The following is a 56,694-nucleotide window of genomic DNA, read 5'->3' on the forward strand; positions in this document are numbered from 1 at the left end:
GGGGCGGGGGTGGGCGGTCAGTCCCAGGCGGCGCCGAGGCGGAAGAGGCGGTCGGCGTACTCGATCTGGGTCTGCCACTCGGCCGGCCAGGCGGCGAGGCCGAGCGCCGCCCCCGCGAAAGCCCCCGCCAGGCAGGCGATCGAGTCGGAGTCGCCCGACGAGGCCGCCCCACGGCCGAGGACCGCGACCGGCTCCTCCGGCGAGATCAGATAGACGTAGAGGGCCGTAGCCAGCGCCTCCTCGGCGATCCACCCCGCCCCAGTGACCAGGCACGGGTCACCGTCGTAGCGACCAGCCGCCAGCGCCTGCGCCACCCTGTCCAGCGCCGCCGCGCACTCGTCCCACCCGGTGGCGATGAAGTCCTCCGGTGAGGCGGCGCCGGAGCGCTGCCAGAGGCTACCCAGCCACTCCACCCGATAGATCTTGCGTTGCTCGTCGCAACGCCCGCGCAGGGCCGCGAGCAGGTCGGCCGGCGCGAGGCCGTCGCTGAGCCAGCGGCAGGCGTACGCCGTGAGCTCACTGGCCGCCAACCCGGTGGGGTGTCCGTGTGTCAACCCGGCCTGTAGTTGCGCCGCACCGGCTCGCTGGTCCTCGCTCAGCCGGGGCATCAGGCCGACCGGCGTGACCCGCATGTTCGCACCGCACCCCTTGGATTCCACCTGGGTGGCCCGGGTCCACGGTCTCCCGTCGGCGAGCGCCGCGCAGGCGCGCAGGCAGGTCATTCCCGGAGCACGGTCGTTCTCCGGCGACGCGGCCCATTCCAGGAACCGCCGCCGCAGCACCGGTTCGAACACCTCGGGGGTCAGCGTGCCCACCTCGCACAGGGCTTCACCGACCGCGAGGGCCATCTGGGTGTCGTCGGTGACCAGGGCTGGTTCACCTTCCAGGTGGCGTGGCCCGCCGGGGCCGTACCTGGCGACGATCTGGGCGTACTCCTGGAACTCGGTGGGCTTGCCCAGCGAATCCCCGTACGCCAATCCGAAGAGCGACCCCGACGCAGCACGCATGCCCATCACTTTAAGGGCGGGCCCCCGGGCGCGCGCTGGCACCGGCCGCGCAAAATGGACGGTATGCCGGATCCCCTGCAACCAGTGCTCGGCGGCGACGTCCCGTTCGACGCGACCGAGTTCGAGATCGAGTCCCGCGCCGAGCTGGAGATTCATCTCGCCAAGCGCACTCTCACCGGGCTCTCCGTCCTCGGCCTGCGGCTGGACCGGGAGCCGCCGGATCTCGCCGACGTGGATGTGCGCGGTTCCCTCTTCGTCGGCTGCGAGTTCGCCGGCCCCGACGTGGAGATCGATCTGATCCGCCGCGGGGCGCACGTGGTCCCGCCTTTCGACGATCTGCCCTATCCGACCCATCCGGCGCTGCTCTACACGCCGGAGGACCTGGCTGCCGGGTTCGCCGACGCGGGGTTCGCCGGGATGTACGACACCGTCGTCTACGACCATTTCGTGGCGCACGGCGGCGCGGTGCCGGACATCCGTGAGGCGCTCGCCCAGCGGCTGCACGACGCCGGCATCGACAACGCGCTCGGCAAGGCTCTCGCGGCGTGGGCGGCGGTGCACGGCCACGAGGGTGCGGTCGGGATCATGGGCGGGCACGCGGAGCCGCGCGGTTCGGCGGCGTACCGGATGGTCACCGACCTGACCCGCAAGCTGGCCGTCGCCGGGCGCCTGGTCGTGACCGGTGGCGGGCCCGGCGTCATGGAGGCGGCGAACCTCGGGGCCTACTTCGCCTCGCGTACGCCGGACGAGCTCACCACCGCCGTGGACCTGTTGTCGCGGGCACCGCACTTCGCCGACCACGAGCCCTACACAGCGGCCGCCCTGGCCGTCCGTGACGCGTACCCGATGCCCGGCACCGATGTGGCCGGCCGGCTCCGGCACGGCGGCCTGGCCCTGCCCACCTGGCTGTACGGCCACGAGCCCGCGAACCTGTTCGCCGGTCAGATCGGCAAGTACTTCTCGAACGCCGTCCGCGAGGACTCGATCCTGCGGCTGTCGCGCGGCGGCATCGTGTTCGCCCCGGGCTGGGCCGGCACGGTCCAGGAGATCTTCCAGGCCGCGACGAAGACGTTCTACCGCACCGACGGCCCGTCCGGTGCGTTCGTCTTCCTCGGTGCCGAGCACTGGTCGAAGCTGCCCGTGGTGGACCTGCTGGGGCCGCTGCTGGCCCGCTCACCGCACGGCGACCAGTCCGGCCTGATCGTGGTCACCGACTCGCTGGACGAGGCGATGGCGGCGCTGCTCGGTTGATCTGGCGGGCATGCCGCACACTGCCCTCATGGTGAGCTTCGTGGTTGTCGTCGCGTGCCTGTTCACGACGGCGTTCTTCCTGGTCGCGTCGGTAGCAGCGGTGATCGTTTTCAAGAAGGCCCGGCAGGGCCGCGACGTCGGGCCGTACGGTGGCCGCAAGCGGTCCGGCCGGAGTACCCGCCACGGCGGCGACAGCGGCTCGTCCTACCCGTGGGGCGGCGACAGCGACTCCTCGGACCGCTCCCGCAACGACGACAGCGGAAGTTCCTGGGGTGACAGCGGCGGCGGCTGGGGCGGCGACAGCGGCGGCTCGTCGGGCGGCGACAGCGGGGGCGGGGGCGGCGGCGGTGACTGACCGGGTGCGGTGGCGCGGGTCACTCACACTGCAGCCATGCTGACGATGACGCTCTTTCTGACGGGTCTTCTGGTCGCGGTCGCGGCAATGATCTACTCGGGGCGCAAGGCGGGCCGGGACAACCGCCGTGCACGTCATACGAACGCCGGCTTCCTCCCCGGAACCGGCGCCGCCCACTACGGCAGCTCGGACAGCGGAAGCTCCTGCGACAACGGCAGCAGCTCGAGCGGGTGGGGCGGCTGGGGTGGCGGGGACGGCGGAGGCGGAGGCGGCGGCGGGGGTGACGGCGGAGGCGGCGGCGGAAGCTGCTGAGATCGCCGTCAGGCGACGTGGACGCGGCGCCAGTGCACCACCGGCAGGTCGGCCTCCGGTGCGTCGGTGAGGCCGTTCTCGTCCATCGCGTTGTAGACCGCCAGGCGGGCTCCGTCGAAGAGGAACTCGACGGCGTGCAGGACCCGTGGCCGCCAGTCGGCCGAGGTGGTCCGTTCGATGACGTTGACCGCCCGCAGCGGGCGGCCGCGGGCCCGGCGCAGTGCGGCGTGCGGGTCGGCCCGCCAGTCGAAATGCTCGTACCAGTCGATCGGCACCGACCTGTCGATCTGGTCCCAGGTGATCGCACACTCGTCGAACTTACGGTGAGTGACCTCGACGCGACTCACTCCGAAGTCGAGGATTACCGGGCCGTCGGCGAACCAGCCCCGCTGACCCATGTCCCACATCAGCCAGCCCGAGCGAAGTCTCCGGCCGATGAGCCGCACGAACATGTGCCGATGCGCGGCGGCGAGGATCTCGGCGTCGTGATGCCACTCGGGTTTCCATCCCTCGATGCCGAGCAAGCTCACCGTCCCTAGATCAAGACGGTGACGATCGTACCCATGTCACTGCGTAACATCACAAGACAAGAACGGCCGGTCCCCGCGTACGGGGGCCGGCCGTCACCAATTGATTACTTCGAGAGAGTGGTTCCGGCCGACCGAAGGTGCTCACACGCCTCGACGACGCGCTTGGCCAGACCGGCCTCGGCGAGCTTGCCCCAGGCGCGCGGGTCGTACGCCTTCTTGTTGCCGACCTCGCCGTCCACCTTGAGCACACCGTCGTAGTTGCGGAAGAAGTGGTCCGCGACCGGGCGGGAGAACGCGTACTGGGTGTCGGTGTCGATGTTCATCTTCACCACGCCGAAGTCCAGGGCGCCGTGGATCTCGGAGAGCAGCGAGCCCGAGCCACCGTGGAAGACCAGGTCGAGCGGCTTCTCCTTGCCGTACTTCGCGCCGATCGCGTCCTGGATCTCCTTGAGGATCTCCGGGCGGAGCTTCACGTTGCCGGGCTTGTAGACGCCGTGCACGTTGCCGAAGGTGAGGGCGGTCAGGTAGCGGCCCTTCTCACCCAGGCCCAGGGCGGCGACGGTGGCCAGGCCGTCCTCGACGGTGGAGTAAAGCTTGTCGTCGATCGCGGCGGAGACGCCGTCCTCCTCGCCACCGACGACACCGACCTCGATCTCCAGGATGATCCGGGCGGCGGCGGTAGCGGCCAGGAGCTCCTCGGCGATCTGCAGGTTCTCGTCCACCGGCACGGCCGAGCCGTCCCACATGTGCGACTGGAACAGCGGCGCCTTGCCGGCGGCCACCCGCTCCTTGGAGATCTCGATCAGCGGGCGCACGAACGAGTCGAGCTTGTCCTTGGGGCAGTGGTCGGTGTGCAGCGCCACGTTGATCGGGTAGTTCTTCGCGACCTCGGTGGCGAACTCGGCGAGCGCCACGGCGCCGGCGACCTTGTTCTTGATGGTGGGGCCCGAGACGTACTCGGCACCACCGGTGGAGATCTGGATGATGCCGTCGCTACCTGCCTCGGCGAAGCCCTGGAGGGCCGCGTTGACGGTCTGCGAGGACGTCACGTTGATCGCCGGGTAGGCGAACGCGCCGGCCTTGGCGCGATCGATCATCTCGGCGTAGACCTCGGGGGAAGCGATAGGCATCGGTGCGCTCCTTGCTCTTTGTTACACGGCAGCAGAGGGCAGGACCGCGCTGTCCTCCAGCAGGCAGTATTCCGCAGTTGCGGTGCGTAGCGGAAATCACCCCGAAATTCGCACCGGGAAACCGGCATAACCGACCTCACCTCGGGCCATGTCCACACTCTTGGGACGGATCGCGGCAGGCGTCCCCGGCGTCTTCGTCGCTCTCGGTGGTGCCACGTGCCAATTACCCGGCATTACCCCGGTGGAGCGCGCACGATGGGGACAGCGACAAGCGAGGGGAGTCCGGGATGACGTACCCGATGGGCGAGATCGACCTGGAGACGCCCGAGGTCGACGCGGCCGAGCAGTCGATGATCGCGGCACCGAGCTGGCAGGACCACGATGCCGAGGAGGGCATCTCGGCCACCGCCGAGGCCATCTCAGCCACCGCCGAGGCCAGCGAGTGGGACAGGCAGGAGCAGGGTCGCACCGTCGAGTTCGACGACGACTACCGCTGAGGCGCCGCAATTCGATCGCCCGAAATCCGCGGCGCTGAGACGATCGACGGGTGCTGCTCACTCTGACGACCACTCATCGTCCCGCGACCGATCTTGGGTACCTGCTGGTCAAGCACCCGGATCGGGTGCACTCCTTCGACGTGCCCACCGGTACGGCGTACGTCCTCTACCCCGAGGCGGGCGACGACCGGTGCACCGCTGCGCTGCTGCTGGACGTCGATCCGCAGAAGCTCCGGGCGCAGAAGGACGCGTTCGAGTTGAGCCAGTACGTCAACGATCGCCCGTACGCCGCCTCCAGCCTGCTGGCCAGCGCGCTCGCCAAGGTCTTCCGCAGCGCCCTGCGCGGCGCCTCGAAGGACCGGCCGGAACTCGCCGCCACGGCCATCCCGCTGGAGATCCGCGTGCCCGTGCTGCGCGGTACGACGGACCTGGTCACCCACCTGTTCGCCCCGCTGGGCTGGACCGTGCGGGCGGAGTCGATCCCGTTCGAACCCGAGATCGGCGGCGACAGCCGGTACGTCGACCTGCACCTGACCGGTGAACTGCGCCTCGCCGACGCGCTCAACCACCTCTACGTGCTGCTTCCGGTGCTGGACGACGCAAAGCACTACTGGGTCGCGCCGGACGAGATCGAGAAGCTGCTGCGCTCCGGAGAGGGCTGGCTCGGCGGTCACCCGGAGAAGGTGCTGATCGCCCGCCGCTACCTGGCACACCGCAGGTCGCTGGCCACTTCCGCACTGGCTCTCCTGGAAGCGGATCAGGAGACCACCACCGAGGAGGACGCCGAGCTGCCCGTCGCCCGCAAGGCGCCGCTCGCCGAGCACCGGCGTGACGCGGTGGTCGCGGCCCTGGCCGAGGTGAACGCGAGCCGCGTGCTCGACCTGGGCTGCGGAGGCGGCGCCCTGCTCACGGCACTGCTCAGGAACAAGCAGTTCACCGAGATCGTCGGTGCGGACGTCTCCAGCCGCGCGCTGGACCAGGCCGCCCGCCGGCTCCGGCTGGACCGGCTGCCGGAGCGGCAGAGGGACCGGATCAGGCTGATCCAGACCGCACTGACCTATCGCGACGATCGCCTGCGCGGCTTCGACGCGGCGGTGCTGATGGAGGTCATCGAGCACGTCGACCTGCCTCGGCTGCCCGCATTGGAGGCTGCCGTGTTCGGGCACGCCCGGCCCGGCGCGGTCGTCGTGACCACGCCGAACGTCGAGTACAACGTGCACTACGAAGGGCTCACCGGGATGCGGCACTCGGACCACCGTTTCGAGTGGACCCGCGCGGAGTTCACCGCGTGGGCCGAGCGGGTCGCGGCCGGCCACGGCTACACGGTGACGATCCGCGGCGTCGGCGATGCGGATGAGACCACCGGCGCACCGACCCAGCTGGCGCTTTTCACGATCACGGACGCAACGACCACGGAGGTGACCGCATGATCCTCGACGTTCCCGAACTCTCCCTCGTCACGCTGGTCGGCATCTCCGGTTCCGGCAAGTCGACGTTCGCCAGGACCCACTTCAAGCCGACCCAGGTGCTCTCCTCCGACTTCTTCCGCGGCCTGGTCGCCGACGACGAGAACGACCAGTCGGCCTCCGGTGACGCCTTCGACGTTCTGCACTACGTGGCGGGCAAGCGCCTGGCGGCCGGCCGGCTCACCGTCGTGGACGCCACGAGCCTTCAGGCGCACGCCCGGGCCGGGCTGGTCAAGGTGGCCCGCGAGCACGACGTGCTGCCGGTGGCGATCGTGCTGGACGTGCCCGAGTCGCTCGCCTGGGGGCGCACGCAGGACCGCGAAGATCGGACCTTCGGCCGCCAGGTGCTCACCCGGATGAACCGTGACCTGCGCCGATCCCTCGGCCAGCTGGCGAAGGAGGGCTTCCGGAAGATTCACGTGCTGCGCGGCCCGGAGGAGATCGCGGCGGCCGAGATCCGGTACGAGAAGCTCTTCAACGACCTGCGTACCGAGCACGGGCCGTTCGACATCGTCGGTGACGTGCACGGCTGCCGCGCCGAGCTCGAGGTGCTGCTCGGCAAGCTCGGCTGGGACCTGGTCCGCGACGAGCAGGGCCGGCCGGTCGACGCCGTGCACCCTGAGGAGGGCCGCAAGGCGGTCTTCGTCGGTGACCTGGTCGACCGCGGACCGGACTCGCCGGGCGTTCTGCGCCTGGTGATGGGCATGGTCGCGGCCGGCCACGCCATCTGTGTCCCCGGCAACCACGAGCAGAAGCTGGCCCGCAAGCTGAACGGGCGCAACGTGCAGCTCACCCACGGGCTGCCGGAGACCCTCGAACAGCTCGCCGCCGAGCCGGACGAGTTCGTCGGTGAGGTTCGCACCTTCATCGAGGGCCTGGTCAGCCACTACGTGCTCGACGACGGCAAGCTCGTGGTCGCGCACGCCGGGCTCAAGGAGGCCTACCACGGGCGAGCCTCCGGGCGGGTGCGCAGCTTCGCGCTCTACGGCGAGACGACCGGCGAGACCGACGAGTACGGGCTGCCGGTCCGCTACCCGTGGGCCAAGGACTACCGAGGTTCGGCCGCGGTCGTCTACGGCCACGTGCCGACCCCGGCGCCGGAGTGGATCAACAACACCATCTGCCTGGACACCGGCTGCGTCTTCGGCGGCGCGCTCACCGCGCTGCGGTGGCCGTCGCGCGAGCTGGTCGCGGTGCCGGCGGCCAAGGAGTACTACGCGCCGGTGCGCCCGCTGATCGCTGTCGCGACCAAACCCGATGGTGGTCTGGACATCGCGGACGTGACGGGCCGTCGTCACCTCGATTACGGGTACGGCCGGACGACAGTGCCCGCCGAGAACGCGGCGGCCGCCCTCGAAGTCATGGGCCGGTTCGCCGTCGACCCGGAGACCCTGGTCTGGCTGCCGCCGACCATGGCGCCGTGCACCAGCTCGACCGTCGACGGCTACCTCGAGCATCCCGCTTCGGCCTTCGCCGACCTGCGGGCCGCCGGGGTGGGCCGGGTCGTGTGCGAGGAGAAGCACATGGGTTCCCGAGCCGTGGTGCGGATCTCCGTGTCCGGTGCCGGCGACGCGATCTGGACCCGGACCGGCCGGCCGTTCTTCGGGCCGGAGCTGGACGAGCCGCTGCTCGCCCGGGTCCGGGCCGCCGCCGCGCCGATCCTCACCGAGCTGGGCACCGACTGGCTGCTGCTCGACGCCGAGCTGCTCCCCTGGTCGGCCAAGGCCGGCTCGCTGATCCGGGACCACTACGCCGGTGTGGGTGCCGCCGGGCGCAACGCCCTGCCCGCCGCACTGGCCCTGCTCGATCAGGCCGGTGGGCGCGGACTGGACGTCGGTGCGCTCCGCGACCGGCTCGAGCTGCGGTCGGCGGAGATCGACGGCTACTCAGCGGCGTACCGGGCGTACGTGAAGCCGACCGACGGACTCACCGGCATCACGCTAGCTCCCTTCGCCGTGCTCGCGGGCGCCGGAGTCTCGTACGCGAAAAAGGACCATGACTGGCACCTGGCGCTCGCGGACCGTCTGGTCGCGGCAGACCCGGAGCTGTTCACGCCCACCCGGCGGATGATCGTGGATCTCAGCGACCCGGCGGCGGAGGCGGCCGCCACCGACTGGTGGCTGGCGCTGACGGCGGCCGGCGGCGAGGGCATGGTGGTCAAGCCGTGGATCGGGCTGGCCGCGGCGGACGACCGGGGCCGACTGATTCAGCCGGGCGTGAAGTGCCGCGGCAGGGAGTACCTACGGATCATTTACGGTCCCGAGTACACCCGGCCGGAACAGCTGGCGCGGCTGCGCGGGCGCAATCTGGGTCGCAAGCGGTCGCTGGCGCTGCGGGAGCACGGGCTGGGTCTGGCGGCACTGGACCGGCTGGCCGAAGGTGCACCGCCGTGGCGCGTACACGAGATGGTCTTCGCCATTCTGGCTGCCGAGTCGGAGCCGGTCGACCCCCGACTGTGACCCCGGCGGACGACCGAATGTGGCCGGGCTGTCACTTCTCGAGAAGCGCACGCTATCCACAGCATTCATACAGGTACCGGCTCGTGGCGGGCCGGTACCCTGGCTCCTCGTGGACATCCATGCGCTCTCCGAGCAGCTCGCCCTGAACCCGATGGACCCGAAGGATCTCCTGCAGACCTTCGGGCTCCCCGGTGTCCTGGCCATCCTCTTCGCGGAGACCGGCCTGCTCGCCGGCTTCTTCTTCCCCGGGGATTCCCTGCTGTTCCTGGCAGGTGTCGGAGCCTCTCCCGTCGCCGACTCGATCTTCGGCGACGGCGCCCGCATGTCGATCACCGGCCTGCTGATCGGTGCACCGATCTTCGCCATCGTCGGCGCCCAACTCGGGCACTGGCTGGGCGCGAAGTACGGCCGGCGGATGTTCGACAAACCCGACTCGAAGCTCTTCAAGAAGGAGTATGTCGAGAAGGCGGAGTACTACTTCGAGAAGTTCGGCCCCGCCAAGGCGGTCGTGCTGGCCCGCTTCATCCCGATCGTGCGGACGTTCCTCAACCCGGTCGCCGGCACGCTCGGCATGCCGGCCCGCCAGTTCTTCATCTGGAACGTGGTCGGCGCCATCCTGTGGACCGACGGCATCATCCTGATCGGTTACCTGCTGGCCCAGCAGATCTACGACGCCATCGGCGACCAGATCGACCACTACATCCTGCCGGTGGTCGCGCTGATCATCCTGATCTCGGTGCTGCCGATCCTGATCGAGATCCTGCGCGAGCGCCGGCTGAAGAAGCAGGGCCTGTCCACGGGCATCGAGCCGGTCGAGGCTGTCGGTGTGGTCGCCGCGGCCACCGTCGCCGGCCTCGCCGACGCCGCGCAGCACGAGTTCGAGCAGCACCAGCACGGGCAGGCTTCCTCCCAGCCGCAGAATCACGGCCAGGAGCAGCAGTACGGCCAGCAGCACGGTCAGCAGTACGGCCAGCAGGGGTACGGCCAGCAGCAGGGCTATGGACAGCAACCCGGTCAGGGGCAGTCTGATTACGGGCAGCGGCCTGATTACGGGCAACAGCCGGGGTATGGGCAACAGCCGGGGCACGGACAACAGCAGCAGGGCCAGGGTCAACAGCAGCAGGGGTACGGGCAGCAGCATCCTGGCTATGACGATCAGCAGTGGCCCCGCGGCTGACGCACACCGACAGCGAGACGGCCGGCCCTGGGATTCCAGGTCCGGCCGTTCTTGGTTCTGTTCTTGGTTCTGTTCTTGGTTCCGCACGACACGGCGGGATCACCTGTCGCGGCAGAGGTCAGTGCGCCAAAGATCAGCGCGACAGAGGTCAGACGGTGACGGCGCCCGCGCCGTAGAGCCGGTTCACGAACTCCTCAGGGCAGTCCCGCAGGTTTTCCAGCCGGCCCGCCGCCAACGCCCGGTAGGTGAGCGATGCGGCCTCTTCCAGGTTGCGTGCCCGCTTGTGGGCCAGCTCGACGGAGTCGCCCATCACGACGCAGCCGTGCTGGCTGAGCACCAGGCAGTCGGTGCCGTCGGCGGCCATGGCCGCGGTCAGCGCGGCCAACTCGGTGCTCCCCGGCAGCCGGAACGGCACGGTCGACACCCGGCGCAGGTAGAACGCGTGATCAGTGGTGACGATCCGGATGTGCTCGCCCAGAGCGTCCAGCAGCAGGGCCGTCTGCGGGTGCAGGTGCACCACCGCGTTGACGTCGGGACGAGCACGGTAGAGCGCTAGATGCAGTGCGAGTTCGCTGGTGGGATCGATCCGCGGTGCCGGGAGAGTCCCCACCGTCGCGGGTCCGCCGTCCGAGATGCGAACCGGGGCGAACGAGTTCCGGCTCAGCCGGTCGAGCCACGAGCCGCTCGCAGTGATCCAGATGGCGTCCTCATCGGGAATCCGGGCCGACAGGTTGCCGCCCGATCCACACACGAGGCCGGCCTGGACCACGTCGTAACCCACGTGCGCGAGCTGGTCACGCAGGTCACCGGGAACGTAGTTCACCGTTCCTCCTTGGTCGCCTGGTTCTTGGGTCGCCAGGTGTCTTGCCGGTGGCCAGCTCCTCAGCCTGGCGTCACGTTCCCCAATCTCAGTGACGCCAGGCGTTTGCCCAACTCTCAGCGCGCCTTCTTGGTGGCGCGCTTGCGGGGCGGAGTCAGCAGGTCGGCGATGGTGGCGATGGCACTCGGCACCAGCCGGTAGTACGCCCACACACCCCGCTTCTCCCGCTCGAGCAACCCAGCCTCCGTCAGAATCCGCAGGTGGTGACTCACAGTCGGCTGCGAGAGGCCCAGAGGGGCCGTCAGGTCGCAGACACAAGCCTCACCGTCCGTAGCGGACTGGATAAGGCTCAACAGCCGAAGCCGGGCCGGGTCGGCGAGCGCCTTCAGCACTCCCGCCAGGCGCTCGGCGTCAGCGCGTTCAATAGGCTCGCCGGCAAGCGGCGAGATCTGAGGCATAGTCATTTCCGCCAACGCAGTTCCCACGATCTCCATCCTTCCACCAACTGCATCGATTCTCCTGCATGTGAGCAGGAACGAACCGGCTAACTTTCAGGCCGTAAGGCCGAGATCGATCGCCGGGACGGCCGACGGGCGGTGGTGGCGGCAACCACACCGCACCCTCGTCCGATCAACCACTTACGGCGACACCGACTTCGGTCTCTGCCTCCTGCAACGCCTCAGCCGCCATCTGGTCGCTACCCATCCGTGTCGAGCTCTCGATCCCCGTCTTCGGAGTGAGGCGGGCCACATTGTCAATTCGTCGATTGTTTCGGTTCACCGATCTCGGACGATGACCCGACACAGAACGCATCGACTCCATCACGCCGCTCTGCGCGATCATTCGGAGCTTCACTCCGGGCCCAACAGCTCTTGACCCGATGAAAGCACGGCACCACCCTGCGCGACGGGCAATTCAGTGATGAATTTACGCAGGTCGTACCTTGCATCCATGACATCGAGCGTACTGGCTGGAAGGAAACCGGAATCTTTCGCCCCGCCGGGGCGGAACGAGACTATTGACCCACGGCTTTGGACGCTTCTGTAAAGAAGGTTTACCGATAGTTCATCGGCCCTCGACCTTTCCCCCGAGCATAGATGCAGCTCAAAGCAGTTACCGTCGGTACGGTACCCGCGCAGCCCCCAGGATCACCTGGTGGTTGGGCTGTGAAGGTGCTGTGAACGCCCCTAATCACGTTTGTCCGTTGAGGCGAAAACACCCACCGTCTGGCCGATCTAGATCTATCCGGACAGCCGATCGGGTGACGGCAACAGAAACGGACCGTACCCGTTCGAGTGACCCACAGTCGTCGATACGGGGCCGAGTTAGCGATCGTTGCGGTGCTCCGAGTCGGACGGTCGTGACCAGAACTCGTCTTCTGATCCCGCGGCGGGGTTCTCCGCGGGCCGCAGAGATGAACTCTGATCGGGTTCGGACGGTTCGGCGGGCGTTTGTTCGGGGCGAGTTCCGGGCCACTCCGGCGGGCCGGCCCACGGGCCGGGCGCGGAACTCGGGTTGCTTTTCGGCGCTGTGATGCTCGACTCATCGCGATTTTCGGGAGCGAGAGCGGGAGCCGGAGTCGGCGCGGCGAGGGCGGCGGGGGCCTCAGCCGGGTGGCCGGCCGGCGGTCGAGCCTGCCCGTCCGGGTGATCAGCCGGGGCGTCCGCGGTCTGCGCTGGGGAAACGTCAGGAGCCGCCGGCGTGACGATCGGGGTGTCCGCCGGGGACGGTGCCGTCGGGGCGGCCGCTGACGCATACGGAGAGTAATCAATCGGTGCTGACAGAGTGTGAGGGCTTCCCCAGGCGGGAGGCGGTCCGTATCCCGGAGGCGCCGGCGAGACCGGGGGCGGCGGGTAGGCGCCCATGCCGGGGTAGGCGGGTGCTCCGGAGGCCGGCGCGTATCCGGGGAACCCGGCGCTGGGGTCGTAGCCGGGAGGGGGAGCACCGGGACCGTAATAGGGGCCTGCCGGGCCGTAGTTCGGCACTCCAGGACCCGGGCCGTAATTCGGCACTCCGGGGGCCGGGCCGTAGTTAGGGACGCCAGGGCCGTAGGTGGGAACTCCAGGGCCGTAGGTGGGTACTGGCGTGCCGTAGCCGGGCACCGCGGCGGCGGGGCCACCTTGCCCGTACCCGGGGAAGCCGGCACCGGACGACGGCACGGAACCCGGCGCTCCCGGCCAGACGCCGGGGAAAGCCCCCGGCTCCGGCTGGCTCGCAGCGGGCGCGGCCCCGAAGAAGTGCCGGGGCGCCATCAGCAGCAGCCCGCCCACGATCACGTAGGCGACCACCTGAGCGGCCGCCACGGCGACGTTCACACCGAGCCAGCCGTTCGGATAGGCCGCGCCGAGCGCCTCACCCACCGAGCCGGCCAGCGCCTCACCCGACCGTTGACCGGCGAGCGCTCCGAGGGAGGCCAGCCCGCCGAGGATGCCGAGCACGCAGACGGTGAAGGTGACGCCCCGGGCCAGCCGGCTGCCCCGCCGGAGACCCTGGCCGAGCACGATGAAGAGGGCGACCACCAGGATCGCCAGCACCGCGGCGACGGCGGCATCCAGCCAGATCACGGCGATGAACGACTCGACCTGGTCGCTGCCGCCGGTAGCGTCCCGGAACCGGCCGACGGTGGAGGGTGCGATCGCCACCATGCCGATCGCGTACGCGAGACCGGCCACCGCCATGGTCCACAGCAGGGCGACGGCAGTGGTCACAGCGGCCGGCCGGGACCCGGCCGGCGACGCGGTGACAGGTGGTTGAGCGGCGTACGACATCGATGGCTCCCACGGGATCGGCTGGCCAAAACCTACCGCCTGCGTGGGCGTGACGTGGCCGGACCGGGCCACCCGAGGGCAGCCCGGTCCGGGAGATGGTCGATCAGGCCGAGTCGATCAGGCCGGGTCGGTCGGCGGCCGGTGCTGCTGGTCGCCGCCGGCCGGAGGCTGGTCACTGGACGGCGGCGTGGCCCAGGGGTCGCTGGGCGGCGCGGACGCCGGACCGGAGGCGGCCGGGCCCGAGGATGTCGGGTCGGAGGCCGCCGGGTCGACGGGCGGGCTGTTCTCGCCGGGAGGGGTGTGGCCGGGAGGGGTGTGGCCGGGAGGCTGAGTGCCAGGAGCCTGAGCGCCGGGCTGGCCCGGGTACGGCGGGAGACCGGGCGCCGGCTGTCCCGGCTGCCCGTACTGCTCCGGAGACCCGAGATGTCCCGAGCCGGACGGCGGACCGTAAGCGTTGGGCGGCACCACCGGCGACCCCGGCGCGGGCGCACCCGGGTAGCCCCCGGGCTGTCCCGGATAGGACGGTGCAGACCCGGGCTGCCCCGGATAAGGCGGCGCCGACCCAGGCTGACCGGGATAGGGCTGACCGGGATAGGGCTGACTCGGGTACGGCTGACCCGAGTACGGCTGACCCGGATAGGGCTGACCGTAACCAGCGGGATACCCCGGCTGCGGATATCCCGGGTATGGCGCCGACGGGTTCCACACCGCCGCCTTGCGGAAGTAGGCGTTCGACTTGGGCAGTGCCAGCAGGATGATCACCGCGATGAGCCCGGTGAGGGTCAGCAGGCTGAGCCCTCCCATGACCGGTTCGAACCATCCCGGCATGGACAGCGCGAGGTCCGCCTCGAGCTGCTGCTCGCTCGGCCCGCCCGAGGTCGCACCGGTCGACACCGCCGAGGGCACCGAGTCGATCACCGCGAGCGTGTTGCAGCAGAGCCCGATCCCGGCGAAGACCCAGGTCACGATCCGCGACGGGTTCTTTCCCAGGCCGTTGAAGATCGAGAGGATCACGAGGCCGCCGGCGATGAACACGTAGACCAGCGCGATGACGACCATGGTCCCGGTGACCACGCCGGAGAACTCGGCGAACTCGGTGCCGCCGTACGCGTTGCGGTAGGCGTCCCGGACCGCTCCGAGGGTGGCGAAGATGGAGACCGCGATCAGCAGCTGGGCCGCGGCGATCGCGTACAGCAGGATCGACGAGGCCGTCACCGTCGCCGGCCGCCTGGATGGCGCCGGGTTTGGTGTGGAATACATGGGAACGGTCACACTGCCCTCCTCTAGATCCATTTACGGTATCGGTCGGGCGCCATATCCCGCGACCGCCCCTCACCGTCGGCGACCATGTGGCAACATCGGGCGACGATGGTCCCAATTACCACAAAAGGTCGCTCGTTCGGGGGGCGACACGGCCGCGTACGGCCACCTAAACTTCGATCCCGTGGCGTTCCGCTGGCAACAGAGTCCCAGCGGTCCGCCTTGCCCGCACGAGTCGCCCGCCCCGCACACATCACCGGGGCCGAGGCAGACCGGCTTCAGGCACCTTTCCCAACAGGCAGGCCGCGTGACCACACCGCAGCCGCCACAGACTTAAGGACCGGTGACTCCCATGCCCCACGCCGACACGCTGACCATCGTTCACCATGACGACACACGGACCCGATTCAAAGACGTCAGGTACCAGTTACACCGCGACGGGATACGAATCTGGTCCGACGAGGGCGAGCATGCCATCACCGACGTCCTGATGACACAGGCCTACCGGCATCAGAGGGAACTCTGACATCAGAGGGAACTGACGAGAGGGCCCCGGGAGAACCCGGGGCCCTTCGCCATGTCAGAGCTCAGCCACGCCGTACGGAAAGACCGTCCTTGGTCTCGCCCTGCTCCACCACGACCGTGTCGCCGTCCCTGATCTCCCCCGCCAGTAGTGCCTTGGCCAGCGAATCGCCGATGCTGGACTGCACCAGCCGGCGCAGCGGCCGCGCACCGTAGATCGGGTCGTAACCGTGCTCACCCAGCCATTGCACGGCCTCGGGCGCGACCTCCAGGGCGAGCCGCCGTTCGGCGAGCCGGCTGCGCAGCCGGGCCAGCTGGATGTCGACGATGGCCGTCAGGTCCCCCTTGGTGAGGGCGTGGAAGACGACGATGTCGTCGAGCCGGTTGAGGAATTCCGGCTTGAAGTGGGCGCGGACCGCCGCCAGCACCTCGTCGTGGCGCTCCTCGTCGCTCATCGTGAAGTCGGCCGTCGACGACCCGAGGTTCGAGGTGAGCACCAGGATGGCGTTGCGGAAGTCGACGGTGCGGCCCTGACCGTCGGTGAGCCGGCCGTCGTCGAGCACCTGCAACAGCAGGTCGAAGACATCCGGATGGGCCTTCTCCACCTCGTCCAGCAGCACCACGCTGTACGGCCGGCGCCGCACCGCCTCGGTGAGCTGGCCACCCTCCTCGTATCCCACGTAGCCGGGGGGCGCCCCGACCAGCCGGGCGACCGAGTGCTTCTCGCCATACTCACTCATGTCGATGCGGACCATCGCCCGCTCGTCGTCGAAGAGGAAGCCGGCAAGTGCCTTGACCAGCTCGGTCTTGCCGACACCGGTCGGGCCGAGGAAGAGGAAGCTGCCGGTCGGCCGGTCCGGGTCCGCGATGCCCGCCCGGGCCCGGCGTACCGCACCGGCGACCGCGGCGACCGCCTCGCGCTGCCCGATCACCTTGGCCGCGAGGGACTCCTCCATGCGCAGCAGCTTGGTGGTCTCGCCCTCCATCATCCGGCCGGCCGGGATGCCGGTCCACGAGGAGACGACCTCGGCGATGTCGTCGGCGCCGACCTCCTCCTTGACCATGGGCGGCTCGGCGTTCTCCTCCTCGGTGTCGGAGGCGACCTGAATCTCCTTCTCGAGCGCCGGGATGACCTCGTAGAGCAGGCGGGACGCCTCGAGCAGCTCGCCGTCGCGCTGGGCCCGCTCCTGTGCGGCCCTCGCCTCGTCCAGGCGCTGCTTCAGCTCACCCACCCGGTTCAGCCCACCCCGCTCGCGCTCCCACCGGTCGGTGAGGGCGGTCAGCTCCTCCTCGCGGTCGGCGAGGTCGGCGACCAGGCGCTCCAGCCGGGCGACCGAGGCCGGGTCGGTCTCCTTCTCCAGTGCGAGCTTCTCCACCCGCATCCGGTCGACCTGGCGCTGCAGCTGGTCCAGCTCGACCGGCCGGGAGTCGATCTCCATGCGGAGCCGGGACGCCGCCTCGTCGATCAGGTCGATCGCCTTGTCCGGCAGGAACCGATCGCTGATGTAGCGGTCGGAGAGGCTCGCGGCAGCGACCAGGGCGGCGTCGGTGATCTGCACCCGGTGGTGCGCTTCATACCGCCCCTTGAGGCCGCGCAGGATGCCGATGGTGTCCTCGACCGTGGGCTCGCCCACCACGACCGGCTGGAACCGGCGTTCCAGGGCGGGGTCCTTCTCGATGTGCTCGCGGTACTCGTCGAGCGTGGTGGCGCCGACCATCCGCAGCTCACCGCGGGCGAGCATCGGCTTGAGCATGTTGCCGGCGTCCATCGAGCCCTCGCCCTTGCCCGCGCCGACGACAGTGTGCAGCTCGTCGAGGAACGTGACGACCTGCCCGTTGGAGCCGCGGATCTCCTCGAGCACGCTCTTCAGCCGCTCCTCGAACTGCCCGCGGTACTGCGCGCCGGCGACCATCGCACCGAGGTCGAGCGAGACGAGCTTCTTGTCGCGCAGCGTCTCCGGCACGTCGCCGGCCACGATCCGCTGCGCCAGGCCCTCGACGATGGCGGTCTTGCCGACGCCCGGCTCACCGATCAGGACAGGGTTGTTCTTGGTACGCCGGGACAGCACCTGCACCACCCGGCGGATCTCCGCGTCCCGCCCGATCACCGGGTCGATCTTGCCGTCCCGGGCGAGCGCGGTCAGGTCGACGCTGTACTTCTCGAGTGCCTTGTACGTCTGCTCGGGATCGGCGGTGGTGACCCGCCGCTCGCCGCCGCGCACCTGCGGGAACGCCGCGACCAGGGCGTCCTCGGTGGCGCCGGCGTCCTTGAGCGCCTGGCTCACCGCCCCGCCGACCCGGGCCAGACCGGCGAGCAGATGCTCGGTCGACACATACTCGTCGCCGAGCGGCTTGGCGATCAGATCGGCCGAGCCGATGGCGTTGACGAACTCACGGGAGAGGCTGGGCTCGGCGGTGCTCGCTCCCCGCGCGGAGGGCAGTTGCTCGATCGCGCGAGCGGCCGCGCGGCGGATCTCCGCCGGGTTGGCGCCGACCGCCCGCAGCAGCGCGGTCGCGGTGGACCCACCGGTGTCCAGCAGCGACAGCAGCATGTGCCACGGCTCCACCGTGGCGTGACCGCGACGACCGGCGTCGGCGACCGCACCGGTGATCACTTCGCGGCTCTTGGTGGTCAGACGTTCGGTGTTCATAAGCTCCCCTGCAATTCCACCGGCCGGTTCCTGAGGGCTGACCCCAACCGGGCAGACTTGAGCGTGTCCGGCTCAACTTTAGCGCGCCATGGCGAGCACCGCTGCACGGTGACGGTCACCACCGATTCGAGCAGGTAACTGGCAGGAACCCGTACCGTTGGGAGGCGTGTCCCTGTCGCGGCGATTGCTCCCCCTCGGCCTGGTCTTTCTCACCGTCGGCATCGCGACCGCGGTGGTCGGGCCGTTCCTCGGTCTGTTCCTCAGCACCGCTGTCGACGCGAGTCCGATTCAGGTCACCCTCTTCCTGATGGTCGCCTCGCTCTCCGGTGTGGTGATGTCGTGGGCGATCGGGCGGATCTCCGACCGGCGGCCGATGCGGCGCACGCTGCTGATCGTCGCGGCCCTCGCCGGCTGCGCCGGCACTGGTCTCACCGCTGTCGTCCGCGATTTCTGGGTGCTGCTCGCGCTGACCGCGACGGCCACGGCCATCGCCGGGTCACTCTTCCCACAGTCTTTCGCGTACGCCAGACAGGTGCTGCAAAGCGAGGATCCCAACCGTGCGGCGATGGGGATCAGCACCCTGCGTACCGTCTTCTCGATCGCCTGGGTGGGTGGCCCGACGCTTGCCGCCTTCCTGCTCGAAGCGGGTGACTTCCGGTACGTCTACGGCGCCGCGGCGCTGATGTACCTGGTCGCGGCCCTGGTGGTGGTCCGCTGGCTGCCGGAGGTGGAGGCACCGGCCGCGCACCGGGAGGGCGAGCCGGTATCGGCCCCGGTCCCCCGGGTCGTCTACCCGATCCTGGCCGGCTTCACCCTGATGCAGACCTCGATGGTGCTCAGCGTCCAGGTCATGCCGCTGTTCGTGAGCACCGAACTGAACGGCTCGATCGGCGACGCGGGCCTGATCCTGGGGCTCTGTGCGGCGCTGGAGATCCCGCTGATGCTCGGCTTCGGCGCGCTCTCCACCCGGATGCCGCTGCGCCGCATCATCCTGGTCGGCGCCGTGTGCGGTGTCCTCTACCAGGCTTTGGCCGCTTCGGCCCAGTCGGTGTGGATGCTGGCGGCGGCACAGTTGCCCAACGCCATCCTGATCGCCGCGGCCTCCGGGCTCGGCATCTCCTACATCCAGGACATGATCCCCCGCTTCCCCGGCCGGGCCTCGACGATGTTCACCAACACCTTCCCGATCGGGCAGATCCTGGCGGCCCCGCTCTTCGGGGTGGCCCAGGAGTTCGGCTTCCGCCTGGCGTTCGGCCTCAACCTGGTGCTGAGCGTGCTCGGCCTGCTCCTGCTGCTGTTCTTCCGGCCGCCGGCCGCCACGCCCGAGCCCGCCGAACCTGATCATCGAACCAACGCTGATCAGGCGTAATGCGATCGATCAGACCCGTTCGTCGGGTTCGGGGACGGAACGGATGACCTGCGGGATAACGTTGGCGTCGTGCGCGTACGGGTGGAACAGACTCCGCTGCCGGGAATCGGCGTCCGCCATGACCTGGTGACCTCCTCAGGTCGTACGGTCGGGGTGGTCTCGCACCGCAACGGCCGCCGCGACCTGGTCCTGTACGACGTGGACGACCCCGACTCCAGCCTCGCCTCGATCCCGCTCACCGACGACGAGGCCGAGGCCCTGGCCGACGTCCTCGGCGCGTCCCTGATGCTCGGCCAGCTCGCCGGCCTGCGCCAGCAGGCCGCGGGGCTGCTCACCGAACAGATCGCCCTGCCCGCCGGCTCGCCGTTCGTGGGCCGGAAACTGGGCGACACCCGCACTCGCAGTCGCACCGGCGCCTCCATCGTGGCGGTGCTCCGCGACCGGGAGGTGATCGCCTCTCCGGGCCCCGAGTTCCGGTTCGAGGCGAACGACGTGGTGGTGGCCGTCGGTACACGCAAGGGCCTGGACGGCGTCACCGCCATCCTGGCCGGCGACGACGACGGCTGAGCACGGTGGAACACCACACGACGATCCTGCTCATCGAGATCGGCGCGCTGCTGTTCGGCCTCGGCATGCTCGGTCGGCTGGGCCGCCGTTTCGGTCTCTCTCCCATCCCGCTCTACCTGCTGGCCGGTCTCGCGTTCGGCAGCGGCGGCATCATCCCGCTCTCGGCCAGCGAGGAGTTCATCGGCATCGGCGCCCAGATCGGCGTGATCCTGCTGCTGGTCATGCTGGGCCTGGAGTACTCGGCCGACGAACTGGTGGACAACCTGCGCTCGGCGGCACCGGCCGGCCTGATCGACATGCTGCTGAACGCGCTGCCGGGTGCCGCGTTCGCCTTTCTCCTCGGCTGGGGCTGGCAGGCGGCACTGGTCCTGGCCGGCATCACCTGGGTCTCCTCCTCCGGCGTCATCGCCAAGGTGCTCGGCGACCTCGGCCGGGTGGGTAACCGCGAGACTCCGGTGATCCTCTCGGTCCTGGTGATCGAGGACCTGGCGATGGCGTTCTACCTGCCGATCGCCACCGCGGTGCTGGCCGGCAGTGGCCTGATCCCCGGCCTCAGCACGCTCGGCGTCGCGGTGGTCACGGTGATCGCGGTGCTGGTGGTGGCGATCCGGTACGGCGGTGAGATCAGCCGCTTCATGTCGGTGAAGGACCCGGAGGCCCTGCTGCTGAGCGTGCTCGGCATGACGCTGTTCATCGCCGGGGTGGCCGGTGAGCTGAAGGTCTCCGAGGCGGTCGGCGCGTTCCTGGTCGGCATCGCACTCTCCGGCCCGGTCGCGCACCACGCCACGCAGATCCTCTCCCCGCTGCGGGATCTGTTCGCCGCGGTCTTCTTCGTCTTCTTCGGGCTCTCCACCAATCCGGCCGACATGCCACCGGTCCTCTTGCCCGCCCTCGGCCTGGCCGTGCTGACCATGCTGACCAAAGTGGGTACCGGCTACCTGGCCGCGCGCCGGGCCGGCATCGCCCTGCCCGGCCGGCTGCGGACCGGTCTGGCCCTGATGCCCCGGGGCGAGTTCTCGATCGTCATCGCCGGACTCGCCATCACGTACGGGGTCGACCCCCGGCTCGCCCCACTCGCCACGGCCTACGTGTTGATCACGGTTGTCACCGGCCCGATGCTGGCTCGCCTGCCCGATTACCGCTGGTTCAAGGAGCTGGTGCGGCGGCGGATGGCGGCCATGCAGCGGGCCGCGAAACCAGTGCCGTCCCCGGAGTGACCTGCGTCTCCATCACGAATGCCTAAAGTTACTGTCAAGTATCTGAATGTGAAGCCTTGACACTTCCCTCCACTCACTCAGCGCGCTACCGTTGCGCGGCGACGACTCTGAGTATTGGGACGTTCGACACTGCCACCGCCGGCTTGCCGTCGGCGGCGCGCTGTGAACGGTTGAGTGAGGCGGCGGCGTGAGCGTGCGAGAAGCGACATTCCTCGGATTCGGCAACCCCGTGGATCCCCGCCCGGACGAACTACAGTCCTGGGCATACAACCCTGATTCCGTCCCCCTGAGCAGCATGCCGAAAGACTGGGACCTGCTCATCTCGGGTGACGTGCTCGGGCCCACCCTGTTCGAGCTGGCCATGGACCGGCAGTGCCCGGCCCGCCGGTTCGCCCAGCACTGCATGTACATCTATGCAGCCGACGGCCTGCGGCAGAACGCGAGCGGGCAGCGCAAGCGCCGGCTGAAGAAGTTCGTGGAGCGGGCCGAAGAGGTCGGCGACGAGCCGATGCAGATCTGGGCACACAACTGCCGGGTCCTGATGACCCGGCCGGAGCTGTTCGATCACCACGACTGGATGGAGGGCGGGCTCGTCCGCCACCCGCGGCGCCTCGGTCTCTTCAACCGACGCTGACGCTGGGTATCCATTCAATAACTACAAGTAGTAACGGCGGCCCCTGATCACCAGGGAGCCGCCGTTTCTCATCTGTCTCTGTCTATCGATCGTGTGAACGGCTGTCCGGTGGACGGCGGGGACGCCAGACGACGAGGGCTGTCGAATGGTTCTCCTGCCGCACCAGATCCCGTCCCGCGTACGGGTTGGTCATGGCCTGGAGCTGGGCGATCCGCGCGTGCGCGTCGTCCAGCTGCTGCTCGAGCTCGGCCACCCGGTGCTGAAGGTCGCCGACCAGCTGTTCCAGGCCGATGATCCGCTTGACGCCGGCGAGGTTGACGCCGTCCTCCTGGCTGAGCCGCTGCACCTCACGGAGCAGTGCCACGTCCCGCTCGCTGTACCGCCGGCCGCCGCCGCCCGCCCGGCCGGGCTGCACCAGCCCGAGCCGGTCGTACTGACGCAGGGTCTGCGGATGCATCCCGGCCAGCCGGGCGGCCACCGAGATGATCAAAACCTTCGCGTCGGAGGCCTGTTCAACAGAGATGCTGATCTCTTCATACATGTGCCACCTCCCGTGAGGGCCTTAACCAGTGGCCCGGCGCAGACGCGCGTCGAGCCGGTCCCGCGACGGCGGCGGGGTGAGCTTCGCGAACTTCTCCAGCGCGTCCCGTGCCTCACCGGTCACCCCGGCCGGGATCTGCACCTCGACGGTGACGATCAGGTCGCCCGCCTGCCCCTCCTTGCGGACCACGCCCTTGCCGCGGGCCCGCAGCTTGCGGCCGCTCGGTGTGCCCGGCGGCACCCGCAGCGTGACCGGGCTGTCCAGGGTCGGGACCCGTAGGTCGGTACCGAGGACGGCTTCCGCGACGGTGATCGGCACGGTCAGCGTCAGGTCGTCGCCACTGCGCCCGAACAGCTCGTCCGGCCGGACCTTGACCTGCACATACAGATCGCCGGCGGGACCGCCCCGGTCGCCCGGCTCGCCCCGGCCGCTGAGCCGGATCCGCTGGCCGTCGGCAACACCGGCCGGGAAGCGCACGTTGATCGTCCGGGATTTGGTGACCCCGCCCGACCCACGGCACTCCGGGCACTTCTCGTCGACGATGCTGCCCGAGCCCTGACAGTCACGGCACGGCTCGGAGAAGCTGAACGAACCCTGGTTGCTGGAGATCAGGCCGGTGCCGTGGCATTTCTGACACGCCCGCGGCGTGGTGCCGGGCTTGGCACCGCTACCCCGGCAGGTGTCACAGGCGCCGGGAGTGCGCAGGGTCAGCGGCAGCGTGGTTCCGCGAACCGCCTGGGCGAAGTCGAGCGTCACCTCGGTCTCGACGTCCCGCCCGCGCTGCGGTCCGCGCCGAGCCGGACCGGCCGGGCCGCCGGCACCGCCGCCGGAGAAGATCGAGCTGAAGATGTCGGAGAAGCCGCTGCCGCCGAACCGCCGGTCGGCACCCGCACCGCCCGCACCGGAGAACCCGCCGAACAGGTCCGACGGGTCGAACTGGGTGCCGGCGCCGGGACGCGCACCGCGGCGGAACGCGCCGGATCCGAACAGGGAGCGCATTTCGTCGTACTCTTTGCGCTTCTTGTCGTCGGCCAGCACGTCATACGCCTCGGACGCCGCCTTGAACTTCTCCTCCGCCTCCTTGTTGTCCGGATTGCGGTCGGGGTGAAGGTCCCTGGCGAGCTTGCGGTACGCCTTCTTGATCTCGTCGGGTGAGGCGGACTTGGTTACGCCCAGGACAGCGTAGAAGTCCTTCTCGAGCCAGTCCTTCGAGCTCATTCAGTCCACCTCCTCGGCTGCGGTTGCGTCCCGCCCGCCGGCGAACCGGCGGACGGGACGGATGAGTGTCACTCCGGGTCGGCGACCGCGACCATCGCCGGGCGCAGCAACCGCTCGCCCAGCGTGTATCCGCGGCGCATCACCTCGACGCAGGTCGGTTCCGTGACGTCCGCGGACGTCTGGTGCGCGACCGCCTCGTGGAGGTTCGGGTCGAACGGGTCACCCTTCTCCCCGAATCCCACCAGGCCGAGCTTGCCGGTCACCGCGGTGAGCTGCTCCGCCACCGAGGCGAACGGCCCGACCAGGTCGCCGTGCTCACGGGCCCGGTCGATGTCGTCCAGGACCGGGAGCAGGTCGGTGAGGACCTTGCCCGTGGTCACCTCGGCAGCCGCACCCCGGTCGCGGTCGACCCGCTTGCGGTAGTTCGCATACTCCGCGGTCACCCGCTGCAGGTCGTGGGTCCGCTCGTCGAGATCGGTCCGCAGCGCCGCCAACTCGGCGCCGAGGGCCGCCTTCTCCCCGGCCACCGCCTCGTCCTCCTCGTCAGGGGCGCGGTGCGCGCCAACCGGCTTCACCGGCTTCTCCTCGTCGGAAGTCTCCTCGGCCGTCGCATCATCGATCTCGCCCTGGATGACTTCCCGCTCGGTCGCCGGACCGTCGTTCTCGTCGTCCTTGGCACTCACTTCTTGTCGTCCTCCACGATCTCGGCGTCGACGACGTCGTCGCCACCGCCGGCGGCCGGGCCGGCAGCGGGGCCCGCACCGGGCGCGCCGCCGGGGGCACCGGCGTCACCGGGGCCGGCCTGCGGAGCGTCACCCTGCGAGTAGAGCAGCGAACCGGCCTCCTGGGAGACCTGCGACAGCCGCTCGTGCGCCGACTTGATCTTCTCGATGTCGGTGCCACCGAGCGCGCCGCGCAGCTCGCCGAGCGCGTCGTTGATCTTCGTCTTGCTCTCCTCGGGGAGCTTGTCGCCGCTCTCCGCCAGGAACTTCTCGGTCTGCCACTGGAGCTGCTCGGCCAGGTTGCGGGACTCGGCGTCCTCGCGGCGCTTCTTGTCGTCGTCCGCGTGGTCCTGGGCGTCGCGCATCATGCGCTCGATGTCTTCCTTCGGCAGCGCGGAGCCGCCGGTGATCGTCATCTTCTGCTCCTTGCCCGTGCCCAGGTCCTTGGCGGACACGTGCACGATGCCGTTCGCGTCGATGTCGAACGAGACCTCGATCTGCGGTACGCCGCGCGGTGCCGGCGCGATGCCGCTGAGCTCGAAGGTGCCGAGCTTCTTGTTGTACGTCGCCATCTCGCGCTCACCCTGGTAGACCTGGATCAGCACGGAGGGCTGGTTGTCGTCCGCCGTGGTGTAGACCTCGGAGCGGTGCGCCGGGATGGTGGTGTTGCGCTCCACCAGCTTGTGCATGATGCCGCCCTTGGTCTCGATGCCCAGCGACAGCGGGGTCACATCGAGAAGCAGGACGTCCTTGACCTCGCCCTTGAGCACACCGGCCTGCAGCGCGGCACCGACGGCGACGACCTCGTCCGGGTTGACACCCTTGTTCGGCTCACGGCCGATCAGGCCGTTGACCAGCTCGGTGACGGCCGGCATCCGGGTCGAGCCGCCGACCAGGATGACGTGGTCGATGTCGGCGAGCTTGACGTCGGCGTCCTTGATCGCGGACTCGAACGGGCCCTTGCAGCGGTCGAGCAGGTCCTGCGTCATGCGCTGGAACTCGGACCGGCTGAGCGTGGTGTCCAGGTGCAGCGGGCCGTTCGCGCCGGCCGTGATGTAGGGCAGGTTGATGCTGGTGGTGGTGGCGGCGGAGAGCTCGATCTTCGCCTTCTCCGCGGCCTCACGCAGACGCTGCAGGGCCATCTTGTCCTGGGACAGGTCGATGCCGTGCTCGCCGCGGAAGGTCTTGACCAGGTGGTCGATGATCCGCTGGTCCCAGTCGTCGCCGCCCAGGTGGTTGTCACCGGAGGTCGACTTCACCTCGATGACGCCGTCGCCCAGCTCGAGCAGGGAGACGTCGAAGGTGCCGCCGCCGAGGTCGAAGACCAGGACGGTCTGCTCCTTGGAGCCCTTGTCCAGCCCGTACGCCAGGGCGGCCGCGGTGGGCTCGTTGACGATGCGCAGGACGTTGAGACCCGCGATCTCGCCGGCCTCCTTGGTGGCCTGGCGCTGCGCGTCGTTGAAGTAGGCCGGGACGGTGATGACCGCGTCGGCGATCTGCTCACCGAGGTACGCCTCGGCGTCCCGCTTGAGCTTCATCAGCACCCGCGCGGAGATCTCCTGCGGGGTGTACTTCTTACCGTCGATGTCGATCGACCAGTTGGTGCCGACCTCACGCTTGACCGACCGGATGGTCCGGTCGGGGTTCGTCACCGCCTGCCGCTTGGCGACCTCGCCGACGAGCACCTCCCCGTTGCGGGCGAAGGCCACGATCGACGGCGTCGTGCGAGAGCCCTCCGCGTTGGCGATGACGGTGGGCTCGCCTCCTTCCAGAACGCTGACGCAGGAGTTCGTGGTGCCGAGGTCGATGCCGACCGCACGTGCCATGGTGTTCCTCGCTTCATTACAGGTTGGGTTCTACAGGGTTGAGTGGAACCGACTCAATGATGCCACGGGTCCGCACGCCGTCAAATCGAAGTTGAGTCCGAGAGGCGCAAGTCGGTGCGTGAGACAGGGTGGCGAGGAAATCACCTACATACCTGTCAGGTCACGGCATACCGGGACCCGTTGTCCTGGATGCATAGATCGTGCACGCTTTACCCGTGACCACGCACGGAGACGCGGTCGGTCCGTCGGCCCTTTCCGCCGTCCCCGCCGTACCGGATGAGAAAGACACCAGTGGCCCATCAGAGCGTACGAGGACGGACCGGACTCGTCCGGTGAACCAGGGAAACAGCCCGGCACCCGAGGTACCACCTGCGCTGGGACGCCTCGCGACGGCCCTGAGCCGATTACGGGCGACGCTCGGCGCAGTGTCGTACCCGTTGGTCCTGCCGTCAGCGGAAGAGGCCCGCAAGGTCGGCGCCGCCCTCCTCGCCCAGGTCAACGACTACCTGCTGCCGCGCCTCGCGCGGCTCGACGCACCCCTGCTGGTGGTCGTCGGCGGCTCCACCGGAGCGGGCAAGTCCACCCTGGTGAACAGCCTGGTGCAGGCGCCGGTGAGCACCTCCGGTGTGCTGCGGCCGACAACCCGATCACCGGTGCTCGTCGCCCACCCGGACGACCTGACCTGGTTCGGCCGCGGTGGCCTGCTGCCCGGGCTCACCCGTACGGGTGAGCCGAGCACCGACGCGAACGCTCTGCAGGTGGTGCCGGCACCGACCATCGGGCCGGGCCTGGCCCTGCTGGACGCGCCCGACGTCGACTCGGTGGTGGACCACAACCGCCATCTCGCGGCGCAGCTGCTGGCCGCGGCCGACCTCTGGCTCTTCGTCACCACCGCCGCGCGCTACGCGGACGCGGTCCCGTGGGAGCTGCTCAAGACCGCCCGGCTGCGCGGCACCGTGATCGCCCTGGTGCTGGACCGGGTGCCGGTCGACGCCGCCGCTGAGATCGCCGCGCACCTCGGCGAGATGCTCACCGCGCACGACCTCGGCGCCGCACCGCTCTTCGTGCTGCCCGAGACCGAGCTGGACGACCGTGGCCTGCTGCCCGACTCGGCAGTCGGGCCGATGCGGCTCTGGTTCGCCAAGCTGGCGGCCGACTCGAACGCCCGCGACGCGGTGGTCCGGCAGACGCTGGACGGCGCACTCGGCGCACTCGCCCCGGCGCTCATCGGCCTGGCCGAGGCCGCCGACGAGCAGATCAAGACCGCACGAAACCTGGACGAGCGGACCGAGGCCGCCTACCGGACCGCACACAACACCGTCGACGAGGGCCTGCAGGACGGCCGGCTGCTCCGCGGTGAGGTGCTGGCCCGCTGGCAGGAGTTCATCGGCACGGGCGAGTTCCTGCGCAGCCTGGAGTCCCGGGTGGGACACCTGCGCGATCGCCTGGTCGCGGCGATCAGCGGCCGGCCGGCACCCGGCCGCAACCTTCAGGTCGCCATGGAGTCCCAGCTGGTCACGCTGCTGCGCGGGGTGGCATCGGACGCGGCCGAGCAGGCGTATGCGGCCTGGCAGTCGCACCCGGCCGGCGCCGCCCTGCTCGAACCCGAGCTGCAGAAGTCCTCCGCCGACCTCCAGGAGCGGGCCGACCGGCTGGTTCGTGACTGGCAGCAGTGGGTGCTGGAGATGGTCCGGCGGGAGGCCGCGGACAAGCGGTCGGTCGCCCGCGGCGCGGCGTACGCGGTGAACGGCGTCGGCCTCGCCGTCATGATCGCGGTGTTCACCACCACCGCGTTCATCCCGACCGGCCTCGAGGTCGCCGCGGGTGCGGGCAGCGTGGTCGCCGGGCAGAAGGTGCTCGAGGCTGTCTTCGGCGACCAGGCCATCCGTACGCTTGCCACCCGGGCCCGGACCGAACTGCTGGCCCGGGTCGACGAACTGTTCGAAGCGGAGGCCGCCCGGTTCACCGAGCGGACCGCGACCGTACGCCTCGAGGTCGAACCCGGCGGAGTGATGCGCCAGGTCGCCGCCGAGGTGGAGAGCGCCCGGAAGGAACTCGCGTTGACCGGATCGGAGTCATGAATCTGGTGGAGAAGGGCCCGGCCGATGTCGGCGGCACCGACGAGGTGAACGCCGAGGAGCTGACCCGGCGGCTGGAAGCGCTGGCCCGGTTCCTGCGAGCGGTCGGGCCGTACCTGCCGGACGGCGAACTGGTGGCCGCGCACACGCTGGTGGAGCGGTCCGGCAACCGGCTCGCGCTGTCCCTCGAGCACACCGTCGTGGCGCTTGCCGGTAGTACCGGCAGCGGCAAGTCGAGCCTGTTCAACGCCCTCGCCCGGTTCAAGCTCTCCCAGGTCGGGGTGCGCCGGCCCACCACCGGCACCGCGCACGCCTGCGTCTGGGGACCACTCGAACCGGCGAACCGGCTGCTCGACTGGGTCGGCGTGCTGCCACGGCAGCGGTTCGTCCGGGAGAGCGCGCTGGACGGCGACGACGAGGTGGCGCTGCGCGGGCTGATCCTGCTCGACCTGCCCGACTTCGACTCCGTCGAGCGCACCCACCGGCTGGAGGTGGACCGGCTGCTCGGCCTGGTCGACCAGATCGTCTGGGTGGTCGACCCGCAGAAGTACGGCGACCGGATCCTGCACCAGGCCTACGTCTCGCAGTTCAGCGCGCACGCCGGCGTCACGATCGTGGTCCTGAACCAGGCCGACCGGCTCAGCCCCGGCGACACCGAGGTGGTTCTGAACGACCTCACTCGGCTCCTGGGGGAAGACGGCCTCACCGGCACTCCGGTCCTGGCCAGCTCCGCCAAGCAGCCCGGCATGCTCAGTGACCTGCGCGGCGCGCTGGAGAAGACGGTCGCCGACCGGCAGGCCGCCCTGCGCCGGCTCTCGGTCGACCTCGACTCGGTCAGCGAGGAACTGGCCACCATGATCGGGCCGCCGGCCGCCGAGGACGAGGTGGACCGGTCGACCGTCCGGCAGCTGTCGGAGTCGCTCGCGGCCTCGGCCGGTGTGCCGGCGGTCGCCGACGCCACTGCCGGCTCCTACCGGCTCCGTGCCTCGGCGGCGACCGGGTGGCCGCTGGTCCGCGGGCTGCGGCGGTTCCGGGCGGACCCGCTGCGGCGGCTCCACCTGGCGGAGAAGGCCGAGCCGGACGCGGTGTCGACGGACGTCGTCCCCCGTACCTCGGTGCCCGCGCCCGACGCCGCGCAACGCTCCGCGGTGGGCATCTCGGTCCGCGCGGTGGCCACCCGCGCCGCCGCGCCGCTGCCCGACATCTGGGCTCCGGCGATCAACACGGCCGCGCGGTCCCGCGCCGACGACCTGCCGGACGCGCTCGACCGCGCCATCGCCCAGACCGATCTCGGCATGGAACGCCAGCCGATCTGGTGGCGCGCCGTCGGGATCCTGCAGTGGATCCTGCTCGCCACCTCCGCCGTCGGCCTCGGCTGGCTGATCCTCGGTTACGGGCTGCGTGTCCTGGGCCTGCCCGAGATCAACTACCCCGAAGTGGGTGTCGTCCCTCTGCCGACGCTGCTGCTGCTCGGCGGCCTGCTGGCCGGCCTGCTGCTGTGGCTTCTGCTCAAGCCGATCGTCGAGGCGGGGGCGCGGCGTGCCCGGCGACGTGCCGAGCAGCGCCTGCGAACGGCGATCACCGAGGTCGGCCGCGGATATGTGGTCTCCCCGGTGCGGGAGGTGCTGAACGCCTACGCCCAGGCGAGGGAAGCGCTCGGTGTCGTGCGCTCGGAGTGAGCATCTTTCACCCGGCCATCCCTTTTGAACACGGCTTAGGTCCGGTGGCTGCCGCGGGCGTACGCTCGCGGCATGCCTGCTTCCCCGACTGCGTACGAGGCAGTGCTGCACGCTGCCCGTGACGTCACCAAGCTGGGGTGTGCCCTGGACGCCGAGATGCTCGGCGCGGCACTGCTCGGCAGTGTGTACTCGATCGCGACCGACGATCGCGCGGAGGCGGTCCGCGACTTCGTGGGCCGGTTCCTGACCGCTACCGACCAGAAGCACTCACCCGCCGCCGCGACCATCCGGGAGGTCTTCGCGACCCTCGTGCCGGATGCCGACGGCGCGGCCCAGGTGGGCCACGACGCGAAGTCACCGTCGTGGGTCACCGAGCTGGGGCGGGTCCGGCCCACCGGCTGTTATGCGTACGGCGACGTGTACGGCGACCAGACGTCCTACCTGGTGACGTATGCGTATGAGGACAGCGCGAACGGCGGTCCGGAGCACGCGGTGGTGGCTCTCGTCGACCACAACATCGGCATCACCAAGGACGTCTTCGTCGCCTCGTCGGCCGAGCAGCTGCTCACCCAGGTGCGCACCATCTGCGACGGTGACGACTTGATCTGGTTCCGCAGTGAGGACCCGGGCCGGCTCCGCGACGAGGTCGGCCGGCACCTGCAGATCACCGACGAGCTCGGTGATCTGCCCGCCGACGGTTCGCTCTCCACCGACCGCGCCCTCGCCGGGGCTCGGCTCGCCCTGCTTCCCGTCGTCACCACACCGCCGCTGACCGAGCCGGCCGGTCCCGACCCCGCCGACCTGCTCCGCGACTTCCTGGCCTCTCCGGAAGCCGCCGAGTCCGGGTTGACCGCTGTCGCCGCCGCACCCGCCGACAGCGCCTCGCTGGACTTCTGCCTGAGCCTGCTCGTCGACCACGCCGCCACCCTGCCCGGCGACGACCTGCTGCGGTGGAGTCCTACCGTCGCCGGGCTGTTCCTGCTCGACTGGGTGCACCGGCGCGCGGTCCTCGACATGGACGACGCGGCGATGCTGCCCCGCGTGGTCCGTGCCTGGTCGGCGTTCGCGATCCGGCGCCGCGCCCTGCCGGAGCCGGCGGTGGCCGAGACCGAGGCCGCGGTGGAGGAGCTGATCCCGGAGTTCGCCCGGCTCTACACGACCGGCGAGCGTCGCAGCCCCGCCACGGCGGCCGTCGCGCAGCTCATCGCCGAGGGCGTCGACCCGAACGACAACGCCGCCATCGACGCCTGGATCGAAGCCAACCGCGACGACTGATCGCTCCCCGCACCCCCGCACCCCTGCGACCGCCCCGCGGCTGGCTCCCAGTGCTGCCTCAATCGCGTCGAGGCAGCAACTCACGGCCAGCCGGGGAACCCGGACCGGGTGGGTCAGCGGTGGTTGGAGTGGTGCTCGTCGGCCGAGTCGGCGTGGTGACGGCCCACCCGGGAGCTGCGCTGCCGGGCGGCGGTGCGCTCGTCGGGGTGGTTCGTGTGCTCGGCCCGGTGCTGGCCACGGTACGGGCGGTTGGAGGTGCGGGACTCCTCCGGCCGCGGCTGGCTCATCGAGCGGCGGATGTTGCCCGTGGTGCCCGAGTAGCTCTGTTCGAGGATGCGGGCGGCACGGATGTTGTACGGGCGTTCGGTCACTGCTGACCTCCGGCTGGGTGGGAGATGAACGGGTACCGCGGTGGTGACAGCACGATCGCCACGTCGCCGGAAACCCGACTCCTGAACTGTGGCGTTCTCGCACGGACGACGCCGGTGATGCCTCGGCTCGTCGGGATCATGGCCGGAACCGGCGATCAGATCGCCGGAACGTCCCGAAGATCCATCATGGAGATCCCCGCTCCGCGACCACGACCGCCATCCGTCCGCATCGGACGGATGGGCAAAACCGGATGGGTCAGACGGAACCTCGGGTAGATCGGGAATCGAGGGAAGGTCAGTCGGCGGATCCGGCCGGGACATGTCATCCTCCTCCGGCACCACCGGAAGATCCGGAACGGCAGGCAACCCGGAAGGCGGCCGGGCACGATCCGGGGAAGGACGCGGCCGGGAACGCTGAGGCCGGGAACGAGGCAACGACGGAATCCGAAAATGATCAGGAATGGCGAGCACATCCGGAACAATCGGACGGTGCGTCCCTTTTGATGGCTTCTGTGACTTCTTCGGCCTGGTTACCGACGACGAGACAGAAGAATCGGAATCCACACGATCACCAGCGTCGCCCGTACCCAAAGAATGATCATTATCGGGCGAGACCGGAGGCGGAGCCGACGGGGAGACCGAAGGTGAGGGCCGCACCGGCCCGGTCGCCGGCGGCGGCAGGAACGGCGCATCCATCGCACCCGGCCCTTCCCGCACCGACATCTCCTTCGACCCCGTCGTGATCACCGCGAGGGTCGGCACCGACGCGAGCCCCACCAGCAGCGCGACCATCAGCACGTACCGCCGGGTCGGACCGGAGAAGCCGAGGTCCTCCCGGTACACACCGTTGAGACGTTTGCGGAGCACCTTGAGTGGCGGCGTGAAGCCGTCGTCGTCGTGCAGGTGCGGCACCGCTCGACTCCCCCCAGAGAAATCGTCAACCCGGATCCGTCTCGGTCGAAGGGGTGAACGACGCATGGGGCATTTCGGCAGCGGCGCCGTCGGGCCATTCGTGCAGGAGTGGGCGTACAAAAAGCATTAAAACGGACAAAAATGGTTAACGATGCGTCAACAGAAACTTCTTTTCGTGATCCACGCGATCTGTAACGGCGCTCACTCCCTCTGTCAGGATGGGAGCGACGGCACCGCCGCCGTCGCCTTCCGCCAACCAGCGGGGCCACGGCGGGCCGTCCCCGGTAGATGCACGTCATCTGCCGGAGCACGCCGCGCGGCAGCCCCACCCGGGTCAGGCGCGGCAGACCCCCGCGGTTCAGCCGCGCGGCCGGGAGACACCCGCCGCGGGCGTAGAGATGAAACAGGAGAACACGGATGGCGAAAGGCGGAAGCGAAGCCGGAACCGATGTTCCGGCAGGCGGCTTCGTCCAACTGCTGGCCCCCGACGGTGAGCGGATCGACAGCGTCACCACCCCTGACGGCACGACCTACTCCGTCGACTTCACCGACGAGGAATACCGGGACCTCTACCGGGACCTGGTGACCGTGCGCCGCCTCGACGCCGAAGCGGTCGCTCTGCAGCGGCAGGGTGAGCTCGGCATCTGGGCCAGCCTGCTCGGGCAGGAGGCAGCACAGGTCGGCTCCGGCCGGGCGCTGCGCCCGCAGGACATGGCGTTCCCGACGTACCGCGAGCACGGCGTCCTCTACTGCCGCGGCATCGACCCGATCATGCCGTTCGGCCTGTTCCGCGGCGTCGACCAGGGCGGCTGGGATCCGAACGAGTTCAAGTTCAACACGTACACGATCGTGATCGGCTCGCAGACGCTGCACGCCACCGGCTACGCCATGGGCGTCACGATGGACGGCAAGACCGGCAGCTCCGACGGTGAGGCGGTCATCGCGTATTTCGGTGACGGCGCGACCAGCCAGGGCGAGGTCAACGAGTCGTTCGTCTGGTCCGGCGTCTTCAACGCACCCATCGTCTTCTTCTGCCAGAACAACCAGTATGCGATCTCCGAACCCCTCGAACGGCAGACCCGCGTCCCCCTCTACCAGCGCGCGGGCGGCTACGGCTTCCCCGGCATCCGGGTCGACGGCAACGACGTGCTGGCCACCTACGCGGTGACCCGGGCGGCGCTGGACAACGCCCGCAACGGCCAGGGTCCGACGCTCATCGAGGCGTACACGTACCGGATGGGTGCGCACACCAGCTCGGACGACCCGACGCGCTACCGGATCGCCAGCGAGGTCGAGTCGTGGAAGGCCAAGGACCCGATCAGCAGGCTCAAGGCGTTCCTCGCCAAGCAGCAGCTGGCCGACGACGCCTTCTTCGGCGAGATCGACGAGGCCGCCAAGAAGCAGGCCCTCGACCTGCGGGAACGAGTGCTGGCGATGCCTGACCCGGCACCGGTCAAACTCTTCGACGACGTCTATCCGAACGGCTCCCCGGAGATCGACGCACAGCGCCGGGCCTTCACCGAGTACCAGGCGACGTTCGAGGGGAGTGGTCACTGATGGCCGAGACGATGAGCTTGGGCAAGGCCCTCAACCACGGCCTGCGCCGCGCCCTGGAGAACGACTCGAAGGTCGTCATCATGGGTGAGGACGTCGGCAAGCTGGGCGGCGTCTTCCGGATCACCGACGGCCTGCAGAAGGACTTCGGCGAGGACCGGGTGATCGACACCCCGCTGGCCGAGGCCGGCATCATCGGCACCGCTGTCGGCCTGGCCATCCGCGGGTACCGGCCGGTCTGCGAGATCCAGTTCGACGGGTTCGTGTTCCCGGCGTACAACCAGATCGTCGCCCAGGTGGCCAAGATGCACTACCGGTCGAAGGGCAAGGTGCGCCTGCCGATCGTCATCCGCATTCCGTACGGCGGTGGCATCGGCGCGGTGGAGCACCACTCCGAGTCGCCCGAGGCGTATTTCGCGCACACCCCCGGCCTCAAGGTCGTGACCTGTGCGAACCCCGCCGACGCGTACACGATGATTCAGCAGGCGATTCTCTCCGACGACCCGATCGTCTTCTTCGAGCCGAAGCGGCGGTACTGGGAGAAGGGCGAGGTCGAGCTCGGCACCGGGTTGAGCGGGGCGTTCCCGCTGCACGCGGCGCGAGTGGCCCGGCCCGGTGCGGACGCGACGCTTCTCGCGTACGGCCCGATGGTCCGGGTGGCGCTGGACGCTGCCGCGGCCGCCGCCGAGGACGGTCGCAATCTCGAGGTCATCGACCTGCGCACGCTCTCGCCCGTCGACTATCCGGTGATCTTCGAGTCGGTCCGGCGTACCGGCCGGGCGGTTGTCGTGCACGAGGCGCCGGGCAACCTGGGCATGGGCGCCGAGCTCGCCGCGCGGATCACCGAGGAGTGCTTCTACTCCCTGGAGGCGCCGGTGCTGCGGGTGACCGGTTACGACACGCCGTACCCGGCAGCGCGCCTGGAGGAGGAGTACCTTCCCGACCTCGACCGGGTGCTCGACGCCATCGACCGTTCCTTCGGCTGGTGACGCCGATGTCGCGGATCAAGGAGTTCACCCTGCCCGATCTCGGCGAGGGTCTCACCGAGGGCGAAATCCTCGCCTGGCTGGTCAAGGTCGGTGACACCATCGAGCTGAACCAGCCGATCGTCGAGGTGGAGACCGCGAAGGCCGCGGTCGAGATCCCGGCGAAGTGGGGCGGCGTCGTCACGAGGATCTTCCACGAGGCCGGCACGGTGGTCGAGGTCGGCAAGCCGATCATCTCGATCGACACCCAGCCTGGCGCGGGCCCCGCACCATCTCCCTCAGACGCAGGCGAATCAGCGGCATCAGGTGATTCCGGCGAGGAGACTCAAGCCGGCCTCATCGGTGGTCCGGCTCCGGGCGGGCGCACAGCCGTGCTCGTCGGTTACGGCCCGAGAACCGCAAGTGCCAAAAGACGACCCCGCATCGGTACGGCCGACGCGTCACCAACCCCGGCTACACCGCCCCCGCCTGCGGCGGCTACCGCGGTGGGCACTGTCGCCCCGCCGAGGGCCGCTGCTCCGTCCGGCCCCGTCCTCGCCAAGCCGCCGGTGCGCAAGCTCGCACGGGATCTGGGCGTCGACCTCGCCACGATCACCGGGACCGGTCCGCTGGGTTCGGTGACGCGTGACGACGTACAGCAGGCACTGGCGCAGCCCACGCAGCCCGCACCGGTGCGGCCCGCACCGGCCGCCGCGGTCTTCGACTCCTCCCGTGAGCAGCGCATCCCGGTCAAGGGTGTGCGAAAGCTGACAGCGGAGAACATGGTCGCGTCGGCGTTCACCGCGCCGCACGTCACGGAGTTCCTGACCGTGGACGTGACCCGTTCGATGAGGGCGCTGGAGAAGTTGAAGGCGCGGCGCGAGTTCACCGAGCTCCGGGTCTCCCCGTTGCTGCTGGTGGCGAAGGCGGTGCTGCTCGCGGTGCGGCGCCACCCGATGGTCAACTCGGCGTGGTCGGCGGCGACGAACGAGATCGTCGTCAAGGAGTACGTGAACCTCGGCATCGCCGCGGCGACCGAGCGCGGCCTGATCGTCCCGAACGTCAAGGACGCCGGCCGGCTCTCGCTGCGGGAGCTCGCCGAGGCACTGAACGAGCTGGTGCGGGTCGCGAAGTCGGGGAAGACCTCCCCGGCCGACATGTCCGGCGGCACGCTGTCGATCACCAACGTGGGCGTCTTCGGTATCGACACCGGCACCCCGATCCTGCCTCCGGGCGAGTCGGCGATCCTGGCGTTCGGTGCGATCCGGCCGACGCCGTGGGTGCACAAAAACAAGATCAAAATCCGTCAGGTGACCACGCTGGGGCTCTCCTTCGACCATCGGATCATCGATGGCGAGCTGGGGTCGCGGTTCCTGCGTGACATCGGCACGTTCCTGGAGGACCCGGAGGCGGCACTTCTCTCCTGGACTTAAGAAAAAGCGGCTCGACGATCGGGTGACCTTCGATCGTTAGGCAGATGACCCAGCTCACCCCTTAATAATTTGGCTCTGGTGTCACCGGCGGCGCATACTTGGATCATCACCTGGGATGTGCGCCGACGGTGACCGCCACAAGCGGGCCGGCGACGCCCGTCAAGAGCCGGCCCAGTGACAGGCCGGGGGAAAGAGCAGTGCAATGAGCATGATGGACCGCATCCGCCGGCGTCGGATGGTCAGCCGCGAGACCAGGGCCATCAACCAGGCCTGGACCTCCGCCCCGTCGCAGGCCATGCGCGACGAGATCGCGATCTTCGCCCAGCGTCGCATGCCCTTCTAGGGCGACCTCGCCCCGCTCCGGCTTTCTTTCGAAACACGCCTTCGGGGCACACCTGCACAGACGGCCCGCCCGGATCACCCGGGCGGGCCGTTTCGTGTCAAATACCACTCCTGAAGATCGGGCGCTCGTCCCTCAGGGGCGTACACCGGGATTCCGGCTGCCGCGCGCGCCCGGTACGGTTGGGCACGGTTCCCCATCCGGCGCGGCCGGCCGGTGCGGGTGACCAGGGGCTGGGCGGCGATTTCGCCCGACCCCGGCACGGCCTGGCCGGAAAGCTTGGCACGGCCCTTCGGCGGAAGGTCGCCGGTGGGGTCGCGTCCGTGCAAAGCTGGCACGGCCGCATCGATGAGGAGGCGCGTATGACGTCCGAGGGGCACCACGCCGGTAACCCGGCCGAGGCCACATCGGGCGGACCCACGTCGGGCAACTTCCCGCCCGACCCCGATGGTCAGCGAATCTCGGGCCGCGCGTCGGCCCCCGCACCCGGCACCGAGGGTTCACCCACCTCGTACGGGCCGCCTCCGCAGAGCACCCCCAACGGTGGGTCGCCATTCGTCGTCCCCGCCGTCTCCACGTTTGGCTCCGGCCCGACGCCCGGCGGCACGTCGTACGGTGCGGCTCGCGCCCCGCAGGGTGAGGAGGCCTCACCGTACGGTTCGGTCTCCCCCGGCAGCGCGGGTTCCGCCTCGCCCTATGGGAACGGTGCGCCTCCGGCCCAGCCCGGATTGTCCGCGCCGCCGGCCCCGCCCGGGTTTTCTGCGCCGCCGGCCCCGCCCGGGTTTTCTGCGCCCGGCGCGCCTCCGGCCCAGGCGGGCCAGCCCGGATTCTCCGCGCCCGGTGCGCCCGGTTCGCCCTACGGCGCACCCGCGGCCTCCGGCTCCGCCTCGCCGTACGGTTCGGCTCCCGGCACTCAGCCGGCCGCCGCGTTCCGGCCGGCCTCGCCCTTCGAGCCCGACCCGGCCGCTGGTCAGCCGCAGACGCCCCACACGCCGCAGTCCGCGTGGGCACCCTCGTCGTCCGGTGAGCCCGCTGCGCCGTTCGCTCAGCCCGCTGCGCCGTTCGCTCAGCCCGCTGCTTCTTTTGATCAGCCCGCTGCTTCTTTTGATCAGCCTGCTGCGCCTGCTCCTTTTGCTCAGTCCGCTCCGCCGGCGCAGGCACCGGCCTCGGACAGCCCGTTCGCCCGGCCCGCTCCCGGTCTCGACCCGAGCATGGGCGCGGGTGGCGGCTCGAACGGCCTGCCCACCAGGACGCCCGGCGCCACCAACCCGTCCGACGACTTCGGCGGCAGCCAGGGCACACCGTTCTCCGCCTTCGGCGGCCAGCCGGTGCGTGTACCGGGCGCCGCACTCTCCGACCTGCCGGACACGCCCCACCGGCCCGACGGCGGCTTCCCGCCCGGCCCGGACGCCAACGAGGGCTCGGCCTTCAGCGGGCCTTCGGGTCCGGGCTTCACCGCGAGTCCGGGCTTCACCGCGCAACCGGGCTTCACCGCGGGACCGGCTCAGAACAGCTGGCTCCAGCAGGAGGCCGGCCGTTCCGCGGCCGCGGTTCCCGAGGCGCCCCGGCCGGCGACCGACACGTTCCCGGCCCGGCGCGGTGAGAGCGGTGGATTCCCGCTTCGCGCTCCGGCCGGCTCACCCACCGACGCCGACCCGGCCGGCACCCCGCCCGGACTGGACCTGCCGGTTCGCAGCCAGCAGTCGTTCGGCTCCTCGGCGTACCCGTCTTCCGGCCAGCCCGCCGAGCCCGAGGCAGCGGCCGCCGTCGAGTCGCCGACCGGCGGCTCCGGCTTCCCGCAGCGGGTGCCCGGCGCCGCGCTCAGCACCGGTGGCAGCCTTCCCACGCCGGCACCGACGTCCGGCGGCTCAGTGCCCCAGCCGCGCGACCCGAACGAGCGCCCTCCGGCGGTCGGCTCGGCACGCCCGGTCACCGCAAGCGCCTCGGTGCCGAACATCCGGGTCAACCCGGCCGACGCCGCCGAGATGCCACCGCCGCCGGCCGCCGCACCGCAGGCCCGGGTCTACGGCCGCCCCGCTTCGGCCCCGCCCGCGGTGAGCGACCCCGCCGACGACAGCCCGGTCTCCTCGCAGCCCGCCGACGAGCAGCCCAAGCGCGCCAGGATCCCGTTCCCGCCGCCCGGCGACCCGTTCCCGCAATCCGGCGCCCCGTTCCCGCAGCCCGGTGGCCCGTTCGCCCAGCCCGGCGACCCGTTCTCGCAGCCCGGCGACCCGTTCTCGCAGCCCGGCGACGGTGCGAGCCCGTTCCCGCGTGGCGAGAGCACCGCCAACCCGTTCCCGCAGCCGGATGACAACGGCGCGGGCCCCTTCCCTCGCAGCGAGGACAGCGCCAACCCGTTCCCGGCCCGCGGCGACGACAGCGCGTTCCCGGCCCGCGGCGACGACAGCCCGTTCCCGCAGGCCGGCGACGAGCCGAGTGGCGGCCACAACCTCGGCCGGCGTCCCGGCTCCGGGACCTACGGCGCGCCCGCAGCCTCCCCCCAGCGGGAGGAAGAGGCCAACCCGTTCGCCCCGCGCGCCGAGGAGGGCAACCCCTTCCCGCCGCGCCCGGACGACAACAACCCCTTCGGCGCCCGCCCGGACGACAACAGCCCGTTCGGCGCCCGCCCCGAAGAGAACAACACCTACGGCGCACGGCCGGACGAGAGCGACACCTACGGCGCGCGCCCCGAGGAGAACAATCCCTTCGGCCAGCGTCCCGAGGCGAACAACCCGTTCGGCCCGCGACCGGACGGCGCCAACCCGTTCGGTCCCCGCACGGACGAGGAGCCGAGCGGCGGGATAGCCGCAGCGCTCGGCGGTGAGACACCCGGTGTCGCGCCGCAGTCGCCGGCCCGGGCCACCGCCCGCGCCTCGGCGAGCGCACGAGTCGCTCCGCCGGACGCCCCGGGCAGCGGCGCCCCGTTCACTCCGCCCTCGCCGTACACGCCCCCGGGCTCCCCGGCGCAGCCCGGCACGACCTTCGGCGCGCCAAGCTCCCCGGCGCAGCCCGGCACCACGTTCGGCACACCGGCATCCCAGGCCCAGCCCGGCACCACGTTCGGCACACCGGCATCCCAGCCCCAGCCCGGCACCACGTTCGGCACGCCGGGATCGCAGGCCGGCAGCCCGTTCGGACCTCCCGGGTCACCGGCTCAGCCCGGCAGCCCGTTCGGCCAGCCGCAGCCCCCTGGGCAGTACGGCAACCCGTTCGGCGCTCCGGCGGGACCGGCGAACGCCCCCGACCAGTACAACGAGCACACCACCGACGTCGCGGGTCGCGGCAACTCGCCGTATGTCCCGGCACCCGCGCTTCCGCCGATGCCCGGCGAGCCGGACCCGCGGATGGGCACCTCCGGCGTCTACCCGAACAGCCCGGCAGCACACGCCACCGTCACCCCGCCCAGCCCGGAGGACACCACCAGCTGGCCCGGCCCGGACGACCAGGGCAAGTTCGACCAGTTCAAGACGACCGACTCGCCCCCGCCGGCGAAGGCGACCGTGCGCACGCTGCCGGTCACCGCGGCCGTGGTGATCGGCGCCACGCTGCTGCTCGGCCTCGTGTTCGGCCTGGTCTACCTGATCTCCGGGGACGACGAGTTCAACGTGGCTCAGGGCCAGTGCGTCAAGCGTGACGGCGACACTCCCGTCGTGGCCGCGTGCTCCGAGTCCGGCACGTACCAGGTGGTGTCGATCGCGGCCACCAAGGAGCAGTGCGCGGACGCGACCCAGCCGTACATCGTCGTGCCCAAGGGTGACGGCACCCAGGTCCTGTGCCTGAAGCCGAACCCCTGATCGAAGCCCTCGGGGAAGAACCCCTGAGACCCAGGTAATCCCGCCGCGGTCCCGATCATCCGGGACCGCGGCGTTAGGGCACCATGGGCGGATGAACTCATCCGTGCGTGCACCCGAACTCAAGGGTCGCGGCTGGCTCAACACCGGCGGTAAGGCCCTCACCCTGGCCGATCTGCGGGGAAAGATCCTGGTCCTGGACTTCTGGACCTTCTGCTGCATCAACTGCCTGCACGTCCTGGACGAGCTGCGGCCGCTGGAGGAGAAGTACGGCGACGCCCTCGTCGTGATCGGCGTGCACTCGCCGAAGTTCGAACACGAGCGCGACCCGGCCGCCCTGGCCGCCGCCGTCGAGCGGTACGGCGTGCACCACCCGGTGATCGACGACGGCGACATGCACCTCTGGCAGCAGTACGCCGCGAAGGCCTGGCCCACCCTGGCCGTGGTCGACCCGACGGGTTACCTGGTCGCCTCGATGGCCGGTGAGGGCCACGCCGAAGGCCTGTCCCGCCTGATCGACGAGCTGATCGTCAAGCACGAGGCGGACGGCACCCTGCACCGCGGCGACGGGCCTTATGTTCCTCCGCCCACCCCCGACGGCCTGCTCCGTTTCCCCGGTAAGGCGATCGAGCTGCCGAACGGCAACCTGCTGGTCTCCGACTCGGCCCGGCACTCCCTGGTCGAGGTCACGCCCGACGGTGAGACGCTGGTCCGCCGGATCGGCGGCGAGACGCGGGGTGAGCCGTTCAGCGAGCCGCAGGGCCTGGTCGTGCTGCCGGAGCAGGTGGCCTCGATGGCCGGCTACGACGTGGTGATCGCCGACACGGTCAACCACCAGCTGCGCGCGCTCGACACCAGCACCGGCGAGATCACCCTGGTGGCCGGCTCCGGCAAGCCGTGGCGTTCCGCTGTGGACGACCACCCGCACGACGCGCTTGCCACCGATCTCTCCTCGCCGTGGGACCTGGCCTGGTACGACGACAGGGTCATCATCGCGATGGCGGGCATTCACCAGCTGTGGTGGTTCGACCCGATCAAGCGGACCGTCGGCGTCTACGCCGGCACCACTGTCGAGGCGCTGCGTGATGGTCCCCTGCCGGACGTCTGGATGGCTCAGCCCTCCGGCCTTTCGGTCAGCGCCGACGGCAAGCGCCTCTGGATCGCCGACAGCGAGACCTCGGCCCTGCGCTACGTCGAGGAGAACGTGCTGCACACAGCGGTCGGCCAGGGCCTTTTCGACTTCGGCCACGTGGACGGCCCGGCCGCGGAGGCGCTGTTCCAGCACCCGCTCGGCGTCGCCGCGCTGCCCGACGGCTCGGTCCTGGTGGCCGACACCTACAACGGCGCCATCCGCCGCTTCGACCCGGCGGCGAACGAGGTCTCCACGGTGGACTCCGGTCTGGCCGAGCCGAGCGATGTGCTCGTGACGGCGACCAACGAGGTGATCGTGGTGGAGTCGGCCGCGCACCGGCTGATCCGTCTCGCTCCCGGTGTGGTGAAGACGGTCACCGGCGAGCGGCACCGGACGGAGCGCCCACCGTCGCACCTGGCTCCCGGCGAGGTCACCCTCGACGTGATCTTCACGCCGGCGCCGGGCCAGAAGCTGGACAGCCAGTTCGGTTCCCCGCTGCGGCTCACCGTCTCGGCCTCCCCGGCGGAGCTGCTGCTGGAGGGCGACGGCGTCACCACCGAGCTGTCCCGGCGGCTGGTTCTCAACCCCGACGTGCCGAAGGGCATCCTCCAGGTGGTGGCGCAGGCCGCGACGTGTGACGTGGACGCCGAGTACGGCGCCTGCCACCTGACCCGGCAGGACTGGGGCGTACCGATCGTGATCGACCGGGCCGGGCCGGACCGGCTGCCGCTGATCCTGCGGGGTGTCGACCCGAGCGCCGGCTAGAACGGGCGAACGTCCAGGGCGGCGGACAGCCCGTCCCGTACCGCACGTGCCAGCTCGACCGCTCCGGGCGTGTCCCCGTGCACACAGATGGAGCGAACCGGGCACGCGATCACTGAGCCGTCGGCGGCGACCACCTCGCCGCCGACGGCCATGCGTACCGCCCGGTCCACGACGTCGCCCACCTCGTGGACCAGCGCATCGGGGGCGGACCGTGGCACCAGCCGGCCGTCCGGCAGGTAGCCGCGGTCCGCGAAGCCCTCTCCGACAACGGTCAGCCCCGCCGCGGCAGCCTGCCCGGCCAGTACCGATCCGGGCTGGCAGAGCACCGGCAGCGAGGCGTCGTAGGCGAGTACCGCGGCGACCACCGCGGAAGCCTGGCCCTCGTCCACGGCCGCGGTGTTGTAGAGCGCACCGTGCGGCTTCACATAGCGGACCCGATCGCCGGCGGCCTTGCAGAACGCCTCCAGCGCGCCGATCTGGTAGAGGATGTCGTCGCGCAGCTCGTCCCGGGCGTAGTCGATCCGCCGCCTGCCGAAGCCGGCGAGATCGCGGTAGCCGACCTGAGCGCCGACGGCGACGCCTCGCTCCGCGGCCGACCGGCACACCCGGTACATCGTGGACGGATCGCCGGCGTGGAAGCCACAGGCCACGTTCGCCGAGGTCACGACGTCGAGCAGGGCATCGTCGTCGCCGAGTTTCCAGGCGCCGAAGCCTTCGCCGAGGTCCGCGTTGAGATCAATCGAGGTCACGAAAACGAACCGTAGTCCCCGGGCGGGCCTGCGCGAGCGGCGTCACGTCATCCACCACACCGATGACCGGGTAGCCGCCGGTGGTCGGGTGGTCGGCCAGGAAGATGATCGGCTGCCCGTCCGCCGGCACCTGCACCGCGCCGAGCACGACACCCTCGGACAGAAGTTCGCCGGCCCGGGTGCGGGTCAGGGCGGTGCCGGCCAGCCGGGCACCGACCCGGTTGCTCATAGGGCTGATGGCGTACGCGGAAACAAACAGCCCTCTACCCTCGAACCAATCGTCGCGCGGCCCCAGCCGGATGCCGAGCACGAGTTCCCCGCCCGGTACGTCCGGTGACGCAGGGTCCGCGATGTCCCCGCCCGGCTCGGACCCGTCCGGCTGTGACCCCACCGGCAAGGTCATCCCGTCGGTCAGCCGCTCGGGCCCCAGACCGGCGAGGGTGTCCGTGGATCGGCTGCCCAGCACCGGCTCCACGGCGATCCCACCCGCCACCGCCAGGTACGACCGCACTCCGCGCACCGCACGCCCGACCTCCAGCACGCCACCCGCCGGTACCCGTACGACAGGCCCCTCCACCGGCTGCCGGTCGAGCTTGAGTGTCACCACCGCTCCGGTGATCGCAACCGTGGCCGCCTCCTCGAAGCGCAGCTTGCAACCCAGGAGCGTGGTCTCGAGTCCGGCCGCCTCCGGCACGTTGCCGACCAGGCGGTTCGCGCGGCGCAGCGCCGGGCCGTCGAGCGCACCGGCTCGCGGAACTCCGAGGTGCGCGTAGCCCGGCCGGCCGAGGTCCTGCACGGTCGTGAGCGGTCCCGCCCGCAGAACGGTGATCACGCCGCCACCAGCCGAACGCGAGTCCCCGGTGACAGAAGGGCGGGCTGTTTCCTGCGTACGTCAAAAAGATCTATGTCGGTCTGACCGACCAGCTGCCACCCACCCGGGGAGGCCGTGGGGTAGATGCCGGCGTAGCCACCGGCGAGCGCGACCGCGCCGGCCGGCACCCGAGGCCGCGGCGCAGCCAGCCGGGGCACCGCCCAGGCCTCAGGAAAACCGCGCAGATAGGCGAAACCGGGCGCGAAGCCACAGAACGCCACGATCAGCGGGGTGTCGACCAGCCGGCGCACCGTCTCGTCCGTGGTGACCCGCCAGAGATCGGCCACCGAGTCCAGGTCCTGACCGTCGAAGATTGTCGGAATCCGCACGAGATCCCCCGCCGCGCGGGCCTCACCAGGAGTCGGTCCCCAAGCCGCCAGCAGGGTCTCGGTCCCCGGCTCCACACCGTCGAGCAGGACCGTACGCGCGCCCGGCACAATCTCCGTGACCCGCAGTTCCCCGCGCTGACGGCGCCGCCAGAGCTCGGCACGCCAGTCTTCGACGTGGTCGGAATCGGAACATTCGATGAGCAACGCGGTGGCGCCCACCCGTCGTACCTTCATGAGGAAATCATCAGCGACAGCCAACCGTATTCGGCATCACTACCTGCCAGTAACCTACGGTGCCGTAACCTGGGATGCGTGACAACCTCAGCCCCGTTCCGGATGAAGCCGGCCGACCTCGGTAAACCGCGACTGCGCGGCCGGTTGCATCAGTACGCGTTCTTCGTTGCCCTCGTCTGCGGCGTCGTGCTGTGTTCGATCGCGTTCAGCCGACCCGGCGTCGCACCGTTCGTGAGCTGCCTGATCTACAGCGTCACGGTGTGCGGGCTGTTCGGCACGAGCGCCCTCTACCATCGGCGGGTCTGGAGCGAACGCGGCTACCAGATCATGCGCCGGATGGACCACTCGATGATCTTCATCTTCATCGCGGGTACGTACACGCCGTTCTGTGTGCTGCTGCTCGACCCCGGAAAGGCCACGCTGATGCTCAGCCTGGTCTGGGGCGGCGCCCTCGGCGGCGTCGCGTTGAAGGTGATCTGGCCGCATCTGCCCCGCTGGGCGGGTGCGCCGCTCTATGTGGCCCTCGGCTGGGCCGCGGTCGCCATCCTGCCCGACGTCCTCCACGGCGGCGTCACCTGCCTGGTGCTGCTGATCGCGGGCGGCTTGATCTACACCGTCGGGGCGGTCTTCTACGCTCTGCGGCGGCCGAACCCGTGGCCGACCGTATTCGGCCACCACGAGTTCTTCCACGCCTGCACGCTGGTGGCCGCGATCTGCCACCACATCGCTGTTTACTTCGCCCTGTACGCCTGACCTGCTCGCATCTGAGAACGGTGGCCCGGAGAGAATCTCTCCGGGCCACCGGCCATTCAGGAGTACGCCGGCGGGGGCGGCGGGGGAACGTCGTCGCGACGGACCTCGCGGTACTCGGACGTGTAGCCGGTGCCGGCGACCGGAGCCTGGGTCTGCCGGGTCACCACCGTGCGGCGGCGGCTGTTCCAGAACCACAGGGTGATGACCAGCCCGGCCAGACCGGCGATCATCAGGATCCAGCCGATCACGCCGATGTCGAGACCGCTGATGTCGGCCTCCACGGCGAACGCCAGGATCGCACCTAGAGCGAGCAGAAAAATGCTGGCGCCGATGCCCATCGGACCCTCCTCGATTGGTGTCCGCTCGGCCGGGCGACCCGCTCGACCGTGGTGAATGCGTCGATCGACCGTTTACCCGTACGTGTCGAGTTCCAATCAGGCAAGCTGTCTCAATGACCTCGCGGACTCTCATCCTGTTGCGTCACGCCAAAGCAGAGACGCCCGGCGATTTCCCCGACTACGACCGCGCGCTCAGCGAGCGGGGAGAATCCGATGCCGACGCTGCCGGTTCCTGGCTGTCGGACGAGAAGCTCCGTCCCGACCTGGTGATCTGCTCACCGGCGAAACGCACCCGGCAGACCTGGGCTGCCGCCTCGGTCGCGCTGGCACAGGGCGGGTCGTCCCGGTCGGCCGAGGTGCACTACGAGGACGGGCTCTACTTCGGCGGGAGCACCGAGGTGTTCGACCTGCTGCGAGCGGTCTCCGACGAGGTCCGCACCGTCCTGATCGTCGGCCACAACCCGACCATGTCCGAAGTGTCCGCACTGCTGCTCTCCGACGAGCAGTTCACCGGCGTCACCCTCGAGCTGAAGACCTCGGGGATCGCCGTGCACGTCAGCGACCGGTCGTGGTCGCAGACCGAGCCGGGGTCGATGCGACTGACCAGGCAGCACACCGCCCGCGGCTGAACCGGCCGCCGGCCCACGCTGGGTGGTCCACTCAGGTCCTCGGAGAACGACGAGGGCCGGCGGACGTCATTGTCCGCCGGCCCTCGTCGTTTTCAGGAGAGTGGGAAAAGCCTCAGGTCAGAACGCGTCCTCGGAGAGGTCCATCAGGTCCAGGTTCGTGTTCTCGATGATGCGACGGTCGGAGCCGATGCGAGGAAGGATCTCGCGTACGAAGAAGCGGGCCGCCGCGATCTTGCCGGTGTAGAAGGCCTTGTCCGCCTCCGACACCTCGGTGTTCAGCGCGTTGAGTGCCACCTCAGCCTGGCGCAGCAGCAGCCACGCGAGGACGACGTCACCGAGCGCCAGCAGGACCCGGCGCGAGCTCAGGCCGATCTTGTAGAGCTCGCGGGCCTCGCCGCCCTGCACGGCCTGGAGCCAGCCGAGCGTGGTGCCGAGGATCTGCTGCATCTCGCCGAGCGCCTTGCCGAGCGCGAGCCGCTCCTCCTTGAGCTGGCCGTTACCGGCCTCACTGTCGGCGAAGCCCTGGATCTCGGAGGCGACAGCGCCGAGCGCACGGCCGTTGTCCTTGACGATCTTGCGGAAGATCAGGTCGAGGCTCTGGATCGCGGTCGTGCCCTCGTACAGGGTGTCGATCTTCGCATCCCGGACGTACTGCTCCAGCGGGTAGTCCTGCAGGAAGCCGGAACCGCCGAAGGTCTGCAGCGACTCGTGACCGAGCAGCTCGTACGCCCGCTCCGAGCCGACGCCCTTGACCAGCGGAAGCAGCAGGTCGTTGATCCGGCTCGCGGCCTTCGCGGCCTTCTCGTCACCGGCAGCGGTGGCGATGGCGACCTTGTCCTGCCAGGACGCCGTGTAGATCACCAGGGCGCGCAGGGCCTCCGAGTACGCCTTCTGCAGCAGCAGCGAACGGCGCACGTCGGGGTGGTGGGTGATGGTCACCCGCGGCGCGGCCTTGTCGGTGTTCTGCACCAGGTCGGCGCCCTGTACGCGGTTCTTCGCATACTCCAGCGCGTTGAGGTAACCGGTGGAGAGGGTGGCGATCGCCTTGGTGCCGACCATCATCCGGGCGTACTCAATGATCATGAACATCTGCCGGATGCCGTCGTGCTTGTCGCCCAACAGCCAGCCCTTGGCCGGGGTGCCGTGCTCGCCGAAGGTCATCTCGCAGGTGTTCGAGACCTTGATGCCCATCTTGTGCTCGACGTTCGTCGCGTAGACGCCGTTGCGCTCACCGAGCTCGCCGGTCTCGCTGTCGAAGTGGTATTTCGGCACGATGAAGAGCGACAGGCCCTTGGTGCCCGGGCCACCCTCGCCCTCGACGCCCACCGGGCGTGCGAGCACGTAGTGGATGATGTTGTCGGTCAGGTCGTGCTCACCCGAGGTGATGAAGCGCTTGACACCCTCGATGTGCCACGAGCCGTCCGGCTGCGGAACGGCGCGGGTGCGACCGGCGCCAACATCCGAGCCGGCGTCCGGCTCGGTGAGCACCATCGTCGAGCCCCACTCCTTCTCGACGAAGAGCTTCGCCCACCGCTTCTGCTCCTCGTTGCCCTCGGTGTGCGCCACGTGGGCGAACGAGGGACCGGAGGAATACATCCAGATCGGCGCGTTGGCACCCAGGATCTGCTCGGCGATCGCCCACCACAGGGTGCGCGGGGCGAACGTGCCGCCGAGCTCCGAGGGCAGGTCGAGACGCCAGAACTCGGACGCCATGAAGGTGGCGTAGCTCTTCTTGAACGACTCCGGCAGCGGCGCGGTGTGCGTCGCCGGATCGAAGATCGGGGGGTTGCGATCGCTGTCGGTGTAGCTGGCGGCGAGGTCCTCGCGTGCCAGCCGGTTCACCTCGGCGAGCACGTCGCGGGCCGTCTCCGCGTCGATCCCGTCGAACGGAGCCTGGCCGAACGCCTTCTCCGCTCCGAAGACCTCGAACAGGTTGAACTGGAGGTCCCGAAGGTTGCTCTTGTAGTGCGTCATGGTGCTTGGCCCCGCTCTCCCGGACGCGAGTTACCCGTCAGTAACCCCACTGTATTACTGATCGGTAGCCAACGACAACCCGGGCAGGGTTCTCCGCCGAACCCACCAGGAAGGGGCGCTTGTCCGTCGAATCGTGGATGAAACGTCTCCGATCAGGTGCCGGCGGGACAACCGTTCGGCCATTTGCCGACTTCGACACTCGGATCACGTATCGCCCGCCGGGGCGGCTCGTTTCACCGGATAGACAGCCACGAACAGGGGGACGCCATGTTCGCCACGATCAAAAGCCTGATTCCGGAGCCGCGCCAGGCCAACCAGCCGCGCAATTACGTCGGGCGGCACCGCCAGCCCGACCCGGCTCCACCGGCACCGGCGCCGATCTCCCCGGCGCCCGCGGAACCCGGGGAAACGACCGCGGCCTAGGCCCTGCCTCGCGGGCCGCACCTAGCGCCTGCGCTAGCTGCCCGCGGCACCGACCTCCCAGCTCGGCACCGGAACGGCAGTGCCGCCGTCCGTGCCGGTGTACTCCAGCAGAACCAGAGCGATGTCGTCCTCGAGACGGCCGTACACCCAGTCGTGCAGTGCGGTCTCGAGCGACGCCAGACCGTCGCCGACCGTGCCGTGGCCGAGCAGCCTCCAGGCGCGATCGGCGGTCGGGAAGAATTCGCCCTCCCGGCGGGCCTCCCCCAGCCCGTCGGTGAAGAGCAGCAGCCGGTCACCCGGTTCCAGGCGCTCGACCCGCGCCTTCACCTCGGGCATGAAGCCGAGCGGCGGCGCCGGGGCCGGCGGCTCCAGCGGGATGACCTGACCACGCCGCAGCAGCAGCGGGGCGGGATGTCCACAGTTGACGATGGTCAGCGTGCCGCCGCGCTCCTCGACCAGGGCCGCTGTCACGAAGTCCTCGTCGCCGACGCTGCGCGCCACCGCCCGGTCCAGGTCGGCCACGATCGACTTGATGTCCGCCCGCTCATAGGCCACGTGCCGGTACGACCCGAGCACGATGCTCGCCAGCCGGACTGCGTCCAGGCCCTTCCCGCGGACGTCACCGATGATGATCCGCACCCCGTACGGCGTGTTCAGCGCCTCGTAGAGGTCCCCGCCGATGTCCGCCGCGGCGGTCGCCGAGATGTATCGCCCGGCCACCGCCAGCGCTCCCACCTGCGGTCCGATCGGGCGCAGCACCGCCTGCTGAGCGACCGCGGCCAGCCGCAGCAGCTCGCCGATCCGGTCGGCCTGCCGCTGCCGGATCGTGGCGCCGGCGGCCGCCACCCCGGTGGCGAGCATGATCCCGATCAGGTTGATCAGGTAGACGGTGTGGTTCTGGCCGGAGAGGCCGACGAAGACGGCACCGACGACTGTCGCCACCACGCCGATGCCGAGAACCACCTGCCAGACGGCGAAGACGGCGGCGACGAACGGCACGGTTGCCAGGAGGCCGACGAAGCCGGCCGCGCGCCCGTCCATGAGCTCCATGGCGGACACGACTGCGAGCAGCACAAGGGCCGCGCCGAGGCCGGCGCGGTTCCCTGGACTCATCGGGCGGCGGCCCGGCGTGAAGGTAGGCATTGTTCCGCCGACAGCATGCCCGATCGACGGGATGTCGGGCATCAACTTGACCCCTAGGTTGAGCCGAGTCTGACCGCAGGGTGGTTCCGGTCTCAGTCGGTCGGTCCGCGAAGGACGGCGGCGTGGTGACACGATGTTCCCGTGGCCGACGACCTCCGTGATCTTCTGCGCTCCGAATTCCGCTGGACCAACCCCGGCCCGAACAGCGAATATCTCGTCAGTGACCGCTCCGGATGGTGGCGCGAGCCGCGGATCCTCGACGGTCTGGGCACTGCGCTGGGTGACTTTTTCCGCGCGGAACAGCCGACCGTGGTCGTGGCACCCGAAGTAACCGGATTTTTGCTCGGCCCGCTCGTCGCCCGAGCGCTCGGGGTGGGTTTCGTGGAGGCGTACCGGGCCGGGGCGCGCCGGCCCATCGCCGAACCGATGATCTGGGCCGAGGTGCCGGCCGATCACCGGGGGGACGTGCAACACCTTGGCGTACGCAGCCGGCTGATCGGCGACGACGACCGGGTGCTCGTCGTCGACGACTGGGCCGCGACCGGTGCACAGGCCCGTGGCCTGCGGAACCTCTTCGGCAGCCGGTATCTGGGCACGGCGGTCATCGTCGACGAGTGCCCGCCTGCCGTCTCCGCGGAGCTGCGGATCAGGAGCCTGCTGGCGGGGGCGGACCTCGATCCTTAGAGCGCTTCAGGCGTACGCCTGCCTGATGATCTTGATTCGTTGGGTGTTGCCCTGCGACTCAGTCGGGGCGAACCCGCCGATATCCCGCGAGGGCGCCACGGGTGGGGTGCCAGCCGGTCACGGCGTAGTGAGCCAGGCCACGCTGCACATAGGGATCGTCGGCGATCAGCGCCTGCGCCTCGGCCTCGGTGTCGACATCCAGCAGCAGAATTCCGCCGTTCGGGGGGTCCTGCCGGCCGGCCGTGACACAGAATCCACGGTTCTCCAGCTCGGCGACGAAGCTGAGGTGGTCCTCACGGGCCTCGTCGACCTCGGCGAGCGGCTTCAGGTATGTGGAAATCATCAGATACACGGGGCCATCGTAGAGCCGGACCGCCCGATCGGGTGATGGAGTCTCGTCGTTGCCGCCGCCGTTCCGACCGTCCGGGTGGTGACGGTTCAGCCTGGGCAAAAGGTACTTTTCAGGTGTGCAGATCCAGATCACCGCGGCCCCCGACCCGGCTCTGATCGAGGCCGCCACCCGCCACGGCCTGCGACAGCCCCTCCTTCTCGCCCGGCTGGCCGGGTGGGCGACGCTGGCCATGGCTTTCGTGGTGCAGCTCGCCGGCGGCGGGTTGAGCCTGCCGCTGCTGACGCTGGGGGTGGTGCTCGCCGTCCTGGTGCCGATGATGCTGCTCAATCACGGCGTCCGGAGAGGTGTCCGGGCTGGTCAGGTGACCACGTTCGAGTTCAGCGACGACGGGCTGGCCAGTTCGGATGCGGAGAGTCGGCACTCGTACGCGTGGCGGGCTTTTCGGTCGGTTGAGATGCTTTCAGGGCAGCTGGTCTTCCGGCTCGGAGGAGCCCGTCTTCTGCCGGTCCCCACGGCCGGGTTGACTGCCGCCGAGATCAACCAGGTGCTGGTGCTGGCCGCGGCCGGTGGCCTGCCGGTGCGGCGTCGTTAGGCGTCTGGCAACCCTCAGGCGGTCGGCCAGGTCCGGAAGTTCTGCGCCGAGCGGCTTGCCGTCGGACCGCGTTGCCCCTGGTAACGGGAGCCGTAGACGGCGGAGCCATACGGGTGCTCGGCCGGGCTGGACAGGCGGAAGATGCACAGCTGGCCGATCTTCATTCCCGGCCAGAGCTTGATCGGCAGGTTGGCCACATTGGAGAGCTCCAGCGTGACGTGACCCGAGAAGCCCGGGTCGATGAAGCCCGCCGTGGAGTGGGTGAGCAGTCCGAGGCGGCCGAGACTGCTCTTGCCCTCGAGCCGCGCCGCCAGCGCCTGACCGAGTGTGATCACCTCAAGGGTGGACGCGAGCACGAACTCGCCCGGATGCAACACGAACGGCTGACCATCCTGGACCTCCAGCGAAGCGGTCAGCTCATCCTGCTGCTCGGCCGGGTCGATGTGCGTGTACAGGTGGTTGTTGAAGACCCGGAAGAAGCGGTCCAGCCGGACGTCGATGCTGGACGGCTGCATGAGCGCCGGCTCGAACGGCTCCAGCGAGAGGTCCCCGGATTTGATCTCGGAGACCAGGTCACGGTCGGAGAGCAGCATCGCAACACCATACCGACCTGTCCGAATCGGCGTGTTCGGTGGATGTGTCGAACGTATGTTCGATAGAATGCTCCCATGGCTTCCTGGTCCGTTTTCGCCGCCGCCGAGCCGATGCTCGCCGCCGGCATCCGTGCGCTCCTCCAGCAGTACGGCCCCGGCATGGGCTACCTGGCGACCATTCGCGCAGGCGGCGGCCCCCGCGTGCACCCGGTCTCCCCGGTCTTCACCGACGACGGCGTCTACTGCTTCATCGTCGACTCACCGAAACGCCGCGACCTCGACCGCGACGGCCGCTACGCCCTCCACGCCTACCCACCCGAGGACAACGACGACGAGGCCTGCATCACCGGCCACGCCCTCCCCGTCCACGACCCCCTGACCATCACCCACCTGGCCGGCGCCCTCCACGCCTCCCCCGACGTCGACTGGCGCCTCTACGAGCTGACCGTCGAGACCGCGATGCTCCGCCACCACGGGCCGGCCGGAGCCCTGCCGCTGGCGGCGACGCCTTTCGTTCCCGCGTTCGCCCAGACGTGGCGCGCTCCGAGCAACTTACGGCGGAGGCTCGCGGTTGCCGGCTGAGTGGGCGGGGCCGGCCTTCCCTTTCGTGCGGGGTTGCGCCCTTCGCAATTGTCGGCTGAGTGCTGGGTTCCGCCGACTGCGGTCGTCGGCTGAGTGGGCGGTTCCGCCGTTCGCAGTCGTTGGCTGAGTGGGCGGTTCCGCCGTTCGCAGTCGTTGGCTGAGTGCGGGGGGCGGTTCCGCCGCAGAGCTGGATAATCAGGTACAGTGGGGCCGCTTGCGGGTGTAGTTCAATGGCAGAACATCAGCTTCCCAAGCTGACAGTGCGGGTTCGATTCCCGTCACCCGCTCCACGAACGGAAGCCCTGGTCAGGACCGATGGTCCGCCAGGGCTTCCGTCGTTCTAGGCCATGCTGAAACAGGGATGGGCCATTAGTGCGGTGACCGCATACGTTCGCCAGGTCGCCGGCTGCCCGGCGCGGACGGAGAACTGCTGTTGAGCGGCTCTCCGCGCGGCCTTCACCGCTCTGTCGGCTATTTGCGGTCGGGGAGGATGCCGATCGCCGGCAGGATTGCCTGGTCGACGATCGCGGCGAGCTTCTCGTCGTCCGGCAGGTCGTTGGCGTCCGTGACGTGCTTGAACACCAGGGCCTCCCCGATGTCACGCACCACCGGCGTTATCAGGTCAGGGTCGATCTGCCCCTGCGCGGCGTAATGGCGCAGCACCGTGTCGGTGAAGGTGCCGCCACGGGCGTCGAAGACTCGGTCGTACAGCGCCTCGACCAGTTCCGGATGGCGTTGCCGTTCGGCCATGACAGCCCTGACGGCGATCCCAGCTGGTGCGATCATCCAGGCGATGAGCTGCCTCAGCGCTTGGATCAGGTCGCCGCGCAGATCGTCGGCGCCCGGCGACGGCAGCTCCTGGGGATGCGCCTCGTAGAGCGCGTCCAACAGCAGGTCTCGGGGCGCCGGCCAGCGCCGGTACAGCGACGATTTCGCGGTCGCCGCGCGCTTGGCTATGCCCTCCATGGTGAGCCCGCCGACCCCCACCTCGGCCACCTCGGCGAGAACCGCGGCGTGGATGGCCTGGATCAGATCGTCTCCCCGGCGCCGGGAGCGTCGCGGTGTCGGGACCTGCGGCTCTTCGCTCAAGACGGCTCCAGTCTAAGAAACGCTTGCGTATCTAAAATGCGCAAGGTTAGATACGCTTGCGTAGCTAAACGACCGGGTACGCCGCCGGCCTTCCGGCCATTCTGCCGCGCCTCAATCAATGTCCAACTCCGAGAAACGGGGTGTCAGGTGCCCAGACTTGTCATCGAGCCCGCCGCCGGTCCGCTCGGCGCCGCCGTCGGTCTGCCCGCCAGATCGCTCGCACCCGACCTTGCCCGCGGAGCGATGCTACTGCTCATCGCGTTGGCCCACGCGCACATGTATCTGTACGGCCACCCCACCGGCTTTCGCGGCTACGACCTGACCGGCGGCCCGATCGACCGGGTCGTCGCCGGCCTTCAGGTGCTCCTGGTCGACGCCCGCGCGCTGCCGATGTTCGCCGCGCTCTTCGGCTACGGACTGGTCCAGCTGGCCAACAGGCAGCTCGCGGCCGGAGCCGGATGGCCGGACGTACGCCGCCTGTTGCGCCGCCGCAGCCTCTGGCTGATCGCATTCGGCTTCGCCCACGCGCTGCTGTTGTTCTTCGGCGACATCCTGGTCACCTACGGGCTGCTGGCGCTGATCCTGGTGGGCATGGTGCGGGCCCGCGACCGGGTGCTGCTCTGGGTCGCCGGCCTGTGGATCCTGGTGTTCGCCGCGCTTGCCATGCTGCCGGCGTGGGCCATCATCACCGAGGGGTCGCCGCCGCTGCCCACCAGCGTCGAGTCACCGGTCGAGGCGGTCGGCCAGCGGTTGGCGGTCTGGGCCGGGCTCGGACCGATGCTGGCCCTGGACATCGTCACCCCGTTCCTGCTCGGCATCTGGGCGGCCCGGCGCCGGCTGCTCGACGAGCCCGGCCGTCACCGGGCCCTGCTGGCGCGGGTCGCGGCGGCCGGACTCGCCATCACGATCCTCGGCGGTGCTCCGCTGGCCCTGATCGACTCAGGGGTTTGGACGGATTGGACGACGGGTGCCGCACTGCTGGCTTATTCAGTGCACAGCGTGACCGGCATCGCCGGCGGGCTCGCCTACGCCGCAATGGCCGACCTTCTCGCACACCGCGCCGCCGACACGCCCGGACGAGTGACCACCCCGCCGGCCGCCGGACGAGTGACCACCCCGCTGGCCGCCCGACCGGTGATTACCCCGCCGGCCGCCCGACCGGTGAGCACAGCGCCGGCCGCCGGACCGGTCACCACAGCTCTGGCCGCCTGTGGGCAGCGGTCCCTCACCTGCTATCTGCTCCAGTCCGTCATCTTCGTAGCGTTCTTCGCACCGTTCACCCTCGGACTGGGCGGGCGCCTCGGCGACGCCGGAGCATCCGCGCTGGCGCTCGGCACCTGGCTGACAACCGTGCTGCTGGCCGACCTGATGCGCCGGGCCGGATGGCGCGGGCCGGCCGAGCAACTGCTCCGCCGGCTGACGTACACCACTCGTCGATCCGCCTCGCCCCACGAGCCGAACATCCGGTAGACCACCACCCGCAACGCCGCGCACCCGGTGCCGTCGCCCTCGGCGGCCCGGCAAAAGCGGCAAGCAGCGGCAAGCGGCAAGCGGCGGCGAGCGGCGGCGAGCGGCGAGCGGCGGCGAGCGGCAAGCAGCAGCAAGCTGCGGCAAGCGCCGAGCGACAGTCGGTCAGCGGGCGCGGTCGTAGGTGAGGGAGAGCTCGCCGCCGTCACCAACAACCTTCCTGGTCAGGGTCCAGTTGGCAGCGGGCAGGCCGTCGTCGAAGAGGCGGGGCCCGGCGCCCAGGAACAGCGGCAGAACCATCAAGGAGAGGCGGTCGACCTTGTCGGCGGCCAGCAGGGGCTTGATGACGCTGGCGCTGGAGAGGACGAGGATGTCGCCACCCGGCGTGGACTTGAGGTCGTCGGCGACTTCGGGGGCAGGCTTGTTCAGGACGGTCGTCCGCTCCCACGGCGCCGAGTCGAGGGTGGAGGAGAGGACCGTCTTGTCGACGTCGACCAGCCACTTGGCGAAGGCCTCGTCGCGGGGGTCGGCGCCCTCCATACCGATGACGGTGGGCCAGAAGCCGAGGAAACCTTCGGCGTTGACCCGGCCGAGCAGTGCGGTGGTGGCCGGTTCCCAGAGGCTGGTCAGGTGGTCGCGGGCCACGTCGGAGACGGCGTAGGGCATGACCCAACTCATGTCGATCGGGTTCTCCTGGCGGGCGTAACGCCCGTCAAGGGAGAGGGTCATGTTGGTGACGATCCTGCGGGCGGCGGTCTGCGTTGTCACTTCGGACTCCTGGTGTCAGCGGCGGGAGCCGCGAGGGTGTCAGCGGCGGGAGCCGCGAGGGTGTCAGCGGCGGCGGCCGGAAAAGCAGCGGACGGAAAAGCAGCGGACGGGACAGTGCCGGCCGGAAAAGCAGCGGCCGAACGAGCAGCGGCCGGAGAAGCGCCAGCCGGAAGAGTGGCAATGAGCTTGTCGAGGCTCTGCCCGAACCCGATCTCGATGCCCGCGATGAAGTCGGCCGAGTCGACGGTGCTGTTGGTAACGCGGTAGAGGACTTCGAGGTCTGTCCCGGTAGCGGTCGGCCGGAGATCAAGCTCGACGTGAGCGGTGAAGGCAGCACCACCGCCCGGGAGCAGCGGAGACAACCGGTAAACAAGGTGCTCGGCGGCTCGGATTTCATCGACGACGCCCTCGGCACGGCCGACGATCGTGTCGGAGCCGTCGAGGTCGTCGACGTCGCGGTATTCCTGGACGATGCGGCCGCCGGGTCGTGCCTCGAAGGTGAACTCGGAGACGCGGAGGTCGTCGGGCGC

At 69.9% G+C, this 56,694-nt stretch carries 50 protein-coding genes and 1 tRNA gene (1 of these 51 only partly in view); 27 read left to right on the top strand and 24 right to left on the bottom strand.

Translation table 11 applies throughout. From position 1 onward, the window contains the following. Positions 1-17: 17 nt before the first annotated feature. A complete protein-coding gene (locus tag ACFQV6_RS09385) occupies positions 18-1,007 on the bottom strand; it encodes an ADP-ribosylglycohydrolase family protein (RefSeq protein ID WP_378026984.1) in 990 nt (329 codons plus the stop codon). 63 nt (positions 1,008-1,070) lie between these two features. Between ACFQV6_RS09385 and ACFQV6_RS09390 the strand changes: the two genes are divergently transcribed. From ACFQV6_RS09390 to ACFQV6_RS09400, 3 genes are read left to right on the top strand one after another with little or no spacing between them, the layout of a single operon-like run. Next, positions 1,071-2,258, top strand: coding sequence for an LOG family protein (locus tag ACFQV6_RS09390; protein ID WP_378026985.1), 1,188 nt, complete (start codon positions 1,071-1,073; stop codon positions 2,256-2,258). Between the two features lie 28 nt (positions 2,259-2,286). Then, positions 2,287-2,613 carry a hypothetical protein gene (locus ACFQV6_RS09395; RefSeq protein ID WP_378026986.1) on the top strand — a complete coding sequence of 109 codons (327 nt, stop codon included), beginning with the start codon at positions 2,287-2,289 and terminating at the stop codon, positions 2,611-2,613. Positions 2,614-2,649: 36 nt separating this feature from the next. Next, on the top strand, positions 2,650-2,925 hold the full coding sequence (locus ACFQV6_RS09400) for a hypothetical protein (protein WP_378026987.1): 276 nt from the start codon (positions 2,650-2,652) through the stop codon (positions 2,923-2,925). 8 nt (positions 2,926-2,933) lie between these two features. On the opposite strand, the gene ACFQV6_RS09405 is transcribed toward ACFQV6_RS09400, so the two are convergent. Then, positions 2,934-3,455: a hypothetical protein gene (locus ACFQV6_RS09405; RefSeq protein WP_378026988.1), complete on the bottom strand. Its 522-nt coding sequence runs from the start codon at positions 3,453-3,455 to the stop codon at positions 2,934-2,936. A 104-nt stretch (positions 3,456-3,559) separates the two neighbouring features. Beyond that, positions 3,560-4,585: a class II fructose-bisphosphate aldolase gene (gene fbaA, locus ACFQV6_RS09410; RefSeq protein WP_378026989.1), complete on the bottom strand. Its 1,026-nt coding sequence runs from the start codon at positions 4,583-4,585 to the stop codon at positions 3,560-3,562. A 287-nt stretch (positions 4,586-4,872) separates the two neighbouring features. Between fbaA and ACFQV6_RS09415 the strand changes: the two genes are divergently transcribed. From ACFQV6_RS09415 to ACFQV6_RS09430, 4 genes are all read left to right on the top strand, one after another. Continuing rightward, positions 4,873-5,082 (top strand): hypothetical protein, encoded by a 210-nt coding sequence (locus tag ACFQV6_RS09415; RefSeq protein WP_378026990.1) that lies wholly within the window; start codon positions 4,873-4,875, stop codon positions 5,080-5,082. Positions 5,083-5,132: 50 nt separating this feature from the next. Beyond that, complete coding sequence (locus ACFQV6_RS09420; RefSeq protein ID WP_378026991.1) at positions 5,133-6,512, top strand: 3' terminal RNA ribose 2'-O-methyltransferase Hen1; 1,380 nt, start codon at positions 5,133-5,135, stop codon at positions 6,510-6,512. Beyond that, positions 6,509-9,007 (top strand): polynucleotide kinase-phosphatase, encoded by a 2,499-nt coding sequence (locus tag ACFQV6_RS09425; RefSeq protein WP_378026992.1) that lies wholly within the window; start codon positions 6,509-6,511, stop codon positions 9,005-9,007. The genes ACFQV6_RS09420 and ACFQV6_RS09425 overlap by 4 nt, the downstream gene beginning before the upstream one ends. A gap of 109 nt (positions 9,008-9,116) precedes the next feature. Next, positions 9,117-10,184, top strand: a complete 1,068-nt coding sequence (locus ACFQV6_RS09430) for a DedA family protein (RefSeq protein WP_378026993.1) — start codon at positions 9,117-9,119, stop codon at positions 10,182-10,184. Between the two features lie 148 nt (positions 10,185-10,332). On the opposite strand, the gene ACFQV6_RS09435 is transcribed toward ACFQV6_RS09430, so the two are convergent. The 5 genes from ACFQV6_RS09435 to clpB all read right to left on the bottom strand — a co-directional run bounded on the left by ACFQV6_RS09435 (position 10,333) and on the right by clpB (position 18,205). After that, positions 10,333-11,007 (bottom strand): class II aldolase/adducin family protein, encoded by a 675-nt coding sequence (locus tag ACFQV6_RS09435; protein WP_378026994.1) that lies wholly within the window; start codon positions 11,005-11,007, stop codon positions 10,333-10,335. 113 nt (positions 11,008-11,120) lie between these two features. Beyond that, entirely contained in the window at positions 11,121-11,498 is a 378-nt protein-coding gene (locus tag ACFQV6_RS09440) for a helix-turn-helix transcriptional regulator (protein WP_092549981.1), read from the bottom strand. An 831-nt stretch (positions 11,499-12,329) separates the two neighbouring features. After that, positions 12,330-13,772: a hypothetical protein gene (locus ACFQV6_RS09445; protein ID WP_378026995.1), complete on the bottom strand. Its 1,443-nt coding sequence runs from the start codon at positions 13,770-13,772 to the stop codon at positions 12,330-12,332. 117 nt (positions 13,773-13,889) lie between these two features. Next, positions 13,890-15,044, bottom strand: a complete 1,155-nt coding sequence (locus ACFQV6_RS09450; RefSeq protein WP_378026996.1) for a hypothetical protein — start codon at positions 15,042-15,044, stop codon at positions 13,890-13,892. A gap of 575 nt (positions 15,045-15,619) precedes the next feature. Then, on the bottom strand, positions 15,620-18,205 hold the full coding sequence (gene clpB / locus ACFQV6_RS09455; protein ID WP_378026997.1) for an ATP-dependent chaperone ClpB: 2,586 nt from the start codon (positions 18,203-18,205) through the stop codon (positions 15,620-15,622). 166 nt (positions 18,206-18,371) lie between these two features. On the opposite strand from clpB, the gene ACFQV6_RS09460 reads away from it, so the two are divergent. From ACFQV6_RS09460 to ACFQV6_RS09475, 4 genes are all read left to right on the top strand, one after another. After that, positions 18,372-19,574 carry a sugar efflux transporter gene (locus tag ACFQV6_RS09460; RefSeq protein ID WP_378026998.1) on the top strand — a complete coding sequence of 401 codons (1,203 nt, stop codon included), beginning with the start codon at positions 18,372-18,374 and terminating at the stop codon, positions 19,572-19,574. 69 nt (positions 19,575-19,643) lie between these two features. Next, positions 19,644-20,141, top strand: a complete 498-nt coding sequence (locus ACFQV6_RS09465; protein ID WP_378026999.1) for a cation:proton antiporter regulatory subunit — start codon at positions 19,644-19,646, stop codon at positions 20,139-20,141. A 65-nt stretch (positions 20,142-20,206) separates the two neighbouring features. Continuing rightward, positions 20,207-21,358, top strand: coding sequence for a cation:proton antiporter (locus ACFQV6_RS09470; RefSeq protein WP_378027235.1), 1,152 nt, complete (start codon positions 20,207-20,209; stop codon positions 21,356-21,358). Positions 21,359-21,545: 187 nt separating this feature from the next. Beyond that, positions 21,546-21,992 carry a hypothetical protein gene (locus tag ACFQV6_RS09475; protein ID WP_378027000.1) on the top strand — a complete coding sequence of 149 codons (447 nt, stop codon included), beginning with the start codon at positions 21,546-21,548 and terminating at the stop codon, positions 21,990-21,992. An 82-nt stretch (positions 21,993-22,074) separates the two neighbouring features. Here the strand turns inward: ACFQV6_RS09475 and ACFQV6_RS09480 are convergent, their stop codons facing one another. The 4 genes from ACFQV6_RS09480 to dnaK all read right to left on the bottom strand — a co-directional run bounded on the left by ACFQV6_RS09480 (position 22,075) and on the right by dnaK (position 26,299). Further along, complete coding sequence (locus ACFQV6_RS09480) at positions 22,075-22,533, bottom strand: heat shock protein transcriptional repressor HspR (protein ID WP_378027001.1); 459 nt, start codon at positions 22,531-22,533, stop codon at positions 22,075-22,077. 21 nt (positions 22,534-22,554) lie between these two features. After that, entirely contained in the window at positions 22,555-23,751 is a 1,197-nt protein-coding gene (gene dnaJ, locus ACFQV6_RS09485; RefSeq protein WP_378027002.1) for a molecular chaperone DnaJ, read from the bottom strand. A gap of 68 nt (positions 23,752-23,819) precedes the next feature. Continuing rightward, the gene (grpE, locus tag ACFQV6_RS09490) at positions 23,820-24,434 is read right to left on the bottom strand and encodes a nucleotide exchange factor GrpE (RefSeq protein ID WP_378027003.1); all 615 of its coding nucleotides are present in this window, start codon (positions 24,432-24,434) and stop codon (positions 23,820-23,822) included. Beyond that, positions 24,431-26,299 (bottom strand): molecular chaperone DnaK, encoded by a 1,869-nt coding sequence (dnaK, locus tag ACFQV6_RS09495; RefSeq protein WP_378027004.1) that lies wholly within the window; start codon positions 26,297-26,299, stop codon positions 24,431-24,433. Before dnaK ends, grpE begins: the two co-directional genes overlap by 4 nt. Before the next feature lie 215 nt (positions 26,300-26,514). Here dnaK and ACFQV6_RS09500 point away from each other — a divergent pair, with 215 nt between their 5' ends. From ACFQV6_RS09500 to ACFQV6_RS09510, 3 genes are all read left to right on the top strand, one after another. After that, a complete protein-coding gene (locus tag ACFQV6_RS09500; RefSeq protein ID WP_378027005.1) occupies positions 26,515-28,380 on the top strand; it encodes an ABC transporter in 1,866 nt (621 codons plus the stop codon). Then, positions 28,377-30,056 (top strand): GTPase family protein, encoded by a 1,680-nt coding sequence (locus ACFQV6_RS09505; RefSeq protein ID WP_378027006.1) that lies wholly within the window; start codon positions 28,377-28,379, stop codon positions 30,054-30,056. The genes ACFQV6_RS09500 and ACFQV6_RS09505 overlap by 4 nt, the downstream gene beginning before the upstream one ends. A 72-nt stretch (positions 30,057-30,128) precedes the next feature. Continuing rightward, the gene (locus tag ACFQV6_RS09510; RefSeq protein WP_378027007.1) at positions 30,129-31,331 is read left to right on the top strand and encodes a hypothetical protein; all 1,203 of its coding nucleotides are present in this window, start codon (positions 30,129-30,131) and stop codon (positions 31,329-31,331) included. 113 nt (positions 31,332-31,444) lie between these two features. Here ACFQV6_RS09510 and ACFQV6_RS09515 read toward each other — a convergent pair whose 3' ends face one another. Then, on the bottom strand, positions 31,445-31,702 hold the full coding sequence (locus ACFQV6_RS09515; RefSeq protein ID WP_378027008.1) for a hypothetical protein: 258 nt from the start codon (positions 31,700-31,702) through the stop codon (positions 31,445-31,447). 1,329 nt (positions 31,703-33,031) lie between these two features. On the opposite strand from ACFQV6_RS09515, the gene pdhA reads away from it, so the two are divergent. The 6 genes from pdhA to ACFQV6_RS09545 all read left to right on the top strand — a co-directional run bounded on the left by pdhA (position 33,032) and on the right by ACFQV6_RS09545 (position 42,594). Continuing rightward, positions 33,032-34,171, top strand: a complete 1,140-nt coding sequence (gene pdhA, locus ACFQV6_RS09520) for a pyruvate dehydrogenase (acetyl-transferring) E1 component subunit alpha (RefSeq protein WP_378027009.1) — start codon at positions 33,032-33,034, stop codon at positions 34,169-34,171. Continuing rightward, positions 34,171-35,157 (top strand): alpha-ketoacid dehydrogenase subunit beta, encoded by a 987-nt coding sequence (locus ACFQV6_RS09525; RefSeq protein WP_378027010.1) that lies wholly within the window; start codon positions 34,171-34,173, stop codon positions 35,155-35,157. Before pdhA ends, ACFQV6_RS09525 begins: the two co-directional genes overlap by 1 nt. 5 nt (positions 35,158-35,162) lie before the next feature. Then, positions 35,163-36,566: a dihydrolipoamide acetyltransferase family protein gene (locus tag ACFQV6_RS09530; protein ID WP_378027011.1), complete on the top strand. Its 1,404-nt coding sequence runs from the start codon at positions 35,163-35,165 to the stop codon at positions 36,564-36,566. Between the two features lie 202 nt (positions 36,567-36,768). Next, the gene (locus ACFQV6_RS09535) at positions 36,769-36,909 is read left to right on the top strand and encodes a hypothetical protein (RefSeq protein WP_378027012.1); all 141 of its coding nucleotides are present in this window, start codon (positions 36,769-36,771) and stop codon (positions 36,907-36,909) included. Between the two features lie 359 nt (positions 36,910-37,268). After that, complete coding sequence (locus tag ACFQV6_RS09540; RefSeq protein ID WP_378027013.1) at positions 37,269-40,700, top strand: hypothetical protein; 3,432 nt, start codon at positions 37,269-37,271, stop codon at positions 40,698-40,700. Between the two features lie 91 nt (positions 40,701-40,791). Further along, positions 40,792-42,594 carry an NHL domain-containing thioredoxin family protein gene (locus ACFQV6_RS09545; protein WP_378027014.1) on the top strand — a complete coding sequence of 601 codons (1,803 nt, stop codon included), beginning with the start codon at positions 40,792-40,794 and terminating at the stop codon, positions 42,592-42,594. Here the strand turns inward: ACFQV6_RS09545 and ACFQV6_RS09550 are convergent. Genes ACFQV6_RS09550 through ACFQV6_RS09560 form a run of 3 tightly spaced genes read right to left on the bottom strand, consistent with a single transcriptional unit; the run spans position 42,591 to position 44,777 of the window. Then, positions 42,591-43,334: a LamB/YcsF family protein gene (locus tag ACFQV6_RS09550; RefSeq protein ID WP_378027236.1), complete on the bottom strand. Its 744-nt coding sequence runs from the start codon at positions 43,332-43,334 to the stop codon at positions 42,591-42,593. The genes ACFQV6_RS09545 and ACFQV6_RS09550 overlap by 4 nt on opposite strands. Continuing rightward, complete coding sequence (locus tag ACFQV6_RS09555; RefSeq protein WP_378027015.1) at positions 43,330-44,175, bottom strand: biotin-dependent carboxyltransferase family protein; 846 nt, start codon at positions 44,173-44,175, stop codon at positions 43,330-43,332. Before ACFQV6_RS09555 ends, ACFQV6_RS09550 begins: the two co-directional genes overlap by 5 nt. Further along, positions 44,172-44,777 carry an allophanate hydrolase subunit 1 gene (locus ACFQV6_RS09560; protein ID WP_378027016.1) on the bottom strand — a complete coding sequence of 202 codons (606 nt, stop codon included), beginning with the start codon at positions 44,775-44,777 and terminating at the stop codon, positions 44,172-44,174. The genes ACFQV6_RS09555 and ACFQV6_RS09560 overlap by 4 nt, the downstream gene beginning before the upstream one ends. A gap of 78 nt (positions 44,778-44,855) precedes the next feature. Here ACFQV6_RS09560 and ACFQV6_RS09565 point away from each other — a divergent pair, with 78 nt between their 5' ends. Next, entirely contained in the window at positions 44,856-45,530 is a 675-nt protein-coding gene (locus ACFQV6_RS09565; protein WP_378027017.1) for a hemolysin III family protein, read from the top strand. Between the two features lie 56 nt (positions 45,531-45,586). Here ACFQV6_RS09565 and ACFQV6_RS09570 read toward each other — a convergent pair whose 3' ends face one another. Beyond that, positions 45,587-45,868, bottom strand: coding sequence for a DUF6458 family protein (locus ACFQV6_RS09570; RefSeq protein WP_378027018.1), 282 nt, complete (start codon positions 45,866-45,868; stop codon positions 45,587-45,589). 113 nt (positions 45,869-45,981) lie between these two features. Here ACFQV6_RS09570 and ACFQV6_RS09575 point away from each other — a divergent pair, with 113 nt between their 5' ends. Further along, positions 45,982-46,497, top strand: a complete 516-nt coding sequence (locus ACFQV6_RS09575) for a SixA phosphatase family protein (protein WP_378027019.1) — start codon at positions 45,982-45,984, stop codon at positions 46,495-46,497. Between the two features lie 117 nt (positions 46,498-46,614). Here the strand turns inward: ACFQV6_RS09575 and ACFQV6_RS09580 are convergent, their stop codons facing one another. Both ACFQV6_RS09580 and ACFQV6_RS09585 read right to left on the bottom strand, forming a co-directional pair. Beyond that, a complete protein-coding gene (locus ACFQV6_RS09580) occupies positions 46,615-48,471 on the bottom strand; it encodes an acyl-CoA dehydrogenase (RefSeq protein WP_378027020.1) in 1,857 nt (618 codons plus the stop codon). Between the two features lie 456 nt (positions 48,472-48,927). Next, entirely contained in the window at positions 48,928-50,007 is a 1,080-nt protein-coding gene (locus ACFQV6_RS09585) for a PP2C family protein-serine/threonine phosphatase (RefSeq protein ID WP_378027021.1), read from the bottom strand. A gap of 171 nt (positions 50,008-50,178) precedes the next feature. Between ACFQV6_RS09585 and ACFQV6_RS09590 the strand changes: the two genes are divergently transcribed. Beyond that, positions 50,179-50,721, top strand: a complete 543-nt coding sequence (locus ACFQV6_RS09590) for a phosphoribosyltransferase (RefSeq protein WP_378027022.1) — start codon at positions 50,179-50,181, stop codon at positions 50,719-50,721. Positions 50,722-50,779: 58 nt separating this feature from the next. Here ACFQV6_RS09590 and ACFQV6_RS09595 read toward each other — a convergent pair whose 3' ends face one another. After that, positions 50,780-51,064, bottom strand: a complete 285-nt coding sequence (locus ACFQV6_RS09595) for a YciI family protein (RefSeq protein ID WP_378027237.1) — start codon at positions 51,062-51,064, stop codon at positions 50,780-50,782. Between the two features lie 124 nt (positions 51,065-51,188). Between ACFQV6_RS09595 and ACFQV6_RS09600 the strand changes: the two genes are divergently transcribed. Next, positions 51,189-51,665 (top strand): YcxB family protein, encoded by a 477-nt coding sequence (locus tag ACFQV6_RS09600; RefSeq protein ID WP_378027023.1) that lies wholly within the window; start codon positions 51,189-51,191, stop codon positions 51,663-51,665. A gap of 14 nt (positions 51,666-51,679) precedes the next feature. Here ACFQV6_RS09600 and dcd read toward each other — a convergent pair whose 3' ends face one another. Continuing rightward, positions 51,680-52,258 (bottom strand): dCTP deaminase, encoded by a 579-nt coding sequence (gene dcd / locus ACFQV6_RS09605; RefSeq protein WP_378027024.1) that lies wholly within the window; start codon positions 52,256-52,258, stop codon positions 51,680-51,682. 75 nt (positions 52,259-52,333) lie between these two features. On the opposite strand from dcd, the gene ACFQV6_RS09610 reads away from it, so the two are divergent. Further along, positions 52,334-52,840 carry a pyridoxamine 5'-phosphate oxidase gene (locus tag ACFQV6_RS09610; protein WP_378027025.1) on the top strand — a complete coding sequence of 169 codons (507 nt, stop codon included), beginning with the start codon at positions 52,334-52,336 and terminating at the stop codon, positions 52,838-52,840. A 216-nt stretch (positions 52,841-53,056) separates the two neighbouring features. Next, a tRNA-Gly gene (locus ACFQV6_RS09615) sits at positions 53,057-53,130 on the top strand. A 181-nt stretch (positions 53,131-53,311) separates the two neighbouring features. Here the strand turns inward: ACFQV6_RS09615 and ACFQV6_RS09620 are convergent. Further along, positions 53,312-53,929 carry a TetR/AcrR family transcriptional regulator gene (locus ACFQV6_RS09620; protein ID WP_378027026.1) on the bottom strand — a complete coding sequence of 206 codons (618 nt, stop codon included), beginning with the start codon at positions 53,927-53,929 and terminating at the stop codon, positions 53,312-53,314. A gap of 147 nt (positions 53,930-54,076) precedes the next feature. Here ACFQV6_RS09620 and ACFQV6_RS09625 point away from each other — a divergent pair, with 147 nt between their 5' ends. Next, the gene (locus ACFQV6_RS09625; protein WP_378027027.1) at positions 54,077-55,399 is read left to right on the top strand and encodes a DUF418 domain-containing protein; all 1,323 of its coding nucleotides are present in this window, start codon (positions 54,077-54,079) and stop codon (positions 55,397-55,399) included. Between the two features lie 162 nt (positions 55,400-55,561). Here the strand turns inward: ACFQV6_RS09625 and ACFQV6_RS09630 are convergent, their stop codons facing one another. Together ACFQV6_RS09630 and ACFQV6_RS09635 are read right to left on the bottom strand one after the other, a co-directional pair. Then, positions 55,562-56,164, bottom strand: a complete 603-nt coding sequence (locus ACFQV6_RS09630) for a dihydrofolate reductase family protein (RefSeq protein WP_378027028.1) — start codon at positions 56,162-56,164, stop codon at positions 55,562-55,564. Next, positions 56,161-56,694: the 3' portion of a metalloregulator ArsR/SmtB family transcription factor gene (locus ACFQV6_RS09635; protein ID WP_378027029.1), read on the bottom strand. It continues 432 nt past the right edge of the window; only the last 534 of its 966 coding nucleotides appear in the window; its start codon lies beyond the right edge, outside the window — the gene reads right to left on this strand; the stop codon is at positions 56,161-56,163. The genes ACFQV6_RS09630 and ACFQV6_RS09635 overlap by 4 nt, the downstream gene beginning before the upstream one ends.

Origin of the sequence: Actinoplanes sp. GCM10030250 (assembly GCF_042666575.1) — a bacterium.
Classification (GTDB): Bacteria; Actinomycetota; Actinomycetes; order Mycobacteriales; family Micromonosporaceae; genus Actinoplanes.

Excerpts from the sequence above, each read along its gene's own strand:
- ACFQV6_RS09395 (WP_378026986.1), top strand. The coding sequence starts at position 2,287 with ATGGTGAGCTTCGTGGTTGTCGTCGCGTGCCTGTTCACGACGGCGTTC.
- ACFQV6_RS09510 (WP_378027007.1), top strand. The coding sequence starts at position 30,129 with ATGCCTGCTTCCCCGACTGCGTACGAGGCAGTGCTGCACGCTGCCCGT.
- ACFQV6_RS09445 (WP_378026995.1), bottom strand. The coding sequence starts at position 13,772 with ATGTCGTACGCCGCTCAACCACCTGTCACCGCGTCGCCGGCCGGGTCC.
- ACFQV6_RS09560 (WP_378027016.1), bottom strand. The coding sequence starts at position 44,777 with ATGAAGGTACGACGGGTGGGCGCCACCGCGTTGCTCATCGAATGTTCC.
- ACFQV6_RS09385 (WP_378026984.1), bottom strand. The coding sequence starts at position 1,007 with ATGCGTGCTGCGTCGGGGTCGCTCTTCGGATTGGCGTACGGGGATTCG.
- fbaA (WP_378026989.1), bottom strand. The coding sequence starts at position 4,585 with ATGCCTATCGCTTCCCCCGAGGTCTACGCCGAGATGATCGATCGCGCC.
- clpB (WP_378026997.1), bottom strand. The coding sequence starts at position 18,205 with ATGAACACCGAACGTCTGACCACCAAGAGCCGCGAAGTGATCACCGGT.
- ACFQV6_RS09425 (WP_378026992.1), top strand. The coding sequence starts at position 6,509 with ATGATCCTCGACGTTCCCGAACTCTCCCTCGTCACGCTGGTCGGCATC.
- ACFQV6_RS09535 (WP_378027012.1), top strand. The coding sequence starts at position 36,769 with ATGAGCATGATGGACCGCATCCGCCGGCGTCGGATGGTCAGCCGCGAG.
- pdhA (WP_378027009.1), top strand. The coding sequence starts at position 33,032 with ATGGCGAAAGGCGGAAGCGAAGCCGGAACCGATGTTCCGGCAGGCGGC.
- ACFQV6_RS09540 (WP_378027013.1), top strand. The coding sequence starts at position 37,269 with ATGACGTCCGAGGGGCACCACGCCGGTAACCCGGCCGAGGCCACATCG.
- ACFQV6_RS09595 (WP_378027237.1), bottom strand. The coding sequence starts at position 51,064 with ATGATTTCCACATACCTGAAGCCGCTCGCCGAGGTCGACGAGGCCCGT.
- dcd (WP_378027024.1), bottom strand. The coding sequence starts at position 52,258 with ATGCTGCTCTCCGACCGTGACCTGGTCTCCGAGATCAAATCCGGGGAC.
- ACFQV6_RS09480 (WP_378027001.1), bottom strand. The coding sequence starts at position 22,533 with ATGTATGAAGAGATCAGCATCTCTGTTGAACAGGCCTCCGACGCGAAG.
- ACFQV6_RS09525 (WP_378027010.1), top strand. The coding sequence starts at position 34,171 with ATGGCCGAGACGATGAGCTTGGGCAAGGCCCTCAACCACGGCCTGCGC.
- ACFQV6_RS09400 (WP_378026987.1), top strand. The coding sequence starts at position 2,650 with ATGCTGACGATGACGCTCTTTCTGACGGGTCTTCTGGTCGCGGTCGCG.
- dnaJ (WP_378027002.1), bottom strand. The coding sequence starts at position 23,751 with ATGAGCTCGAAGGACTGGCTCGAGAAGGACTTCTACGCTGTCCTGGGC.
- dnaK (WP_378027004.1), bottom strand. The coding sequence starts at position 26,299 with ATGGCACGTGCGGTCGGCATCGACCTCGGCACCACGAACTCCTGCGTC.
- ACFQV6_RS09415 (WP_378026990.1), top strand. The coding sequence starts at position 4,873 with ATGACGTACCCGATGGGCGAGATCGACCTGGAGACGCCCGAGGTCGAC.
- ACFQV6_RS09585 (WP_378027021.1), bottom strand. The coding sequence starts at position 50,007 with ATGAGTCCAGGGAACCGCGCCGGCCTCGGCGCGGCCCTTGTGCTGCTC.
- ACFQV6_RS09530 (WP_378027011.1), top strand. The coding sequence starts at position 35,163 with ATGTCGCGGATCAAGGAGTTCACCCTGCCCGATCTCGGCGAGGGTCTC.
- ACFQV6_RS09580 (WP_378027020.1), bottom strand. The coding sequence starts at position 48,471 with ATGACGCACTACAAGAGCAACCTTCGGGACCTCCAGTTCAACCTGTTC.
- ACFQV6_RS09440 (WP_092549981.1), bottom strand. The coding sequence starts at position 11,498 with ATGGAGATCGTGGGAACTGCGTTGGCGGAAATGACTATGCCTCAGATC.
- ACFQV6_RS09505 (WP_378027006.1), top strand. The coding sequence starts at position 28,377 with ATGAATCTGGTGGAGAAGGGCCCGGCCGATGTCGGCGGCACCGACGAG.
- ACFQV6_RS09470 (WP_378027235.1), top strand. The coding sequence starts at position 20,207 with ATGCTCGGTCGGCTGGGCCGCCGTTTCGGTCTCTCTCCCATCCCGCTC.
- ACFQV6_RS09545 (WP_378027014.1), top strand. The coding sequence starts at position 40,792 with ATGAACTCATCCGTGCGTGCACCCGAACTCAAGGGTCGCGGCTGGCTC.
- ACFQV6_RS09390 (WP_378026985.1), top strand. The coding sequence starts at position 1,071 with ATGCCGGATCCCCTGCAACCAGTGCTCGGCGGCGACGTCCCGTTCGAC.
- ACFQV6_RS09570 (WP_378027018.1), bottom strand. The coding sequence starts at position 45,868 with ATGGGCATCGGCGCCAGCATTTTTCTGCTCGCTCTAGGTGCGATCCTG.
- ACFQV6_RS09610 (WP_378027025.1), top strand. The coding sequence starts at position 52,334 with ATGGCTTCCTGGTCCGTTTTCGCCGCCGCCGAGCCGATGCTCGCCGCC.
- ACFQV6_RS09575 (WP_378027019.1), top strand. The coding sequence starts at position 45,982 with ATGACCTCGCGGACTCTCATCCTGTTGCGTCACGCCAAAGCAGAGACG.